Genomic DNA, 56,598 nt, shown 5'->3' on the forward strand with positions numbered 1-56,598 from the left:
CGCCGGGTCCGCCGCGCCCCTTGCTATCAGCCCGGTCACCTCGTCCACCCGGTTGACGAACGCGAAGACCCGTACCCGGCTGAACTGGTCGTGCAGGGCCTGCACGAGCAGCATCGTTAACTGCGCGAAACCGGCCACCGACCCCGACACGTCGCACAGCAGGACCAGCTCGGGGCGGCGGGGGCGGCGCCGTCGCAGGACCGGCCGCACCGGCACGCCCCCGGTCGACAGCGAGCCGCGCAGGGTCCGCCGCAGATCGATCTCCCCGCGCGCCGCCCGGCGTCGCCGCGCCGCGAGCCGGGTGGCCAGCTTCCGGGCCAGCGGCCGTACCGTACGCCGCAACTCGTCCAGCCGCGCCCGCCCGGCCAGCAGGAAGTCCACGCTGTCCGCCGTCCCCGCGACCGCCCGCCGCGCGACCCGGTCACGGCCCTGCCGCTCGGCGACGCGCCGCCGGGCCTCGGTCCGCACGCGCTCCCGGAAGGCCTCGATCCGGCGCCGGATCTCGTCGTCGAGGAGCCGCTCGGTGAACTCGGGGTCCTCGGCCGTGTCCGCGGCCCGCAGCCGTTCGCGCACCCGGGCGAGCAGCGTCTCGGGGCGCAGCCGGGAGAGCGTCTGGTACGAGGACCAGCCGTCCGACTCCGGACCGGAGCCGTAGCCGCCGAACCCGCCCACCGCCTCGGCGGCCAGCCGGTCGAGCGCGGCGCCGTCACCGGCGGTGAGGGCCTCAGCGAGCCGGTCCCGGAGCGCGGCGAGGCCGGCGGCGGTGCTCCCGGGCGCCTCGGGCGACCCCGGAGCGGCGCCGAGCGGGAAGTACAGGTCGAAGACCTGGTCGAACACCGTCCGCTGGCCCTCTCCGTGGAGCAGGGTCGCCGCCAGCGCCTCCCGGACGCGCTCCCGGTCGGCGAAGCCGACGGCTTCGAGGGCCAGCCCCGCGTCCACGGTCTCACCGGTCCCGATCCCGAACCCGTGCGCACGCAGCGCGGCGACGAGCCCGGCGAGCCGTGCGACGGCCCTGGAGGCGCCGTGCCCGTCCGCCGGGCTTCCCGCAGCCCCGGCCGCGCCCGCCCCGTCCGCCTGGCTTCCCGCAGCCCCGGCCGCGCCCGCCGCGCCCGCCCCGTCCGCCCGGCTCACACCGTGTCCAGGTCGAGCTTGGCCGCCGCCTTCACGATGTCCTCCTGGTGCTTGAGGAGGACGCCGAGGGTCTCCCGTACGACCCGCTCGTCCAGCCGGTCCGCGCCGAGCGCGAGCAGCGTGCGGGCCCAGTCGATCGTCTCCGACACGGACGGCACCTTCCGCAGGTCCATCGCCCGCAGCGCCCCCACGACCCGCACGACGGACGCGGCGAGCGCGGTGTCCAGGCCGGGGACCTTGAGGGTCACGATCCGGCGCTCCAGCTCCTCCTCGGGGAAGCCGATGTGCAGGAAGAGACAGCGGCGGCGCAGCGCCTCGGACAGTTCGCGGCTCGCGTTCGAGGTGAGCACGGTGAACGGCCGTCGCGTCGCGGTGATCGTGCCGAGTTCGGGCACGGTCACCTGGAAGTCGCTGAGGACCTCCAGGAGCAGCCCCTCCACCTCGACGTCGGCCTTGTCGGTCTCGTCGATGAGCAGCACCGTCGGCTCCTCGGACCGGATGGCGGTGAGCAGCGGCCGGGGGAGCAGGAACTCCTCGCCGAAGATGTCCGTCCGCGCCTCGTCCCAGGTCTCGCCCCGCCCCGCCGTGATGCGCAGCAGCTGCTTGGCGTGGTTCCACTCGTACAGCGCGCGGGACTCGTCGACGCCCTCGTAGCACTGCAGCCGGACCAGGCGCGCGCCCGTGACCGCGGTGACGGCCTTGGCGAGCTCCGTCTTGCCGACGCCGGCCGGGCCCTCGACCAGCAGCGGCTTGCCCAGCCGGTCGGCGAGGAAGACGGTGGTGGCGACGGCCGGCGACGCCAGGTAGCCGGTCGTGGCGAGCCGTTCGGCGACGTCGTCGACGGAGGTGAAGAATCCGGTCGTCATGGCTGTCCCCCCGGGAAGCGAAATCTCGTACTGGCCAGTAGCCTCAGCGGTACTTGATCAGATCGGGCACCGGCGCACAACCGTCCCGCGCGTGCTCCGTGCCGCGCGCGGGGCGCCGGGCGCTGGTGCAATGGGGGGACCGGGTGTGGCACCCGGATGCCCGCACGGCGGTGGAGGTGTCGTGACGGAACGGGACGAGGCCCTCCTGACCAGGGCACGCGCCCTTGAACAGGCGATCGCCGAGATCGGCACGACGCTCGACGAGACGACCACCTGCCGCGAACTCGCGGCCCTGCTCGCCCGCCACCTGCACGGTTCCGTCACGGTCGACCTCCTCGACGAACCGGGAGGCCCGATCCGCCGGGTGGCGCTGGCGGGAACGCCCGGCACGGTGGGTGGTGGCAGGGCGCCCGCCGCCGCCATCGACGGCGGGGCCACCAGCGCCGACGCCGACGCGGCTCCCGCGGCCTCCAGCGCCGACGCCGACGGCGACAGGGCTCCCACGGCCTCCAGCGCCGACGCCGACGCGGCCCGCACGGCCTCCAGCCTCGGCGCCGACAGGAGCCCCGGCCTCGCCGTACCCCTCGCCGTCCCCGGTGGGCGCCCCATGGGGACCGTGATCGTCAGGCGGCGCGGCCCCGGGTTCTCCGCCGACGAGATCGCGGTGCTCCAGCACGTGACCCGGCTCGCCGCGCGGCACCTCGGCCACGCCCGCCGGCTCGCCGCCACCGAGGACACCGCCCTCCACCTGCAGCGCGCCCTCGTCGCCGAACCGGGCCGGCCGCACCCCAACCTGGAGGTCGCGGGCAGATATCTCCCGGCGGGCCCGCGCGCTCTCGTGGGCGGCGACTGGTTCGAGACCGTACGCCTCCACTACGGCCGCAGCCTGCTCGTCGTCGGCGACGTGATGGGCCACGGCCTCGACGCGGCCGTCGACATGAACGCCTACCGCGCCGCCCTCCGCGAGGCCGCCTCGACCGATCTGCCGCCGCACCGCGTGCTGCGCCACCTCGACTCGGTGGTGGCCGAGGACGACGCCCGCCGCCCCGCCACCTGCCTGCTCGTCCGGGTCGACCCGGCCCGCGGCACCGCGACCTTCGCCGGCGCCGGGCACCTGCCGCCCGCCGTGTTCGGCGCGGACGGCTCCGTGGAGCTCGTCGACCTCCCGGTGGGGCCGCCGCTGGGCACCGGCGTCGGAGGCTACGAACCCACCACGCGCCCGCTCGGCGCCGGCGAGACCCTGCTGATCTTCACCGACGGCCTCGTCGAACGCCGCGGGGAGGACATCGACATGTCGCTCGCCCGTCTCGCGGCCCTCCGGCTCCCCGCGGACTGCGGCCCCGAGCAGGTCGTCGAAGAGGTGCTCCGTCGCCTCGACGCGCGCCACGCGGAGGACGACGTCGCCGTCCTCGCGGCCCGCGTCCGCACCCGCCCGGAACCGTGACAGCGCGTCACAACCGCCCCACGCGCTGCCGTGACGCACGGTCACACCACCCCCTCCGACGACATGTTTCGCGCCGCCGCGGGATTGTTGCGGCAGGACGCTTGTGCGCGGCCCTCGCGCCCGGCACGCTCCTCGTATGAACACGGCCAGGCATGCCAGTGAACGTCTGATGAGCTGGCCCTCGCTGACCCCCGGCCGCGCCCATTGCGGCGCCGAGCTCGGACTGGGCACCGGGACGCAGGAGATCGTCCACTTCCACGGCGAGCACGAGGCGGACGTCCACCTCACCCGCGCCATGATCGCGAAGCTGCGCCCGGCCCTCCTCGGGTCGAGCGCGGTCCGGCTGCGGGCCGGCTCCGGCTGGGTGACGGTCCGTCTGGACATGGGCTCGGACATCGACCTGCTCGCCACCCTGGTGAGCGCCGCCCTCCAGGCCAGCGGCGTCCCCGACGTGGCCCCGGACGGCTGCACCCGGACCCGCCCGGTCTCCGGCAGCCGCTGAACGACGGCTACGAAGGGAGCGGGAAGAGCATGCAGGTGCTCGTCGCGTGACCGAGGAGCCGGTCCTCCGCGTCGTACAGGCCCGCCTCCGCGAGTGCCGTGCGGCGCCCCTGTGAGAGCACCGTGCCCACGGCCCGGATCTTGCCCGTGTCCATCGTGACCGGGCGGAGGAAGCGGGTCGACAGGTCGAGCGAGGTGTACGCCATGCCCCGCGGGAGCGTGCTGTGCACGGCGCAGCCGGCGGCCGAGTCGAGCAGCGTCGCGTAGACCCCGCCGTGCACGCTCCCGATCGGGTTGTAGTGCTCCTCGCCCGGTTCCATCGCGAACACGGCGCGCCCCGGCTCGACCTCTTCCAGGGTGAAGCCGAGCAGGGCGGCGATCGGCGGCCCGGGCAGTCGGCCCGCCACCATCTCCCGCAGGAAGTCGATGCCCTCCATCGACATCGCGGCCCGCGCGGTGGCCCCGGCGTCCTCCCACTCGACCGTGCGTGACCGCCCCATGACCACTCCACTCCGCTCACCAGCTGACTCTGTACTGCGAAGCTAGCTTCCGTGTCGGCTGACTGTCAACGGCAGAGCCAGGTGGCTACAGTGGGCGGATGAACTGGCTGGAGACGGATACGGAGAACTGCCCGGTCCGCCGCGCACTGGACGTCGTGGGTGAGAAGTGGAGCCTGCTCATCCTGCGCGAGGCCTTCAACGGCGTCCGCCGGTACGACGAGTTCCGCCAGCACCTCGGCCTCTCGGAGGCCGTTCTCGCGGACCGGCTCCGCAAGCTCGTCGCCGCGGGCGTCCTGCGCGGCGAGCCCTACCGCGAACCCGGCGCCCGCACCCGCCACGAGTACCGGCTCACCCGCAAGGGCGTCGACCTCTGGCCCGTGCTCCTCGCCCTCAAGCAGTGGGGCGACACCCACGCCGCCGAGCCCGAGGGCCCGGTCCTCGACATCCGGCACACCGACTGCGGCGCCCCCGTCCGCGTCGTCGTCCAGTGCGAGGGCGAGGAGCGGGCCGTCCTCTCACCCCGCGACGTCACCGTCCGCCCGGGCCCGGCCGCCCGCCCACGCCGCGCCGGCTGACGCCCCACCGCCCTCCGCACCGCGCGGGCTGACGCCCCACCGCCCCCGCACGCGGGCTGACGCCCCACCCCCCCACGCCGGCTGACGCCCCACTGCCCCGCCGCCCCCCTCGCCGCGCCGGCTGACGCCCCACCACACCCCCGCCCGCGCACCTCCGTTCGCCGTACCCGCTCGCGGCACCCGCCGGCCTCATCCGTTCGGCCGCATCCCTGCGATGCGCCGGGGCCCGACCGGGTACCTCACCAGTCATGCCCTCCACACCCGGTCCGCCGCGCCACGGTGCCCCCGACGAACACGGCCACTGGTTCGCGCGGCTCCACGCGCGCGTCCTCGCCTCCTCCGTCGGCCTCGCCTGGAGCCGCGGCCGGGCCATGGAACTCATGCACCGCGCCATGGGCTTCGCGGCGCTCAGCCTGCTCACCCTCGTCCCCCTGCTCATCGTCGTCGCCGCGGCCGACCTCGCGAGCGGCCAGGGCTTCGCCCGCTGGCTCGTCCAGGGCCTCGGCGTCACCGAGGTCTCCCAGGAGGAGGTCGAGCGGCTCTTCGGTCAGCCGGGACAGGCCCTGCAACGCACCACCGCCTTCGGTCTCGCCGCCCTCGCCGCCTTCGGCGTCACCTTCGGGTCCGCCGTACAGACGGGGTACGAGCGGGTCTGGGACCTCCCCACCGCCCGCTGGCACACGATGTGGCGGCACGTCGTCTGGCTCGCCGTCCTCGTCGGCTCCCTGCTGCTCTTCGTCGACTTCCCCGCACGCGAGAAGGCGTCCGCGGGCGTCACCGTCGTCATCGCCCTCGGCGACGTCCTCGGCGCCTTCGTCTTCTTCTGGTGGTCGCAGCGCTTCCTGCTCTGCGGCCGCATCCGCTGGCGCGCCCTCGCTCCCGGCGCCGCCCTCACCGCGCTCGGCCTGCTCGGGCTGCGGATCTTCTCGCAGCTGGTCTTCTCCCCGCTGATCGCCTCGAACGCCGTGACGTACGGCCAGTTCGGCACCGTCCTCGTCCTCCAGTCCTGGCTCGTCGGCGTCGGCTTCGTCGTGTACGGAGGCGCCCTCGCCGGGCGCCTCGTCCACGAGCACCTCGTCCGCCGCCGCATGCGGCGCCTGCTGTGACCCCTACTGGTCCCGGCGCCGCACCGCGAGGACCGTCACCACGGCCCCGCCCAGCGCCCACAGCGCGAACACCAGCCACGCGCCGCCCGCCGACCACGGGAACAGCTGGGGGGCGGCCGGTCCCGCGTCCCCGAGCCGCTGCCAGGCGTGCAGCGGTGTCGCGTGCGCGAGGACCGCGCTCAAGTGGCGCCGGTCCGTGAGCACCGCGGGCAGCAGCAGGAGCAGGACGAACGCGCCGACGACCGAGACCGCGCTCTTCCGCAGCAGTGCGCCGACCGCCATCCCGGCCACCGCGCACACGGGAGCGAGGAGGGCCGAGGCCACGACGATGCGCAGCGCCCCCGGGTGGGTGATCGGCAGCCCGATGTCCCGGGCCGACAGCATCGCCTGCGTCGACCAGAACGACCCGAACGCGACCACGGCTCCGAAGAGGACCTGCACCACGGTGACGACGAGGACCTTCGCCGCCATGAGCGAGCCCCGGGCCGGTACCGCCGTGAACGTCGTACGGATCAGGCCGCTGCTGTACTCGCCGACCACCGCGACCGCGCCCATGGCGGCCGAGGCGAGGATCAGGACCAGCGCCGCGTTGTACGTGAAGGCGTCCCACAGCGCCATGTCGTTCGCCATGAAGTCGGCCCGGCTCGCGGCGTCGTACTGGAGCCAGTAGCGGTAGTGGTCCCAGGCCGTACCGAAGTTGAAGGCGACGACGGCGAGCGCGCCGAGCAGCAGCGACCAGCCCGTCGAGCGCAGCGACCACAGCTTCAGCCATTCCGACCCCACCAGGTCACGGAAACGGGCACGGGGCTCCACCACGGAGGCCACGGGAACATCGAGGGTCGTCATCGGGCGTCTCCTGCCAGGTACTCGACGCTGTCGGCGGTCAGTTCCATGAACGCCTCCTCCAGGGAGGCCGTACGGGTGGTGAGCTGGTCGAGCAGCACCCGGTGCGCCAGGGCCAGTTCGCCGATGCGGGCCGCCGAGAGGCCGGTCACCGTCAGCAGACCGCCCTCCTCCTCGACCTCCGCCCCTTCCTCAAGCAGCAGCGCCGTCAGGCCCGCCCGGTCCGGCGTGCCGACCGTCACGCTCAGGCGCCTGCCCCGCGCGGCGAACGCGGACAGGCTCTCCGCCGCGATCAGCGCGCCCCGGCCGATGACGACCAGCTCGTCCGCCGTGTGTTCCATCTCCGTCATCAGATGACTCGACACGAAGACCGTGCGGCCCTCCGCGGCCAGCCGCCGGAACAGGCCCCGCACCCACTTCACGCCCTCCGGGTCGAGGCCGTTCAGCGGCTCGTCGAACAGCAGCACCGGCGGGTCGCCGAGCAACGCGCCGGCGATGCCGAGCCGCTGCCGCATGCCCAGCGAGTACCCGCCGATCCGGCGCCCGGCCGCCCCCGCAAGGCCGACCTCCTCAAGGACCTCGCCGACCCGGGAGACGGGGATGCGGTTGCTGCGCGCCAGGACCGCCAGATGCGCCCGCGCGGTCCGGCCCCCGTGCACGTCCCCGGCGTCGAGGAGCGCGCCGACGTGCCGCAGGCCGCGCGGGCGGTCCGTGAAGGGCCGCCCGTCGACCGTCACCGACCCGCTGGTCGGCGCGTGCAGGCCGAGGATCATCCGCAACGTGGTGCTCTTGCCCGAGCCGTTGGGCCCGAGGAAGCCGGTGACCCGGCCCGGCCGGACGGTGAAGGTGAGCGCGTCGACGGCGGTCGTGGCGCCGTAGCGCTTGGTGAGTTCCCTTACTTCGATCATGGGCACCACCGTGCCGCCCGGGCCCCGCTCCGGGCATCGGACCAGCACGGACAATCGCCCGGGGGCCCTGTCACCCCAGGTCGTACACCCCCGGTCCGATGCCCGCGCCGGGGACAGCCCTCTACGATCACCGCATGTCCGCCACCCCGTCAGCACCGTTCCCCCGAAGGGTCACACCCGGCGGCTGGGTCGCGCTCGCCTGGCTCGCGGGCCTCCTCTTCACCGCCCTCCTGCGCATGCGGCTGCCCGGCCAGGAGAGCGCGGAGGTGTTCCCCGGCGTGGTGTTCCTCCGCTGGGACGGCATCATCATGCTGGCCGTCGCCACCGGTCTCGCGCTGCGCGGCAGCGCTCTCCTGACCCGCCGCCCGACGGCCGCCCTCGTGTACCTCTTCGCCGCCGCGGTCGTCGGCTGCACCCCGCTGGGTGTCATGGCCATCCCCTTCGCCCAGTACCTCTCGATCGACGTCGCCCTGTACGTCATCGCCGCCGGCCGGCCGCCCCGCGAGGCGAACCGGGCGCTCGCGCTGTCCCTCGGCGTCCTCGCCGGCTATCTGGGGGTCCGTCTCCTGGCGGGCTGGAGCGTCGGTACCACGACGGAACTGGCCGTGGCCCTCACCGCCGCCGTCTCCTGGCTCCTCGGCCGCTCCGCAGGGCAGACGCGGGCACACGCCGCACAGACCCGCGCCCGGGCCGCCGAGCAGGCCGTCACCGGCGAACGCCTCAGGATCGCCCGCGAGATGCACGACACGGTCGCCCACAGCATCGGCATCGTCGCCCTCCAGGCCGGCGCCGCCCGGCGTGTCATCGAGACCCAGCCGGAGGCGGCCCGCCAGGCCCTCTCCGAGATCGAGACGGCGAGCCGCGAGACCCTCGCCGGCCTGCGCCGGATGGTCGGCGCCCTGCGCACGGAGGACCCGGAGACGACGGTCGCATCCGAGCCGGATCCGGCCGCCGCCGGCCGCCCCGCTGCCCCCGACGGGCTTCCGGGGCTCCCCGAGATGCCCGGTCTCGCCGCCCTCGACCGGCTCGCGGAGCTCACCGGGAACGCCGGCGTCCGGGTCGCCGTCCGCAGGGCCGGCGCCCCGTGCCCGATCCCTCCGGACATCGACCTCTCGGCCTTCCGGATCGTCCAGGAGTCCGTCACCAACGTCGTACGGCACTCGGGCGCCGACTCCTGCACGGTCACCGTGGACCAACGCGACCCCGAGACCCTCGCCGTCACCGTCGAGGACCGCGGCCCCGTCCCCGGCCACGCGCGCGTGAGCACCGGCCCCGGCTCCGGGTACGGCCTGACCGGGATGCGGGAGCGCGTCGCCGTGCTGCACGGAGAGTTCAGCGCGGGACCCCGCCCCGGCGGCGGCTTCCGCGTCACCGCCCGCCTTCCCCTCCCCACTGGAGTCACCACCCGATGAGCCAGACCACCACCGGGCAGCCGGTCCGCGTCGTCCTCGCCGACGACCAGCCCCTCGTCCGCACCGCGCTCCGGATGGTCATCACCGACACGACGGACCTCGTCGTGGTCGGCGAGGCCGCGAACGGCGCCGAGGCCGTCCGTCTCGTCGAGGAGACCGGCGCGGACGTCGCCGTCATGGACCTGCGGATGCCGGGAACGGACGGCATCGAGGCCACCCGCATCATCACCGAGGGGCCCACCGGGGCCCGCGTCGTCGTCCTCACCACCTTCGACGACGACGACCACGTGTACGCGGCGCTCCACGCGGGCGCGTCCGGATTCCTCGTCAAGGACATGGCCCTGGACGACATCCTGGCCGCCGTCCGCGTCGTCGCCTCCGGCGACGCCCTCATCGCGCCCAGCGTCACCCGGCGCCTCATCAAGGAGTTCACCGACCGCCCCAGGACCGCGCCCGCCGCACCGCGCCGCCGCGCCGAGGGCATCACCGACCGCGAGCGCGAGGTCCTCACCCTCGTCGGACGCGGCCTCTCCAACACCGAGATCGCCGGCACGCTCCACATCAGCATCGCCACCGCGAAGACCTACGTGACCCGGCTGCTCGCCAAGCTGGACGCCCGCGACCGCGTCCAGCTCGTGATCATCGCGTACGAGGCGGGCCTGGTCTCCGCCGTCTGACGGTCCGGCGGCGCTCACACGATCCGGTGATCCACTCGCGAGCCGCCGGCCCGCCCGCCCCGGACCGCTTGGATGGAGGCGACCCATCCGGTCCGTCGAGAGAGAGCCGCCCATGGCGAACACCTGGCTGCCGCCCGCCGAGTACGTCGACACGCTGCCGAGAGCGACGGCGTACGCCTGCCTCTACTTCACCGACACCGCCGGCCGCCCCTTGCAGCTGCGGGCCACCTATCCGACGGAGCCGTGGCAGTGGCCCGGCGGCAATATGGACCCGGGGGAGACCCCCTGGGAGACCGCGGTGCGCGAGTGCCAGGAGGAGACCGGGCTCGTCTTCACCGGCGAGCCGCGGCTCCTCGCGGCCCACTTCGTCACGCACCGGGGCGCGGACTGGCCGGCCAACCACATCGGCTTCATCTTCGACGGGGGCGAGCTGACGGACGAGCAGATCGCCTCCGTCGTCCTCGACCCGGAGGAGCACAGCGAGTACCGCCTGCGGACCCTGGACGAATGGGAGCGGGAGATGAACCCGCGCGAGTTCGCCCGCCTCGCCGAGATCGACCGGGCGCGGAGGAACGGCCACACCGTGTACGTGGAGACCGGCCCCACCGGAACGTGACGGTGGGGCCCGTCCGCCGGGACGGGCCCCACCCGTGCGCGCTCAGGCGCGGCAGCCCGCCATCGGGTGGGCGATGTCGACGACGAAGCGCTCCGGCGAGTGCAGCCGGAAGGTCTTGAAGTCGGGCTTGGTGTCGAAGGCGGCTCCGATGGTGACCACGCCCTCGAAGTCGCCGGTCAGAGCGACCCCCTTGAGCGCGGGCAGATAGATCTTCAGCAGCCGGGGGCCGTGGTAGACGGACCGGCCGGCGTCGTCGTGGGCGGTCGCGGGGGAGAGCTTGATCTCCAGGAAGTGCTTCCCCGCGAGCGGGACCCTGTTTCCCGATCCGTCGTAGTGCAGTGAACGGACCTGATGGACGGTGACCGGGGGCATGGCGCCCCGGACGTCGATCACGAGCCGGTCGAAGGTGGCGTGGCCGCCCCAGCGGACGTTGACGACCTGGGCCGTGGCCGGGGTCGAGGCGCTCAGGGCAGGGGCGTTGGCGGCGCCTGCCGGGATCGTGGCGCCGATCCCGGCGGTCAGCAGGATTCCCGCGGCGACGGCCGCGAGGGTGTGGCGGTGAAGCATGACGTCCCCCAATTTTCTGCTGCTCCGGGGACAGGGGTGTCACTGGCAGAGACAACCACCACCACGATACGGTTCCACCCGTTCTGCGGTATATAGGGTAAAAAGTTCCCATGTGCTGGAGTGCGACCGCCGACCTCTGGGCGGGTCTCGGGATCGGCGCCGTCGGCGTCGCCTCCCTCGCCTCCGTACGCCGCCCCGGGGACGTCCCGCTCGCCGCCCTGCCCCTGCTCCTCGGCGCCCACCAGGTCGTGGAGGCGGCCGTCTGGCACGCAGGCGGCGGCACCGGGCCCGCCACCCTCGCCTGGGCCGCGATCGCCCTTCCCCTGCTGCCCCTCTGGGTGTCGCTGGGCGTCCTAACCGCCGCCCGCCCCGCCGACCGTCCACGCCTGCGCGTACCGCTCGCCGCCGGCCTCGTGACCGCCGCCGTCCTCGCGTACCGCCTCGCCGTCCACCCCGCCGCGGCCGAGGTCCGCGGCCACACCCTCGGCTACGCCGTCGACCTGCCGTACGCCCCGCTCGTCCTCGCCGGATACCTGCTCGCCACCGTCGGAGCGCTGCTCCTCGCCCGCGACCGGCTCCTGCGGAGCCTCGGGCTCGTCGTCGGCCTCGGAGCGGTCGTCTGCGCCCTCGTGTGGCGCACCGCGTTCGTGTCGACCTGGTGCGCCCTCGCGGCGGCTGCCTCGCTGCTGCTGTTCGCCTGGGTACGCGGGCGGCGGCGGCCGGTGGCGGCCGTATACGGATCCGCGGCCGGCCGGCCGTAACCCGACGGCCTCTCAGCAGTTGACCAGGGCATGAAGAAGCGCAGCATGCTCGCCATCGCCTCCCTCGCCGCAGGCGTCGTCACCGCCATCATCACCCCGCCGCCGCAGGCCAACGCCGCCGAGAACCCCCTGGCGGGCACCACGGGCCTCCTCCAGGAGGACCAGACCGCGACCGTCCTCCACGAGACCGTCCAGGGCGCCGAGGGCGCCCTCCAGAACCAGCAGGCCGGCGGGCTGCTCTGACCTCGTGTCCCAGGTGGCGACCGGTGCCCCGCGTTCCCGGGCGGAACGCGGGGCACCGGCACGCCGTGACCCGGGAGGAGGTGGCCCGTGCGCGCGCCGTACGTGAGTAATGACAGGATGTCCCCATGAGCAACGAGAACGTTTACTTCGAGATCAACATCAACGGCGAGTCCGCGGGCCGCATCACCTTCAAGCTGTTCGACGACGTCGTCCCGAAGACGGCCAAGAACTTCCGCGAGCTCTGCACCGGCGAGCACGGCTTCGGCTACGCCGGTTCCCCGTTCCACCGCGTCATCCCGGCGTTCATGCTCCAGGGCGGTGACTTCACCCGCGGCAACGGCACCGGCGGCAAGAGCATCTACGGCGAGAAGTTCGCCGACGAGAACTTCACGCTGAAGCACGACCGCCCGTTCCTCCTGTCGATGGCCAACGCGGGCAAGAACACCAACGGTTCGCAGTTCTTCATCACCACGATCGTCACCGACTGGCTCGACGGCAAGCACGTCGTCTTCGGCGAGGTCGTCGAGGGCCAGGACCTGGTCAAGAAGATCGAGGGCCTCGGCTCCTCCTCCGGCGCCACCAAGGCCAAGATCGAGATTGCCGAGTCCGGCATCGTGAAGGCCTGAACGCCTTCCTGAGCTGAGCGGAGGGCCCGGAGCCCCCTGCTCGCACCCGGACGGGGCGGGGAACGCGGTCCATCGGACGCGCGTCCCCGCCTCCGCCGTGTGACGCCCGGCCTCCGGGGCCTCAGACGAAGGCCGGCGCGTTCGGCCTCCGAGGCCTCAGACGAAGGCCGGCGCGTTCCGTTCCGCCCGGGCCGCTCACTCCTTCTCGCCGAACCGGCGCTCGAACTTGGCGATCCGGCCCTCGGAGTCCACGGTCCGCGCCGTGCCCGTGTAGAACGGGTGGCTCTCGGAGGAGATCTCGACGTCGATCACGGGGTACGTGTTGCCGTCGTCCCACTCGATGGTCCGGTCGCTGGTCGCGGTGGACCGGGTCAGAAACGCGTACCCCGCCGAGCGGTCGCGGAACACCACGGGGCCGTACTCGGGCTGCTTGTCCTGCTGCACGTGTCCTCCTCGGGCTGCCGCCCTGACTCGTCCGGCCTGATCGGCACGGCACTCCCAGCCTCCCCGGACAGCCGTCCCCCGACCAGCGCCACGGGACCGACCGGGTGAAACCCCCCGGCCCGCGGGGAGGGCTCAGTCGCCGTCCGCCCACCGCGCCGCGAGCAGCAGCGCGATGTCGTCCGGCCGGGACGTGGCCGCCCTGGCCTCCCGGATCAGCCGGTCGGCCGTCTCCGCGAGCGCCAGCGAACCCGTCGCGGCGAAGGCGCGGCTCAGCCGCTCGATCCCCTCGTCGATGTCGCGGCCCGGCCGCTCGATCAGACCGTCCGTGAACAAAGCCAGGACGTCACCCGGAGCCAGCCTCAGCCGTGTCACCGGGTACGACGCCTGCGCGTCGACCCCGAGGACCATCCCGCCCGCCAGCTCCACCTGCTCCGTCGTGCCGTCCGGCCGCCGCAGCAGCGGCTGCGGATGCCCCGCCCGCACCGCCCGCGCCTCACCCGTCTCGGGGTCGAGCAGTACGTAGCAGCAGCTCGCGAACTGCCCCGGGTCCAGATCGATCAGGAGCCGGTTGGTGCCGCGCATCACGTCCTGCGGCCGATGGCCCCCCAGCGCGAACGCCCGGACGGCGCTGCGCAGCTGACCCATGGTGGCCGCGGCCGCCACCCCGTGCCCCTGCACGTCGCCGATCACCAGGGCGAGCCGCCCGTGACCGGTCTCGATCACGTCGTACCAGTCGCCGCCCACGTCCATGCCCTGCGTGCCCGGCAGGTAGCGGCCCACCGTCTCCACCCCCTCCCGCACCGGCAGCCGGTGCGGGAGCAGGGCGTCCTGCAGACCGCGCGCGACCGCGGACTCCGTGTCGTACCGCTGCGCCCGCTCCAGGGCCTGCGCGATCAGCCCGGCGAGCGCCGTGAGGACGGTCCGTTCCTCCGGACTGAACCCGCGCGGCGAGTCGAAGCCGAGGATGCAGGAGCCCACCGGCCGGCCCGAGGCGATCAGGGGAAGGAAGGCCCGCGCGCCCGAGTGCGCGTCCATCGGGAGATCCGGATACGCCCGCCCCAGCTGCTCCATGGACTCGAAGAAGAGCGGCCTGCCGGTCGTCAGGGTCTCCACGCCCGGCACCCGGGCGTCCAGGGCGACTCCGTCGAAGGGTTCGAGGAACCCCGGTGGGAAGCCCGTCTCCCAGGCCAGATAGAGCCGCCGGTCGCTCAGCAGATAGATCGCCAGCTGCCGGCCGCCGAACGCCGGCAGCAGCTCCTCCGTCACCACCGCCGACACCTGGCGCGCCGTCACCGCCTCGGAGAGCGCGATCGCCAGGGCCACCGGCCGGTACAGCGCCGCCGCCCGGTCGCCGGGCTCCGTCAGGACGTCGTCCGTCCGCCGGCGGCCGCGCGCGGCTCCACGGGCGACCGGCACCGGTTCCTCCTCCGGGACCAGCACCATCGTCACCCCGTCCCGGCCGGGGTAGAGCGAGACCGACAGCCAGTGGCCGCGCTCCGGGCGGGCGAGGAAGCGCACCGGGTCACCGGAGAGCAGCGCGGCGCGCAGCTGCTCCTCGTGGAAGGGGTGACCGAACCAGGGCAGCGCGTCCCACAGCGGCCGCCCCGCCAGCACCCGGCGCGGCCGGCCCAGCAGGTGCTCCGTCTGCTCGTTGACATAGGTGACGCGGCCCAGCCGGTCGACGGCCAGAATGGCCCGCGGCAGCCGGTCCGTGGCGTCCGAGCCGACCAGACCCGTACCGAGGTCCACGAGCGTGCCCTCCAGTCGCGCGCCGCCCGCGGGCCCCGTCCCCGGTGCGGCCCGCCGCGCCCGCGTGGACACCTCGAGGAGGTGGAGGCCGCCGTCCGGCCCCCTCAGACGGATCCTGCGGACCGACGGCCGCCCGTCCGACCCCGTCGCCTGCCGGGCCGCCGCCCACAGCGCGTACCCGTCCTCGGGGTCCAGGAGGGATGTCAGCGCCTCGATCGAGCAGGGCGAGGAGACCTCCGCCCCGAGGACGGCCACGAGCCCGTCGTCCAGCGTGACCGTGCCGGTCTCCAGGTCCCAGGTGAACGAGCCGAAGCGGACCGGCGGACCCGAACCGGTCGGCAACTGCACGCAGACCGGGTCCCCGGGCCACTCGACCTCCGTCCCCTGCCGTGTCAGACCGGCCAGGGTCTCGCCGAGGCGGAGCGCGCACCGGGTCATCCGGTTCCGGTCCCGTGCGTCCACCGGAACCCCCGGGGTCGGCGCCCGCAGCGCCACGAGCACCCCGAAGCGCTCACGGCCGGCGACCACCGGGGCGTACAGCGAGGCGAAGGGGAACGGCAGGCTCGCCACCAGCTGGGGGAAGCGCCGCATGGCCTCCTCGACGTCGGCGAGATGGACCGACTGCCCGGAGCGGTGCACCTCCGCGACGGGGAACGGCCGGTTCGCGTGCATCCGCCACCACGGACGGAACAGCGGCCCCGGCAGTCCCACCAGGACCGCGAGCCGCAGCAGACCCGGGGTGCCGGAACGCAGGTACACCCCGCCCGCGTAACCGCCGATCTCCTCCACCGCCGCGAGGGCCGCCTCCGCGAGTGCCCATGTCAGGGCGCCGGAGACAGGCCCGATAGCGGCTTCGCTCCCGGGCGGACTCCCGGTGCCGCCCACCGGGCCGGGGCCGGGCGCGCCGTGCGAGGTCACACAGCCAGCATGCCCCCGACGCGAAAGCACCCGCATCCCGGGCCCGTGACGCCCGGGTGCCGGGGCCCGGCGCACTGCCGGTCCGGGAGGCGCGTACCGCCGTCCCGGACCCGGCACGCTCCCACGCGCCCCTCCCGACGGTGTTGACCCCACGCGCCCGCACCGTCACACTCGGTCGTCGACCGTCGCCATCGGCGTGCGGCGGCACCTCGCGAGCAGGGGGCACGATGACGGGCCAGGTTCTTCCGTACGACGTACACGGCGAAGGCCCCGGGAGGGCCCTCGTGCTGCACAACTGGTTCGGCGACCGCACCAGCTTCGCCCCGCTGCGCGCCCATCTGGACGGTGCCGTCGGCACGTACGCCTTCGTCGACTGCCGGGGCTACGGCGACGCCCTCGACCACGCGGGCGCTTACACGATGGAGGAGGTCGCGGCCGACGCCCTCGCGGTCGCCGACGAGCTCGGCTGGGACTCCTTCTCCGTCATCGGCCACTCGATGGGCGGCAAGGCGGCCCAGCTGATGCTCCTCGACGCCCCCGACCGGGTCCGTTCGATCGTCGGCATCTCACCGGTCTCCGCGGCCGGCTTCCCGCTCGACGGGGACACCTGGGAGCTCTTCGCCGGGGCCGCCGACGAACCGGCCAACCGGCGCGCGATCATCGACAACACCACCGGCGGGCGCTACGACGACGCGTGGCTGAGCGCGCTCGTCGACCGCTCCGTCACCCGCTCCTCCGCGACGGCCTTCCGCGCCTACCTGGACTCCTGGTCCCGCACCGACTTCCACGAGCGCGTCCGTGACAACCCCACGCCCGTCCTGCTCGTCGTCGGCGCCCACGACCCCGCGCTGGGCAGCGAGGCGATGGAGGCCACGTGGCTGCGCTGGTACCCCAACGCCCGCCTCGAAGTCCTCAAGGACGCCGGTCACTACGCCCCCGAGGAGACCCCGCAGGCCCTCGCCGAGGCCATCGAGGCCTTCCTCGGCGCCTGATCGCCGACGTCGGCTCCGGCCCTGACGCGTCTACCCTGGAGGGACGGGCAGGGGACGGGGCACTCCGTTCCTCCCCGGGCCCGAGCCGCGCACCAGCGGAAGGGCGGCGGACCATGTTCTTCAGCGATCGTACGGACGCGGGGCGCCAGCTCGCCGCCCGGCTCGACCACCTCAAGGGCCATGACGTCGTGGTCCTCGGGCTCCCGCGGGGCGGCGTGCCGGTCGCGGCGGAGGTCGCGGACGCCCTCGACGCGCCGCTCGACATCTGTCTCGTACGGAAGCTGGGTGTGCCGCACCAGCCGGAGCTCGCGATGGGTGCGCTCGGGGAGGGCGGCGTGCGGGTGCTCAACGAGCGGGTGCTGCGGGAGGCCCGGGTGAGCGAGCGCGACCTCGCCGCGGTGGAGGAGCGGGAGCACACCGAGCTCGACCAGCGCGGCCGCCGCTACCGGGGCAGCCGGCCCTCCGTGCCCCTCGACGGGCGGACGGTCGTCGTGGTCGACGACGGGCTGGCCACGGGGGCGACGGCGCTGGCGGCCTGCCGGGTGGTACGGGCCAGGGGCGCCGCCCGGATCGTGCTCGCCGTGCCGGTGGCGCCGAAGGGTTGGACGGCCCGCGTCGGCGGCGAGGCCGACGAGACCGTCAGCGTGCACGCCCCGGAGCTGTTCTTCGCGATCGGGCAGTTCTACCGGGACTTCTCGCAGACCCCGGACGCCGAGGTCATCGACTGCCTGGACCGGAACAGGGCAGCGCGGGACCCCGTCGTGCAGGACACGGACGTACGGATCCCGGTCGACGGCGTCACCCTCAGCGGGCGGCTCGCGGTGCCCGAGGGCGCGGCCGGCATCGTCCTGTTCGCCCACGGCAGCGGCAGCAGTCGCCACAGCCCGCGGAACCGGGCCGTGGCCGCCGAGCTCAACCGGGCGGGTCTCGGGACGCTGCTCTTCGACCTGCTGACCGAGTCGGAGGCGGTGGACCGGGCGCACGTCTTCGACACCCCGCTCCTGGCCGGGCGGCTCGCCGGGGCCACGGACTGGCTCGCCGGGCGGCCCGAGAGCACGGGGCTGCCGCTCGGGTACTTCGGTGCGAGCACGGGCGCGGCCGCCGCGCTGTGGGCGGCCGCCGATCCCGAGTCCCCGGTGAGTGCCGTCGTCTCGCGCGGCGGCCGGCCGGACCTGGCCGCCGACCACCTGGCCCGGGTGCGTGCCCCGACGCTCCTGGTGGTGGGCGGCGCCGACGCGATGGTCCTGGACCTCAACCGGCGGGCCCTCGCGCTGTTGCAGTGCGAGAACCGGCTCGCCGTGGTGGGCGGCGCCGGCCACCTCTTCGAGGAGCCGGGCGCCCTGGAGGAGGTGGCGGACCTCGCCACCTCCTGGTTCGCCGAGCACTTCCGGCGGGAGGGGATCAGTACGCCGAGTTGACGTTGTCGATGGAGCCGTAGCGGTCGGCCGCGTAGTTGCAGGCGGCGGTGATGTTGGCGACCGGGTCGAACAGGTCCAGCGAGGTGCCGGGCACGTGGTAGGCGAGGAAGGTCGGCTCGATGACCTGGAGCAGGCCCTTCGAGGGGGTGCCGGCGACCGCGTTGGAGTCCCAGAGGTTGATGGCCTGGGGGTTGCCGGACGACTCGCGCATGACGTTGCGGTAGATGCCGTCGTAGGAGCCGGGGATGCCGTGCTGGCCCATGATGGCCAGCGACTCACGGATCCAGCCGTCGAGGTTGTCGGCGTAGTTCGTCGCGGCGGCGGGAGCAGCCTTGACGGCGGCGGGGGCGGCGACGGCCGGAACGGCCGCGGCGGCGGAGGAGCCCGTCCCGGCGGCGACGGCAGGCGTGGCCGGCTTCGTCTTCGCCTTCGCGGGGGCGGCCTTCACGGAATCCCGACGAATCGTCAGTTCGAGACCGGGGCGAATGAGTGACGGATTGTCACCCACGACGCTCTTGTTGGCGTGGTAAAGGCTCTTCCAGCCGCCGTGAATTCCCTTCTTGTGGGCGATCAGGGAAAGCGAGTCACCGCTCACGACGGTGTACGTGTGCGCGGTGGCCGGGGTGGCGGGAGCCTTGGCCGCGACCGGAGCGGCGACGGACTGTACGGCGATCTCCGGGGCGCCGGACACGGGTGCGGCGTCGGCGACGGCCGGGGCGACGAGCGGCAGGGCGAGTGCGGCGCCACCCGTGCCGACCAGGGCGAGACGGCGGGAGATCGGGCCGCGGCGGTGACGGCGGTGCTTACCGTGAGCAGGCATGACGGTTTCCTCTCCGGCGCCTGCGGGGTGAGCTGTCGGGTTCGGACGGGAGATGTCCGGCCGCGCGCACGCGGCTGCACCCCGAGCCGTTCCGGAATCCGGACCGGCGTATTCGTGGGTCCCCCGCTCCTGCCGTCGGGTGAAAAGGGAGTTTTACCGAGCGGCGGCAGGATTGGGCGTTCCGCTCGAATGGAGGTGACCGTAGGCCAGTAATGCGACGGATAACAAGGGGAGTGGTTCTCGGGTCCCGGGAAATGGATCACGGAATTCGGGGAATTCAAGATCGATGCCGCGCGGGAGGCGTCGAACTTCCTTGCCCGGTATGGGGCGGGAGAGGGGGCGGCCGGATTGCCTGGTCGCCTGAGTGAGTCGCGTCACCCGGACCGCAATGTCCTATATGGTGCGTAATTCCGTTCGTGAGTAAATGGGGGGAAATTGCCTTGGGTGGGGCGTTCGTCGAGGGGGGATGGGGTGATGTGGGTGTGAGTGTGGGTGACACTCCGCGCGGGGGTAAAAGTCGCAAAACCGACATTTGTCTTGAACGATGGAGTCAGTCGACCCAGGAGACATCCCCATGCCGCCCTCCACCGCCCTGCTCAGCCCCGACGCCCTCGACCGCGAGGCGGCCGCCCTCTTCGAGACCGCCGCCTGGCAGCGGATCGTCACGGACTGGACCGCCGCCGAGGAGTCGCCGCCCGCGGAGGAGGGCTGGCGGAAGCTGCTGAGCGTGCCGGTCGACCGGCTCGTGGCAGATGCGCTGGCCGCCCTGCCGCCGGAGCTGCCCGCCGAGCGCCGGATCCCGGGACGGCTCGGAGCCGTACTGCCGGACCGGCTGCACACCTGGCGCCGCATCGGCCAGGCCGACCTCCGCCCCTCGGTGCACCTCGGCTACGCACGCCTCGTGCTGACGGAGTGGGGCTGGCAGAACGCCCCGTACAAGCTGCGCGACGCACGGGGCGCCCGGTGCGTCTGCGGTGCCCTCCTCGCCGCCCACCGCCTCGGCTACGGCAGCGCGGAGACCATGAACGAGGCGGCCGCCTGGATCATGACCGAGCTCCGGGCGCGCGGCTGGCGGGAGCTGATCGGGCCGTGGAACCGGGCCCCCGGCCGTACGGCCGCCGACGCGGTGGCCCTCCTCGACGCCACGGTCCGGCGCGCGGCCGAGGCCGGCTGCTGAGGTGGCGCCGGGGCCGGCCGCTGACGTGACGCCGGGGCCGGCCGCTGACGTCGCACCGGGGGCCGGGCGGGGGCGGCGCGGCCGCCGCCCGGCTCCGCGGGATCAGCCGCTGACGCTGGCGGCTCCGGTCTCGATGTGGCCGGTGTACCGGCGCGACCAGGTGCCGTCGATGTCGGCCAGGATCGTGAAGTCGTACCAGCCGTCGTTGTACGCCACCGCGTTGAAGTAGTCCTCGCGGCTGGAGTTCGCCGGCACCGTGTACGTCCACGGGCCGTCCGAGCGGTAGGCGTTCGAGCGGATCGTGAAGGTGACGGGCCCGGCCGAGGTGTTGGTCATCTTGAACCACAGGGCCGTCTTGCCCGTACCCGACTCCGGTGCGTACCGGGCGGCCACCTCGATCGCCTTGCCCGCCTTGGAGGCGTCCCCGATGAAGCGGCGCAGGAAGCGGTTGGGGCCCATCATCGAGATGTCGTACTTCCCCGAGCCCGAGCCGAGGCCGATGTTGAAGTAGTCGGTGGCCGTGTCGCCGGGGTCGACGGTGTACTGCCAGGCGGCGGTGTCCCGGTACTGGTGGGGGTGGATCGAGAAGTGCGCCGACCGCCTGGCCTCGGCCCCCTGGTTCGTCATCGAGAACCAGGCGAGGATCTTGCCCGCGGCGCCGAACTCGAAGCGGTCGAGGTTGCCGTTCACCTGGTACGGCAGGGAGCGCGCCGGGCGGGTGCCGGACTCCTGCGCGGGCAGCGCGTTGTTCTGCGGGGCCGGGTTCGGCAGCGGGCCGCAGGTCGCCTGCCCGATCACCTTCGCCGTGGAGGGAAGGCCGGCAGGCACTCCGTACACCGGGTTGGCGAAGTCGAAGACCCCGGTCAGGTCGCCGGTGACCTTCCGCCGCCAGGCGCTGATGTTGGGGCAGGTCGCCGGGGTGCCGAGCGCCGCCGTCCAGCTCTCCATGAAGCGCAGCACGGAGGTGTGGTCGAAGACCTCGGAGCTCACCCAGCCTCCGCGAGTCCACGGGGACATGACAATCATCGGGACGCGGAAGCCCAGGCCGATCGGCACGCCGTCGATGTACTCGCCCGCGGTGCCCGGAGGGGCGACCGGCGGGGGCACGTGGTCGAAGAAGCCGTCGTTCTCGTCGTAGTTGAGGAAGAGCACCGTGGAGTCGAACACCTCGGCGTCGGCGGCCAGCGCGCGGTAGACGAGGTCGACGAAGTGGGCGCCGTCGCCCGGCGGGGCGTACGGGTGCTCCGAGAAGGCCTCGCTCGCGACCACCCACGACACCTGCGGCAGGGTCCCCGCGACGACGTCGGCGCGGATCGCCGCGGCGATGTCGTCCGGCGTCGAGCCCGTCACCTTCGGGACCGAGCCCATGCCCCGGTCGTACAGCGGGTCCCCGGGCCGCGCGTCCGTGAACTTCTTGAAGTACGCGAGGCCGTTGTCGCCGTAGTTGTCCTGGGCGTTCTGGTAGACCTTCCAGCTCACCCCGGCGCGCTGCAGCGCCTCGGCGTACGACTCCCAGGTGAGGCCCGACTCGTCGCCCCCGTCCTTGCTGGACGCGTCGACCTTCCCGCTCCACAGGAAGGTGCGGTTGGGGCCCGTGGCGCTCAGCGTCGAGCAGAAGTACGCGTCGCAGATCGTGTAGTTGTCGGCGAGCGCGTAGTGGAAGGGAATGTCCCCGCGGTCGAGGTGGCCGAGCGACCGGGTGTTGCCCACGCCCGTGACCCAGTTGTCGAGGCGGCCCTTGTTCCAGGCGGCGTGCTGCGAGGTCCAGCTGTGCGGCAGGTCGCCGTTGCACTGCGCGAGGGTCTCGCCGTCGACGCCGCCGGCGGACGGGGTGTCGCTGAGCTTCCAGGGGTACTGGCGGCCGCCCCAGTTGGGCTGGTTGAACATGCCCCAGCCGCCGGGGATGTTGCCGGCGGCGCGGTCGCCGAAGCCCCGGACGCCCTTCAAGGTGCCGAAGTAGTGGTCGAAGCTGCGGTTCTCCTGCATGAGGATCACCACGTGCTTGACGTCCGCGAGGGTGCCGGTCGCGCTGCTCGCGGCGGCGGACGCCCGGAGCGGCGGCAGTGCGGCTCCCGCCATGAGCCCCGCGCCGATCCCGACGAATCCCCTGCGGCTGATGGGAATCATGCCCCGCCCTTCCTGTCACGGTGTGCCCCAGCGGCACGTCGGAGACATGATGGGGGAGGGCAGCTTAAAGGTATACAGCCGCGCGGTAATTACTGTGTGAATACGCGGAGGACCGTAGGCGCCGGGCCCTGAATTGGTTCATCGTCAGACCAATGCGTCAGACGGTGAGAACCTCCACCCCGGCTTCGGTGAGCTGCAGGGCCGTCTCCGGGGCGAGGCCGGTGTCGGTCACGAGCAGGTCGATCCGGTCCAGACCACAGATCCGCGCGAACGCCCTGCGGCCCATCTTCGAGGAGTCGGTCACCACGACGACCCGGCTCGCCCGCTCCGCGAACAGCCGGCTGATGCTCGCCTCGTCCTCCTGATGCGCCATCACCCCGAGCTCGGCGTCGACCCCGTCGACCCCGAGGACCACCACGTCGAGCACGACCTCCTTGAGCACCCCGACCGTCAGCGGGCCCACCAGCTCGTAGGTCTGCGGGCGGGCGACCCCTCCCGTGGTGACGATCTTGATCTGCGGACGCACCGCCAGCTCGCCCGCGATGTTGAGCGCGTTGGTCACCACGGTCAGCGCGGGCCCGGCGGGCACCGCCGTGCCCGGAGTCTCGGCGCGACCGCTCGCGAACCGCAGTGCGAGTGCCCGGGCGACCTCCGTGGTCGTCGTGCCGCCGTTGAGCCCGACGACCTCGCCGGGCGCGACCAGATCCGCCACCGCCTCGGCGATCCGCCGCTTCTCCGGCGCGTGCCGCGTCGACTTGTACCGCAGTGGCAGCTCGTACGACACGCCGTGCACGACCGCTCCGCCCCGCGTGCGGACGAGGAGCTGCTGCTCGGCCAGCTCGTCGAGGTCCCGGCGGATCGTGGCGGCGGAGACGTCGAGCGCGGTCGCCGCCTCCTCCACCTCCAGCTTCCCCGAAGCCGCGAGCAGCTCCAGGAGCGTGTTCCACCGCTCGTGCTTGGACATGGGTCCCTCCCTCCACCGGGGCCACGCCCGCATGACCACCCCGCTCGTGCGCGCGTCCGATTCTAGCCGCCGACAGGGGCGAGATCTGGAAAGAGGATGCATGTTTCTGCTTGAATGGGCGCGTCTTCAAGCAACTTCCGTCATCATCGCGCACACTTCTTGCAAGGAGATCGGCATGACCACCACCCGCACCGCCATGGAGATCGCCTCCCAGCCGGCGACCTGGCGCCAGGCGGCCCGCACCCTGCCCCAGCACGTCGCGGCCCTGCCCCGACGCGGCGAGCGGGTCGCGGTGATCGGCTGCGGCACCTCCTGGTTCATGGCCCTCGCCTACGCGGAGCTGCGCGAGTCCGGCGGCCACGGCGAGACCGACGCCTTCGCCGCCTCCGAGTTCCCCTACGGCCGCCGCTACGACCGGGTGGTCGCCATCACCCGCTCCGGCACCACCAGCGAGGTCCTCGCCGTCCTGTCCCGGCTGCGCGGCACCGTCCCCACCGGCGCGATCACCGCCGACCCCACCACCCCGGTGATGGACCTCGCCGACGAGGTCGCCGTCCTCGACTTCGCCGACGAGGAGTCCGTCGTCCAGACCCGCTTCGCGACCACCGTCCTCGCCCTGTTCCGCGCGCACCTGGAGGCCGAGGACGCCCTCCCCGAGGGACTCGCCACCGTCGAGGACGCCGCACGCGACGCCGAGCAGGCCCTCAACTCCCCGCTTGACGAGAGCGTGCGCACGGCCGAGCAGTTCACCTTCCTCGGCACCGGCTGGACCTACGGACTCGCCCTGGAGGCGGGCCTCAAAATGCGCGAGGCGGCCGGTGCCTGGACCGAGGCGTACCCGGCCATGGAGTACCGCCACGGCCCGATCAGCATCACCGGCCCCGGCCGCGTGACCTGGGGCTTCGGCACCCTGCCCGCCGGACTCGCGGACGACGTGCGCAAGGTCGGCGGCACCCTCGCCGAGAGCGACCTCGACCCGCTCGCCGACCTCGTCCGCGCCCAGCGGCTCGCCGTCGCCGTCGCCGAGGCCCAGGGGCTCAACCCGGACACCCCCCGGAACCTGACCCGCTCCGTCGTCCTCACCGACGTCCATGCCTGACCGCCGCCCCGCGCCCGCCCACCACCCGGGAGAAGCACCGTGCCGCTGACGCCCACCGACGAGATCGTCCGCCGCGCCCGCGCCGCGGGCACCGGAGTGGGGGCCTTCAACGTCCTCCAGCTCGAACACGCCCAGGCCATCGTGGCCGGCGCGGAGAACGCCGACCGTCCGGTCATCCTCCAGATCAGCGAGAACACCGTCCGCTACCACGGAGCCCTGGAGCCTGTCGCGCTCGCCGCCCTGGCCGTCGCCCGCGCCGCCAAGACCCCCGTCGCCGTCCACCTCGACCACGCCGAGAACCCCGACCTCGTCCGCGAGGCCGTCGCCCTGGGCCTCGGCTCGGTCATGTTCGACGCCTCGAAACTGCCGTACGCGGAGAACGTCGCCGCGACCCGCGAGGTCGTCGAGCACTGCCACAGCCACGGCGTCTGGGTCGAGGCCGAACTCGGCGAGGTCGGCGGCAAGGGCGGCGCCCACACACCGGGCGTGCGCACGGACCCCGAGGAGGCCCGTGCCTTCGTCGACGCCACCGGCGTCGACGCCCTCGCGGTCGCGGTCGGCAGTGCCCACCAGATGGTGACCCGGGACGCCGTCCTCGACCTGGAACTGATCGCCCGGCTGCGCGCGGCGGTCGACACCCCGCTCGTCCTGCACGGCTCCTCGGGCGTCCCGGACCCGCACCTCACCGAGGCGATCGCGGCCGGCATGACCAAGGTGAACGTCTCCACCCACCTGAACAAGGCCTTCACCGAGGCCGTCCGCACCCACCTCGCCGAGCACCCTGCCACGGTCGACCCCCGCCACTACCTGACCCCGGCCCGCGCGGCCGTGGCCCGCGAGGTCGCCCACCTCCTGGGGGTCCTCTCGCCCTGACCGGTCGGCCCGCCCCACCGTCAGCCGTTCCTGTCGCGCAGCCAGTGGTCGAACTCGACGGCGACGATGCGCTCGTCATGCACGCCGGCCGCGTCGTCGGACGCCAGCCAGACGATGGGCGGGCCGATGACCGGCGGCTCCAGGAACCTCCGGTCGCCGGGCGCGGCGTCGAGGGGCAGCATTCCGGTGACCGTCGGGCCCCCGGGGAGCAGCAGGTTGACGGTGACGCCCGTGTCCCGCAGGTCGGCGGCCCTGATCCGGGACAGTGACTCGCTGCCCGCCCGGGACGGCCCGTAGGGGACGAACCCGGCCCGGTGCGTGGTCGACTCGCTCACCGCGATGTTCACGATGCGGCCGCCGCCCGCTGCCAGCATCCGGGGCGTGACCTCGCGCGCCACCAGGAAGTACCCCGTCAGATTGGTCTCGATCACCGCGCGGAAGCCCGCGACCGGCACCTCCCAGAAGCCCTGCGGGTGCGTCATGAAGCGCGGGTTGACCGTACGCATGCCGATCCCGGCGTCGTTCACGAGCATGTCGATGCCGCCGAGCCGGGGCCATGCCTCCTCGACGGCCCCGGCCACGGACGACTCGTCCCGTACGTCCATCTCCACCCCGAGCGCCCCCGGCAGTCCGGCGGCGACCGACCGCGCACGCCGGCCGGACCGGCCGGTCAGCGCGACCGTCGCGCCGGCCGCGGCCAGGGCGGAGGCCATGGCGAGCCCCAGCCCGCTCGTCCCGCCGGTCACAAGGACCTTCATCGGATCACTCCCGTCTCGAACATGACCGGGACGCTAGGACCTGGAGCGCACGCGAAGGCAAGGGTGAGACCGGCGCCGCCTATACGTCCTCGACGACCGGCTCGGCGACGAAGACGGGGATCTCCCGGTCGGTCTTGCGCTGGTAGTCGGCGTAGTCCGGGAACGCGGCGACGGCCCGCTCCCACCACGCCTGGCGTTCCTCGCCGGTGACCAGACGGGTCTTCATGTCCCACACCTGCGTGCCGTCGCGCAGTTCGACCAGGGGCGTGGCCACCAGGTTGTGGTACCAGACGGGGTGGTCGACCGAACCGCCCTTGGACGCGACGAGCGCGTACGCGCCCTCGTTCTCGACCCGCATGAGCGGGGTCTTGCGGAGCTTGCCGCTCCGGGCGCCGAGGTTCGTGACGAGGATGACGGGGAGGCCCCGCAGCGTCGTGCCCTTGGTGCCGCCGGACGATTCGTACAGCTCGACCTGGTTGCGTACCCACGCCGTCGGGCTGGGCTCGTACTCGCCTTCGAGGGGCATCGGGGTGCGTCCTTTCGGATGGCGTCCGGTGTCATTGGCCTGCTTCCTCCCGACGCTAGCCGACACATCCCCAGCGCGGGGGAGGAGCGGGCAAACGCGGCGTATAGGGTGCCGAGTTCGCGTGCGCGCAGCAGCAGTAGCAGCAGAAGCGGCCGCAGCCGCAGTCGCCGCGCCAGGAGCGGGAGCCGGAGGACGGGAGATCCCCGCCGCGGAAGGACCCCGGCGCCCCCGGACCGTGCGGCCTTCTCGCGCTGACCGGACGCTGAGAAGATCGTCCGTACGACCGCCCGGTCCCGGCCCTTCAGGAGCATCTGGTGCCCACCCTCGCGTACGCCGACGTCAAGACCGCCGCCGACCGGATCGGCGGCCACGTCCGCCCCGTCACGGTCACCCCCGCCGAACCCGCGGGCGACACGTACGAGCTCCACCTCGCCCTTGAACTCCTGCAGCACACCGGCTCCTTCAAGGCCCGCGGCGCGCAGAACTTCCTCCTCGCCCACCGGGAGGAGGGCACGCTCCCGGCCGCCGGAGTCACCATCGCCTCCGGCGGCAACGCGGGCCTCGCCTGCGCCTGGGCGGCCCGACGGCAGGGTGTCCGCGCCACCGTCTTCCTGCCGGCCACCGCACCCCAGGTGAAGATCGACAAGCTGCGCGGCTACGACGCCGACGTGCGGCTCGTCGGGACGGAGTACGCCGAGGCGCTCGCCGCCTGCGAGGCGTTCGCGGCCGACAGCGGCGCCCTCGCCTCCCACGCCTACGACCACCCCCTCATCGCCGCCGGGGCCGGCACCCTCCTCGACGAGATCCACCGGCGGATCCCGGACCTCGACACCGTCGTCGTCTCCGTCGGCGGCGGCGGGCTCCTCGCCGGCGTCGCCACCGCCGCCCGGCACCACGGCATCCGTACCGTCGCCGTCGAACCCGAGAACTCCCGCGCCCTCGACGCCGCCCTCCGGGCCGGACACCCCGTCGACGTGACGGTGGACTCCGTCGCCGCCGACGCACTCGGCGCCCGCCGCGCCACCTCCCTCGCCGTGACCGCAGCCCAGGAGGACGACGTCCACGCCGTCCTCGTCACGGACACCGACATCGTCCGCGCCCGCCGCGCCCTCTGGGACGACCGCCGCCTCGCCGTCGAACACGCCGCCGCCACCGCCCTGGCGGCCCTCACCACCCCGTCCGACGCCCCCACCGGCTACCGCCCGGCACCGGGCGAGAAGATCTGCGTCGTCCTCTGCGGCGCCAACACCGACCCGGCGGACCTGACCGGCGCGGACGGCCCGTCCTGAGGTGCGACCCCCGGATGCGTCAGGATGGGGTCATGACCGAGATCCTCACGCCCCGACTCCTGCTCCGCCGCTGGACCGACGACGACCTCGTCCCCCTGGCGGAGATCAACGCCGACCCCGAGGTCATGCGCATGATCGGCGACGGCTCGGTCCTGGACCTGGAGCAGACCGCGGAGGTCATCGAGCGGTACGAGGAGGAGTGGGACGAGGAGGGCTTCGGGCTCTTCGCCGTCGAACTCCTCGGCTCCGGCGAACTGATCGGCTTCGCCGGCCTCTCCGTACCGGAGTTCCTCCCCGAGGGGCTCCCCGACGTGGAGATCGGCTGGCGACTCGGCCGGCAGTTCTGGGGCCAGGGGTACGCCTCCGAGGCCGCCCACGCCGTCCTGGAATTCGCCCTCCAGGACCGCGGCCTCGACCGGGTCGTCGCCATCGTCCACGCCGCCGACCAGGCCTCCGACAACGTCGCACGCAAGCTCGGCATGGTGCCGGAGCGGGAGACGAGCCACCCGGTCTTCGGCGTACCCCTGCGGGTGTACTCCATCGACCTCACCGAGTACCAGGCGTGAACACCGCGACCTCGCCGGAGTGACGTCGGCGCGCGGCGTTCCGGCACGGTAGGGTCCCGGCCGTCGCGATGATCTTCGCGGCGGACCGAGGACGCACCCGGTTACGGAGGGGGAGCACGTGAAGCGCGCCGTTGTTCTGGGAGGGAGCTTCGCCGGGCTGCTGGCCGCCCGGGTCCTGAGCGACTTCGCCGAGGAGGTCGTGGTCGTCGAACCCGACCTCCTCGACGGCGGAGACGGTACGGGTCCCGGCGCCCCGCACCGGAGGCAGCTGCACGCCCTGCTCGCCATGGGCCACACCCAGATCGAGCGCTTCTTCCCGGGCATCACCCAGGAGATGGTGAACGGCGGCGCCCGCCTCGGCCAGGGCGACGAGGTCCGGTTCTACGTCGACGGCGTACTCAAGGCACCGGTCGCCGACGCCCGGATGCTCGGCGCGACCCGTCCGTTCGTCGAGACGCACGTACGGCGCCGCGTCACGGCCCTCGACAACGTCCGCGTCGAGCCCGCCACCGCCAAGGGACTGTTCCTCCAGGGCGGCCGGGTCGTCGGGGCCCGGCTCGCGGCGGCGGGCGTGCCGCGGGCCGAGGACGCGGCAGAGGCCGGGTCGACCGAGGACACCGAGTACGACGTACGGGCGGATCTCGTCGTCGACGCCATGGGCCGCTCCAGCCGGCTCGGCAGCTGGCTCGCGGCCGAGGGCTGGGGCCAGGCCCCGGTGGACCGCATGCGCGTCGACCTCGGCTACGCCACGGCCCGCTTCGCCCGCGGGAGCGAACTCCCGGACACGGTGATCGCCCACTCCACACCGGGCCCGGCCAGCGACTACCAGCCGGCCGTGTGTGAACCCGGGGCGCTGGCCGCCGTCGAGGACGACGCCTGGTCCGTCGTCCTCGCCGGATACGCCGGCCACCGCCCGGGGCGGGACCGGGCGGAGTTCCTCGCCCGGATGAGGCGCTGCGTCGCTCCCCTCCGCGAGATAGCCGAGCGGTGCGAGATGACCGGCGCGGTGGAGCCCTTCCACTTCCGGGAGAGCCGCCGGCGCCGGTTCACCGACCTGACGAAGTTCCCGGGCGGGCTCGTCGTCCTGGGGGACGCCATGGCGACCGTGAACCCCGTCTACGGCCAGGGACTGACCCTCGCCACGCTCCAGGCCTCCTCGCTCCACGTCCACCTGCGGACCGGCGCCTCGCCGCACGACCCGGCCTGGGACTACTTCCGGCGGGCCGCCGTGGTCGTCGACGCCGCCTGGCAGCTCACGACGACCGCCGACCTCGCGCAGCCGCACGTCACGGGCCCGTACCCCCGCGGCTACCGGTTCCTGCGCTGGGCGGGCGACCACATCACGACCGCGTCGGTCAGGGACGCGCGGGTGAACCAGACGTACATGGACGTCGTCCACATGCGCAGGCACCCGAAGGCCCTCACCGGCCCCCGCGTCCTCGCCCGCACGGCCCGCGTCCTCTGGCGCGGCTGACGGCACTCCCGAGGGGCGGCCCGGGACCTCCGCGACCGCCGCTGACCAGCGAGGACGCGCGGCCGCGTACCCTCGTGGACGTGTCTGCATCCCGTCTCCACCGCGTCGCCGTCCTCGTTCTCGAAGGCGCGAAACCCCTCGACGTCGGAATCCCCGCACAGGTGTTCACGACCCGGGCGAGCATGCCGTACGAGGTGCGGGTCTGCGGCGCGGAGCCAGGCGTCGTGGCCGGCGGCGACGGTCTGGCGTACCAGGTCGCCCACGGCCTGGAAGCACTCGCCTGGGCCGACATCGTCTTCGTCCCCGGCTACCGGCATCCGGACCGCGAGGACCCGCCGCAGGCCGTCGTCGACGCGCTGATCACCGCCCACCGGCGCGGGGCGCGGCTGGCCGCCATCTCGACGGGCGCCTTCGCCCTCGCCGCCACGGGCCTCCTCGACGGCAAACGGGCCACGACGCACTGGCACTACGCGCGGGCGCTCGCGGCCAAGCGGCCCCTGATCCAGGTCGACGAGAACGTCCTCTTCGTCGACGAGGGCAGCATCCTCACGTCCGCCGGCGCCGCCTCCGGCATCGACCTCTGCCTCCACATCCTGCGCCGGGACCTCGGCATGGGCGCCTCGAACCACGCCGCCCGGCGGCTCGTCGCCGCCCCGTACCGCAGCGGAGGCCAGGCGCAGTACGTGCCGCGCAGCGTGCCGGAGCCGCTCGGCGAGCGGTTCGCCGCCACCCGCGAATGGGCGCTGCACCGGCTGGGCGAGCCCCTCACCCTGGAGATACTCGCGCGGAACGCCGCGGTGTCGCCGCGCACCTTCTCCCGCCGGTTCGCCGAGGACACCGGCTACACGCCGATGCAGTGGGTCATGCGCGCCCGCGTCGACATGGCCCGCGAACTGCTCGAACGGTCCGAGCGGGGCGTCGAGCAGATCGCCGCGGACGTCGGCCTGGGCACCGGAGCCAATCTGCGGCTGCACTTCCAGCGCATCCTCGGCACGACCCCGAGCGACTACCGGCGCACCTTCGCGCAGGGGGAATAACCCCACGCCAGACCCTCAGCAGACCCCCTTTCGGCGCGTTGGCGGGATCTTGGCGCGATACTTGCGGACCGTGGCGATCACGCCGCTGGTTGAGACCAGTGATCCGCGCGAACCTGGTGGCGAATCGGAAGGTCGGAAGGGACACCACTCATGACTCGCATCGCCATCAATGGTTTCGGCCGCATCGGGCGCAACGTGCTCCGCGCGCTGCTCGAGCGCGACACCGACCTCGAGGTCGTCGCCGTCAACGACCTGACGGAGCCCACCGCCCTCGCGCGGCTCCTCGCCTTCGACTCGACCGCGGGCCGCCTCGGCCGCCCGGTCACCGTCGACGGAGACACCCTCGTCGTCGACGGCCGCCGCATCAAGGTCCTCGCCGAGCGCGAGCCGGCGGACCTGCCGTGGGCCGAACTCGGCGTCGACATCGTCCTGGAGTCCACCGGCCGCTTCACCTCGGCCAAGGCCGCCCGCGCGCACCTCGACGCCGGTGCGAAGAAGGTCCTCGTCAGCGCGCCCGCCGACGGCGCCGACGTCACCCTCGCGTACGGCGTGAACACCGACGCGTACGACGCCGAGCTGCACACGATCGTCTCGAACGCCTCCTGCACGACCAACGCGCTGGCGCCGCTCGCGAAGGTCCTCGACGACCTCGCCGGCATCGAGCACGGCTTCATGACGACGGTTCACGCCTACACGCAGGAGCAGAACCTGCAGGACGGCCCGCACCGCGACCCGCGCCGCGCCCGCGCCGCCGGCGTCAACATCGTCCCGACCTCCACGGGCGCCGCGAAGGCCATCGGCCTGGTGCTGCCGAACCTGGACGGCAAGCTGTCCGGCGACTCGATCCGCGTGCCCGTCCCGGTGGGTTCGATCGTCGAGCTCAACACGACCGTCGCCCGCGACGTCACCGTCGAGGACGTCCTGGCGGCCTACCGCACCGCCGCCGAGGGCCCGCTGGCCGGCGTCCTCGAGTACTCGGAGGACCCGCTGGTCTCCGCCGACATCGTGGGCAACCCGCACTCGTCGATCTTCGACTCGGCCCTCACCCGCGTCGAGGGACGCCACGTCAAGGTCGTCGCCTGGTACGACAACGAGTGGGGCTTCTCGAACCGCGTGATCGACACCCTGACGCTCCTCGCCACGCGCTGACGGCGCGACACCCGGCCGGCTCCCTCCCCGCACGGGGGAGCCGGCCCCCCGCCGCACGCCGGCTCCGACCCCACGGAGCCGGCGTGCGGTGCGTTCTGCGGCCGGAATCCGCTCCGAAGGCATTGTCAGTGCCCTGCGACAGGATGGTGGGCATGACGACAACGCCCGCCGTTGAGGCGCACTTCAGCCTGTCCAGCCGTGCCGCGTACGAGGCCGCCATCGAGCGGCTGCGTGAGGCTTCCCGTACGTACTTCGGTGCGGGGTACAGCGTCATGGACGACGCCACGTACGACCGGCTGCGGCTCGGTGTGAAGGCGTGGGAGGCGGAGCATCCCGAGGACGTCGCCGCGGACTCGCCCGCCGATCAGGTCGCCGACGGGGCCGCCCCCGCGGGCGACGTCGCGCACACCACGCGGCTGCTCAGTCTCGACAACGTCTTCGCGCCCGAGGGGCTCGTCGCCTGGGGTGCCTCGCTGCAGCGGCGCCTGGGGCAGGAGCCGGTGGGCGGGTTCACCGTCGAGCCGAAGATGGACGGTGCCGCCGTCGCCGCCCGCTACCGTGACGGACGGCTGGTGCAGATCATCACGCGCGGCGACGGTACGCAGGGCGAGGACGTCAGCCACGTCATCGGGACGATCGACGGACTTCCCGAGCAGCTGCCGGTCCCCGCCACCTTCGAGGCGCGCGGCGAAGTCCTCTTCACCCAGGAGTTCTTTCCGCTGTTCAAATCTGTCTCAAGAGATGTGTGGTTCAGTCTCGACTCGTTGTGGTCGTATGAGACAGGTGCGCTGACGGGAGTTCCCCTCAGGCCCCTGGGGAGGGGCGAGAGTGGACCTTGCCTTTGTGCAGTCCGGGCTGCTGGAGAAGCACCTGGACAGTGAAGTGATCTCCGCGGTGGAGGTGGCCGCGCTGTTGAAGCGGCGGGGCGTCCTCGACGGGACACCGGTGTACCTGGACGAGGAGACACAGATGCCGGTCCCTCCTCTGTGCGAGTTCGGCGGATACCTCTCGACGGCCTTGCTGGATACGACCACGCTGAAGGACTACGGGCGGGTGCTCGGCCGACTGGACGACCACTTGTGCGGTCTGGATAGCGATGTGTTGTCAGCGACCGAGTCCGATCTCGTCTCATACCGCGGCCATCGGACCCAACGGCAGAAGAAGCCGGTCGGCGGGTCGGTCTGGCGCCGCGAGTCGTTCGTCCTTGACGACTTCTACGGCTTCCTCGTCGACCGAAAGATCTTGACGCACCGCCCGGCCAGGCTGGCCGCACGGGGACGCAACGCGTTGGCGCCGCGAGTCCGCTCGGGCATGGACATCCGACACCTGACGTTCGAGCAGTACCGGTACCTCCGAGACGTGGGACTGGGCGGGCAACTGCCCAACGCTCAGATCAGTCCGACCTTCCGAGGGTGGTCCCCGCTGCGCGATCGAGCGGGTGCCGACATCGCCCTGGGGTCGGGGACACGGTGGCGGGAGTGGGCCACGGTCCTCCTCCCCGAGATGGGTCTGTGGCCCGGAATGCCTGGCGGGGCAGCGGAGTTCACCGTCCAAGCCTGCGCGAAGTATGCCAAAGCGCGCCCCATCTACGTCCCCGAGGACGCCGTCGGGTCTGCTGATCTTTTCTGCATGCTCGAGCGCCCGGACATTGTCCGCAAAGCCGCCCGAGGACTGGAGCGCAAGGCCCGCGACCTGTTCGTGGTCGGCGACGTCGACGTCGCTGGCGGGCGGGTGCGGGGCACCCTGGACGGTGTCGTCCGCGAGTTCGAGATGTCGGCCATGGACGCCAAGCTGCGGCGGATCACCGTCTTCGAGGGCGAGTTCGGTCTGGAGGCCCTGACCTTGTTCGTCTGCCGCGGCGGTCTGATGCCGGGGGCGGATGCCTGGAAGGGCTACCGGCACCGAGCCTGGACGCGCATGAACGCGCTCGCTGACGAGACCACGCCACTGCTGCCAGCTCGACGCTGGCGCTGGCACGACCTGCGGCACACCTATGCTCTCCGGCTTTTGACCTATCTGGAGAACATGATGGACGGCGAAGCGCCGGACCTGCAGGCCCGCCGCCGGCGGCACCGTTCGTACTTGACCGGGCACATCCGGCACAACCCGTTGCTGATCGTCAGCCGAAGGCTCGGTCACTCGAGTCCAGAAACCACCTATGAGTACCTCCAGTACACGGACGACCTGATCAACGAGTTCGAGGCCGCGTTCTCCGGCTGGATCGGGGACGACGAAGCGTCCTACGCCGACATCGTTTCCCACGCGATCAGCGCCGCAAAGGGCGGCCGTTGATGCCGAAGGCACGCCGGAAAGGCCGGACGAACGAAGAACGCGCCCGTCTGCGGGCAGCTTTGGCAAACCCCGTCCCGCCCGGCGGTATCGGCCCCCGGGTGGTCGAGATTCCCGCAGCGCTCATGGCGGTGGACCCGTCGGACTTCTGCTGTTCACGCTTGGCCATGCAACTGGCCGATGAGTGGGTGGAGTACGTGGCCGCCACCGCCATCACGATGCACGCGCGGGTCTACCACCAGGCGATCCTCCGGCTCTGCAAGTACGTGGACAAGGAGCTCGGACCGGCGGCGGAGACGGCGAGCCTGACCGATCGGAACCTGCGTGACCTGCTGCTGAAGTGGGAGCTGGCACTGCCCGAGACCTACACTCCGAGCTCCACCCACCCCGGAACGCTGGCCGGAGCACTGCGGGTACTGATCATCCGGAGGGACGACCACCGCGACCGCCCGGTCGACCCGGACCTCGCCCGACTGGCCCGCGGCCCCGCGCTGCTGGGCAGCGGCGAGAGGATGGAACGGGACGAGTTCAAACGGCAGGAGAAGCGAGCCCTCGTCCGCTCCGCCTGGCAGAGCGTCCACGCCACCCGCACACGGCTGGAAAGGGGCTGGGCCCTGGCCGATCAGGGCCGCCACCCGGAGCAAGGCAGCTGGACCAGCATCCCGGATCTGCTCTGGGGCTTTGCCCACGAGCAGATCGCCGTCGCCGACATTCACCGGCTCGTGCCTCCGCCGCGTGAATGGCCTTCGGAACTGAAGGAGTTCGCCGCGGGTCCAGGCCGGGTATTCGTTGCGCAGGTGGCGCGGGTGCAGCTGGCTCGCATGCTGGTCGCGAGGTTGTATCCGAACACTTTTGATCTCCACGCCTTCCGCATCCTGCTGATGGACGCCACCGGCCACACCTCAGAAGAGGTCACCGGCTTCGGCGAGACGGAGGTGGAATTTCTTCCTAAGGGCGTCCGGCTGACGCTCCTCAAAAACCGGGCCGAACGCCGTCGGCACCGGGCTTTTCACGACCGTCCCGCCCCCGAGGAACCGGCTGCGGAGGAAGATCCGGACGGGCAGCTCACGGTGGACTGGCCACGGCGTGAAGCCAGCGAGGTGGTTCGCCAGCTCATGGACATGACCGCCCGTGTTCGAGTCAAGGCCCCAGACGTCACCCACACGCTCTTCGTCTCCGCCACCGTCCAGAGCAACTTCACCGTCGTCTTCGGCGAGTGGAAGCCCGTGGCCCAGAGCTCGTTCCGAAGCTGGCTTGCTACCGTGGGCGTCGAGATCGAGGGCGACCAGCACGTCGGCCGCCTGCGTAAATCGGTCAAGGTCGAGAAGGCCATTATGACCGAAGGGCGTATCAGCGTCGCCGCGGACGACCACACCGAGGAAACCTTCGCCCGCCACTACGCGCAGGGCACCACACTGCGCATCCTGTCCGGGCGGACGATCGCCACGGCTCAACAGCACTGGCTCGACAAGGCTCTTGACCGCGCCGATGGCCCCACCGTCATCTCCGACGCCGCGGAGGACGTCGACCAGGACCTACTGGAGGACTCGGGCCTGTCCGCCCAGGAGGCCGAGGACATCATGGCCGGCCAGCTCGACATGGGCGTCTCCCACTGCAAGAACCCCTACCAGAGCCCCTACAGTCAACCCGGCGAGCTTTGCGCCGTCGCACCATTGCGCTGCCTGGAATGCCGCAACGCCTGGATCCTACCCACCAACTTGCCTCAACTTCTGTTGTTCAAAGCGCACCTGGAACGACTTCGTACAGTTCTGACGCCACCGGCATTCGAGCGACTCTGGGGGCAGAGTTGGGTAAACCTCCGGGCCGTTCTGGAGGACCGCACGCCCGAGGAACTGGACCAGGCCCGCAAGCACATCGAAGCTGGCCAGGCAGTCCTAGACCTGCCGCTCGCCGCGAACACGGAGTTCGACGCATGATCCTGCCTCTGCCCGAGCAGCGACGTCCCTCTCTGTTTCGGGACGACGAGCCCGTAGTCCAGGGGCGCTCACTGTTGCCCGAGGCCCGTGAGCCCGGCGCCTACGTCCCTCGGTTCGGCGACAAGAACGTTTGGAACTTCAACGGCGTTCTCAAACGGCCGGCCAACTGCTGGGCTTCTTCGTGGATGGTCCATTTCAGCCTTGAGTTGGAGGATCCGTACTGGAATCTGCTGGTTCGCGAGTTCTTGATGACGAGCTTCAACCCGCGGCACCCTGAGGTCCTCAAGAGCGGTGTCGCCCTCGACGGCTACGGCTCCCCGAGCACCTTGATTCAGGTCGCCTCCCGCCTGCGGACAGCAGCGAAGTGGGGCCGCAAGAAGGGACTTCCGGCCCACCCAGACGCATGGACCGTGCAAGACCTGCGGCAACGCATCATCGACCTGAGCGCAACCGGGATCACTCCGGCCACGGTCAGGGGCCACGTGACCGCCTTCAAGACTCTGGCAGCAGCCGGGCCCGCCCTAAGTCTGGGCTGGCCTGTCGGTGACCCGTGGCCTGGTCAGAGCTCCCGCCAGGTTGTTCAGCTGAGTGCCAGCAAAGATCTTGCTACCGCCGCGGTTCCTCCGGAGACGTGGTTCCCGCTGATCCGCGCGGCCTGGGCCTACATCCACGACTTCGCTCCTGATGTTCTGCGCGCCGATCGCCGTTACAACGAACTCCTCGCTGCTGCGAGTCCGTCGGCACTCGGCGTCGATGAGCGGCTCGAGGCATGGCTCGCTGCCCCCCAGAACAAGGTCCCTCTTTACGCTTCTCCGTCGGAAGACCAGGATCCGCAGGTGAATTGGAGCCTGCTGATGCTTCTCCTGGGCTACGAAAGAGACAGGTATGTCGTTTTCTCCGAGGCGTACGGTCCGCTCCATCGGCAGCGACGTGCACGGGTCCTTGCGGAAGTGGCCAAGGGGCGGACCACGACTCAGGCACTGGCCGGAGAAATCGTGCAGACGGCTCGGCCGGACGGCAGCACAGGTCCTTGGCATCCCGGCATCGGACCGCGGGCGCTGAAGCACCTGAGGACGGTACTGCGTGATGCGGCATTCACCCTGGTAGTGGGCCTGTCCATGATGCGCGACTCGGAGATCCACGAGATCTTGCGGGATTCCGTCGTCGAGCACTACAGCACCCCGGCCGTCGCCTCCACAAAGATCAAGGGCACCCGCAACCGCCCCGGCAAGCACTGGTGGATCGCCGAACCCCTCGTTGAAGCTCTCGCCGTCGCTGAGTCCGTCTCCCTGCACCCCGAACGCGTCTTCTCCCCCGTCCACGCCCCCAGGCAGGACGGCACCATCGATGGCGTCAACATGCTCGAGTCGTTCGTGCGCTTCGTGAACACGAACCGGGCCTGGACCGGCCTCGACGAGATCCCCGCCGCCTACATCCGCCCGCACATGTTCCGCAGAACAATGGCGATGCTCACCGACCAGTTCCCCGGCTCCGAGATCGCCACCGGAATCCAGCTCAAGCACCTCGCCGCGCGGGCCCTGGCCAACGCCACGACCCGCAGCTATGCCGCATCTGACGACAACTGGGCTAAGTACCTCGAAGACGCTCTCGACAACGTCAAGTTCCGCAAGGTCAAAGACCTCTACGAGAGCCACACCGCGGGAGAAGAGATCGGGTTCGGCCCTGGCGCCGACCGCGTCAAAGACGCCTTTGACCAGATCAACGACACCGTCAAGGCCCGCAACGGAGACGCCCGCACCGCCGATACCCTCCTGCGAACGACCAGGATCCACATCCGGTTCGGCATGCTCAACAACTGCACCGCCGACCACACCAACCCCGTCGGCGCCGTCTGCCTCGAGAACGCGATCATCCCCGAAGGACACGTCGGCCCCCTCGATGAACGCTGCCGGCCTGACCGATGTGCGAACAGCATGATCGGCCCCGAGCACCTGCCGATCTACGACTCGCACCAGCGCATTCAGCTCCAGCTCATCAACAACCCCTCTACGCCGGCCTGCCGCCGCGACCTCGCCGAGCGCGAACTCGACATCACTCGCAACGTCTTCAAGATGGCAGGTGAGTCCCTGTGACCGGACCCACCGACGGTGCCCGCGAAGACCGGGTCAGCCCCAAGGTCGCCGCCGCTCTGCGGTCGGCGATGACCCGGCTCTTCGAGGGCCGTCCGCAACGGACCGATGGCCGCCTCACGAAAGAGAACCTCTACAAAGAAGCCCAGGTCAGCCGCGCGACCATGAACCGTGCTCACGCGATCCTGGCCGAGTGGGATGCCCACATCTCCGCCCACGGCAAGGCTACCCCTGGCGAGGCTCAGCGTGACGCGACCATCGCCGACCTCAAGAAGCGCCTGACCAAGAAGACCCAGGAGTGCACCCTCCTGGAGAAGAAGCTCAAGGCCGCCCACACCGCGATCGCGGCTCTTTTCCACGACAACGAAGCCCTGCGGCAGCAACTCGACAAGGGCGTCTCAGCCGTTATCGCACCCTTGCGCCCACGAGGTTCTCGGCGACAACGCTGAGGAGCCCGCAGCACGGTCGCACACAATGGGAGGCTATGACTGTGATGAACCAGTTGGAATACCGACCTGTCGGGGCCCGGTTGCGTGCTCCCCGTTTCGTTCTGGCGTACCGGCCCATGGCGGACTGGGTATACATGGCGCGCTGTGCCGTGACGCAGGTGTCGAGGGTGTGGGGCGGATCGGGAGCGGTGATCCTTCCCGTACCCGGCGAGACGGAGCAGGCCACCACTCACAGCGACCTGCTGCCCTCGCTCAGAAACTATGACCCCGATCATGTCGCCGCGCTGGTGCCGACGCTGGCGGATGCGGCACACATGGATCCCACGGTGCGTGACCGGATGGTCGCCCAGTACGCATCCCCTGGTGAGAGCAGTGACGCCACCTGGAACCGCCTGAGCTCTCTGTCGCTTCAGATGCCGCGCTGGGAGGGACTGGCTGGTCAACTGGACGGCTGGTGTTCCCCGTTCAAGGGGGTTCGCCAAAACAAGCAGCGCTTCGAGGCGCACGACGTCCGCAATCTGGGCCAGGAGCACGACTCCCGAGGCAGCTTGGCGACCGTGCCTGTGCCCCCAAACGATCGGATGTTCACACTCGATCTATCCGGCGTGGATCCGATGATCGCACTGATGGTGGAAACTCGGCTCGGTTCGGCCGACGCGGCAGCACGGCCGGACGAGAGCATCATGCGGTTGCCGGTTGAGGACGAGGACCTGCCCGCACTGATTCATTTGGCCATCACCGGCAAGCCGCGAGCAACCGGATGGGATCTTGGGAGACGCTTCCGCACGGTGACCGAAGGGGACTCGCCGCAGGAGCTGACCGTCGACGAGTTCATGGCGGCCACGCCCTTCGCGCACGCCGGCCGTTGGACAACACAGCTGTCCTCCTATCCTCCAGGCCCAGTGGTGTGTGTGGTTGGAGAGACCGCCGAGGATCACGCTCTGGCGATGCTCTGTGATCGCCTGTACGGGCATGGCGCCTGGATTCCGACCCGCATGCTGGCAGATGACAGCCCCTACCGGAGGGTGATCAAGAATACTCTCCATACTCTCCAGACGTTCCACGGTGATGGCGATCTGCCGGTGCTGGTGACAAGCGTCAGTGAGCCTCAGGAAGTACTGGAGGCACTAGCCGCCGACCTCAACCGACCCTTTGCAGGGATGACCATGCAGGTTGATGATGGATCACCTGTGCCCTTGGAGATCCGCAAGGCCCAAGCGGTCAGCCCTTCCGCCGTTGCCAAACACGATGCGATGTCGCTGCTGGCGGACCCCACCTCCTATCAGCTTCGCCAGAGCGCGCCTGCAGGCCAGGAGGCCAGCGGTGTTTCGATCCTGGCCCCACTTCAGCTGCCCGAAGCCGAAGCGGCCACGCATATTGGCCCAGAGCTGCACTGGTACGTCGACGTTTGGCTGCCGCGCCACACGCTCCCCGCCCGTACCGCCCTTAGCAGCGCGTGTCTGACTCAGGAAACAGGGGGCTTGCCTGACGCAGTCGTGCGCGCAGCCCGGCACTCGGTCACGTTCATCTCCGCGAACATGGGCTTCGCCACTCCCAACGCCCGACATGCCCGTCCTCTGCTGCACTTTCCGTCGGCGGACGAGGTGTTCGAGGAACTGGCCCGCGCACGTGGTGTCACGGTGGGACGCTCAGACGCGGGACGCCGCGCTGCTATCGCAGCGGAGATGTGGGGATCTCCCGAGGCACTCGCAGCCGACCTGACCGGTCCGGTCCGCAAGGTTCTCAATTCCTTCCTGGCCCCCAAACGCGACGGTGACTATGGTGCCGGCTATGCCGTCAGAGGTGACGGCTACGTCGCCCTCGAGGACATCAAGAAAACACTGGACATCGACATCTTCGAGGCCCGTGACCTTACAGACCGGCTCTTGGACGTGAATGTGCTGAGCCGCGGTCTCCTGCTCAACTGCGCCCGCTGCCACTTCGAGGCCTTTTACCGCATCGAAGTGGTTGGATCCACCTTCGACTGCGAAGCCTGCGGACACACCAGTGGCGTCACAAGAGGACGGTGGTACTCGAAGGATCCTGAGCCGCATTGGTACTACGCCATCGACCAGGTTGTCCGTAATCTGCTGCGGAGTAACGGCGACGTTCCGATGCTCGCCGCACACCAGCTGAGACGGAATGCCTCTTCTGTGCTGTGGTCACCTGAGTTGGAAGTCACCGACTCGGACGGTTCAATCGAGATTGACCTTTGTATGGTCATCGACGGGCGCATCTTCGTCGGCGAGACAAAGTCCAACAACACCCTCAAAGGGAAAAAGTACGGTACGCAGGAGTCGGCGGCCAGACTCGTGCGAGCCGCGCAGCATCTCAGCGCAGACGAAATCATCCTTGCCACCAGTGCGAACGCATGGGCTAGAGACACCCGGGCGGCAGTCGTCAGAGCTGTTGAAGACGGCTGGAGAAGCGGCCCACGGCCAGCAGTCACCGAAATGCTCAGCGTCGGTGAGTAGATGTAGGGAGGCAGGGCAGCATAGCGGCAGGCCCCGCAGTCCGGAATGGACGACCGCGGCTGTGGCCGTCAACCAGAGCTAAGGGGCGTCTCGGTATCCCCGTGACCGGCATATCCGAGATCCCCCAGGAGGAGCCCGTCACCGCCACGCAGGATGGCGGGCTCCACCCGGTTGTGGTGGATGATGGCCCATCAGCGCTTGCCGATAGGGGGACAACAGCGATGAGACGAGACGACTTCCCGGTCATGATGGAGTTCCTCCGGGCCCGTCTGCGTGAGGACGAAACTGCTGCTCGGGCAGTGAAGCCCGGCAAGGACGAGGGTACGGCGAGGTTGCGGGCCCGGGTCCTCGCTGACGTGGCCGCGAAGCGTCGGCTCATGCACTGGGTGGAGGAGTATCCGCGGAGGGCAGAGGCCAGGGGCGCCGCTTTCCTGGAGACGGCGGTCGCCAGACTTTCGCTGGGCCTTCGTAGCCCGGTGATCTACGAACTCGTTGAGGCGTATGCCGACCATCCTGACTTCCACCGCGAGTGGTTGCCGATCGAGGACGAGCGGGAGCATCTGGACGAGGAGGGCGAGTCCGGAGTGCGCGTGTAGGCCAGCGGTGATGCTGCCGCAGCCGGTCAGGCGGAGGGCGATGATGGAAGCTGAGGTCCGCTGAGTCACGCTCCTGGCCGCGTGGCTGGAAGCCGATAGAAGTCCGAGCGCTGCCTGGTCAGATGCCACCGAACAAGACCCCTCACCGCCCTTTGGTCGGCGTTCCAGGCACCGAGCCGGTGACTGCTGTGCCCGGCTGTGTCCACGACCTCATTGAGGGCTGCTTGCACTGGATGGTCAGGACCTGTGAACACCAGGGCGCCCCCGTCCTCGCCACTTGCAACCAACATGGGAGCCCGCCTGCGGACGACGGCACTTCAGATGCCTGCTGGGCCGCGATGTCATACCAACCCAGTGGACTGTCGACCGTGCATTGCCCGGAGACGCCACGATCGTCCAGTGCCTGCTGCACGATGATTGCGGGAGCGCCGGCAGGTTGAGTATCGCTGAATGCCAGTGTCTCGGCACCGTTTCTCCTACTGAGGTTGAACTCGTGGTGTCGTGCCGTTGCTCAGGTGGGCCTGATGGTCAGGCCGGTCTCTGCGAGGCAGCCGTCTATGAGGTCGCTGCGGTACTGGATGTGCCGTAGGCCTCGTCGGATGCGCTGGACGAGGTGTTCGGGGGTGAAGAAGGCGACGTTGGAGAGCCAGCCGCGCCGCAGCAGTGACCAGATTCCTTCGACGGGGTTGAGGTCGGGTGCGTAGGGCGGCAGGTAGTAGATGATCAGCCAGTCCCGGGCCTCGGCGAACCTCCGCAGGTCGGCGGCTTTGTGGACGTTGAGGTTGTCCCAGACGAGCACGATCAGGCCGCCGAGCTGCTGGTGGGCGGCGATCAGCAGGTCCCGGTAGTCACGCCAGGAAAAGCTCTTGCGTCCGTCGCGCCGGCCGTCGTCCCGGCGAGGACGGTAGATCAGCCGGGACCTGTGGCCGGGTTTGTAGCAGGTCAGCGCGGCGATGGACACCCGTCTGCGGGAACGACCCCGCACCCGGACCACCGGGGTCCGGCCGCGCCGGGACCAGGTCTTGGCCTGCGGCGGCGTCATGGAGAATCCGGCTTCGTCCTCGAAGACGAGCCAGGCTCCACAGGCCGCCGCGAGTCTTCCGCGCAGGGCCACACCTCCTTGACCCACCCGGCCACCGCGTCGTCATCCCGCCCGATCGCCCGTCGGGCCGGGACCTGGCAGGACCAGCCGTTGCGTACCAGCAGTCTCCGCACGCCTGGATGGTGTAGGTCAGATGGAAGCGCCGGCCGATAACCGTCTTGATCCGCGCGAGCGTCCGGCGTTGATCCTCCCAGCCGTGCGCGGCCGGCCCCTTGGCCAGCTCCGCCTCCAGCTGGGCGAACTGCCTCTCGCTCAGCCTCGGCAGCGACGCCGACCCCTGTGACCGCAGAGCCCGCGGGCCGCCCTCGTCCCACATCTGCCGCCATCGCTGCACGGAGCGGACGCTGACCCGCAGGCCCTTGGCGATCACCGAGCTCGCCTCGCCCTGGGCGAACCTCTCGGCCGCCTTCAGCCGTAACTCCTCGCGGAACTGCTGCCGTTCGACGGTCAGCCCGCCCCCTTGTGGATACCGCATGCCACAGGTGATGCCGCAGCGAGGGAGGAGACGTCAGCCCCTACGACACCACGAGTTCAACCTCAGTACCTGCGAAGCTAGTGCTGTGACCGCATAGGTTCACCGGGTTGCTCGTTGTGCTGGTTGGAAGCGATGTCGCGTCCAACCAGCAGGGGAGGCGGCGGGATGGCACCACCGGTCAGGGTCCGGAAGCTGACGGAGCAGGAGGGGCAGAAGCTTCAGCAGATCGTTCGTCGGGGTAGTACGAGCAGGTCCGCGCCCTCCGACGACTCCCAGCTGTCGACGGTGTTGCGGTTCGGCCGCCGCCGGGAGCGGAACCCGTCAGAACTCGCATTTGCTGGACGGACTGCCCGCCATCACGGCATCATTTCCAAGTCAGCCACAGAGGGGAAAGAGCATTATGGGCGCGGAAATCTTGGGTATTCATGGCATCGGCCAGCAAAGGCAGAGCCCGAAGACCTTGCAAGAGAGCTGGAAAGTCGCAGCCCGACAAGGCATCATCGCGTCAAACGGAAGCGCTCAGCTCCGGAGCATGGAAGTCGCCTATTATGCGATGCTATTCCGAAAGGGTAATGGTCGGCTAGGGCATCAAGAAGGCGCGATGGATGCCGACACACCACTCTCGGTCGGCGAGCAAAGATTCCTCGATGAAATCCTTGAGGATAATCTAATTTCCGACACGGACGTTCGGGACGTTCAAGCTCAGACGCTGGGTCTAATTGCGGTTCCGAGTGGAGTTGCACGCTTCCTGGTGGCGACTGATCGAAAGTTTGGACGCGGCGCAGGGAAGCGTCTCCTATATTTCCTTCGGCAGGTCTACCGTTACCTTACGGATGAAGATCTTTCGAGTGCCATTCGACAGAAAGTCGCGGAGTCCGCCTCTACTGTCACGAACGTAATCTTGGGCCACTCCTTGGGGAGCGTAGTGCTATACGACATGCTCCTTCGAGGAGACTTTGCCGTGAAAGGGGGCGACTCGAAAGGGCTAACTATCGTCACTTTTGGATCTCCACTGGCCTGGCCAACTGTTAGGCGAATGCTTGGACACGGTTCACATATCCAGGACGTCGGTTGCGAATGGAGAAATGTTTTCGACCCCAAGGATGCCATCACTGGGGGGATGGCATTGAATGGACCTCGCACGGTGAACATTAGCGTCGCGAATGGGTTGCGCGACCCTCATGCTGCCGTGAACTATTTGCGACAATCGGCTATCGGGGACCTACTTCTCTGATCTGGCATAGGAGAAATGGTGTGAGCTCGAATCGTCGGAGACTCGTGACGATTGCGGTGACTGAGTACGACTACGAGAGCGAGGAGTTTGGAGAGTCCATCCGGAAACAGGTCTCTTCTGTGCAGAACTGGTTCGCCCATGATGCAATATCACACGAGGAAAGGTTTATTCCTACTGCACCAGACGTACTCGAGACCGTTCGTGACGTCACAGACTTCGCACATAAAGAGAAGCTATTCGAGTGCGAACAAGAGGATATCCTGGTTGTGTATATAACCGGACACGGTGTGCGATCAAACGCGAACCGTCACTTCCTCCTGCTACCTCAGTCCGACGACTCCAAGCTCATGTCAACGGCATTCCCCACCGCTGATCTAGTGGGGGCCATTCTGGACTCTGAAGCACAGCACGTACTCGTTCTTGTCGATTCATGCTATGCAGGCTCATTGGACGCTGAACTGGCGAGTCGACTCCAAGATCTTTCGTCTGATCGTTTCGGAATGGACACCTTGGTTGTTGTCACCAGTGGGGACTTCACTGAGCAACCACGGGTTGGTGAGTTCACTGAGGTACTCGACCTTGCTGTCCAGAAAATTTGTGATGAAACCAAAGGTTTCGCGGGATCCACTATCTCGTACCAAGATTGGGAGGCCGTGCTACGCGAGGTTGCCATGGAGAGGCGCGACCTAATTCCGGTACGGTGGGTGTGGCCTCGCAGCCGCAATGATGATCCCAGCCCATGTCTGCCTAACCCAAGGTACTGGATCGAGGACAAATCACTATTTGATGCGCCTGAGGCCGAATCGATTACCTCTACTAGCCCTCCCACTCCGTCCAACTACTGGATAACGCGAGCTTCAGGAACGTCATCAGAGAGTGATCTGGCCTGGCATTTCACAGGTCGACACAAGATTGTTGGGGAAATCGAGGAGTTTCTCAGTTCGGGAGAAGGTGTATGCCTTGTAACCGGAGAAGCTGGGTCGGGCAAGTCGGCAATTATCGGACACCTGGTAGTGCACGGAAATGCTCGAGTCCGGAAGGACTTGCCCCAAGAGGTTCTGAATATCCTGGAAGTAGACTCTTCTCCCTGTGTAGATATTGCAGTGCTAGCGAGAAACAAGCCCACTGCTTCCATCGAGGAAGAGATTCGAACCGAACTACTGAGTATCAGCGGAGGGACGGCGAATAACACCTCGTTGGGTGAGGAAATTGAGTCCGCCAGATCCACCCTTGGCCGGCCTGTGGCTATCGCTATCGATGGTGTTGATGAGGCCACTGATCCTGAGTCTCTAATCGGTGACCTATTGCACCCGATTGTTCGTGATGGGAGTCGACCCAGGACTGAAGTTAGAGTGCTTCTCGGTGTGCGCAGCCCAAGGAACGCGACGCCCGCTAGGGGGGTGACGAGAAGAGATCTCTTGATCGACGAGATAGTGAGGGTAATGAATACCCAACTCCAAGATACGGAAACGAACGGACCGACCGACGATTCTGCCCCGTCATCTGAGATAGAAATCACCCCCATCATCGTCCTGCGGACCGACGAAGATGGGAGCCGCGCGGAAATTGCAGACTACGCCCATTCTTTGCTGATCGACAGAAGCCATCCAGAATCCCCGTATCAGATGGCACCTGATGCAGCACTTAAGGTCGCCGAGGCAATTTCTCGCCGAACGGCGCCATCATTTCTCAATGCTCGCCTTTCCGCAGACAGGGCGCGCAGCCGATCGACCGTGCAAGATGTAGAAGATCCTGAGTGGATTAAATCACTGCAGGATGGTACTGTCGCGCTTCTCCATTCGGATGTTGAAGAGGTGGCAGAGAATTCCGGAATCGAGTCAGGTGATTTGCTTGCGGCCCTGCAGGCCACGGCGTATTCATGCGGACCTGGGTTGCCCTGGTCGGATGTGTGGCCTGCAGTTTTCAACTCCATCCGTGAAAACGTGACGCTAGAAGCAGACGAAGCGATCAAAGAAATTCGATCCAGTCGCCTAAATGGCTATCTCGCCACAGACATTTCAGACAATAGGGTTGTCTACCGCCCTAGCCATGAACGCATCGCGGAGAATCTTAGAAGCCTCGCGGTCGGCGAGAGTCGAGTGGTCAGAGAATCCGATCTGCAAGTCCACGAGACGTCTATTCATGCGAAGATCACTGCCGCACTGTCAAATATCGCGAGATCCACTCTCCCATATCCCCCTCACCCGTACATCAGGCGCTATCTGGTGCAGCATGCCGCTTCGGGTGGGGTTCTGGACGATCGTCACGTACCTCTCGCGTTTCTCGAATGGGAGACAAGTCGAAGGGTCGGGAGTCTACTGCATTTCCCTATTGAGGGAAATGTGAACTTGCGTGCATGGGCTCGGATTGAACGTCATTTGACTGGTGTGGAACTAGCCTCGCAGCGAGCCAGTCACGCATTCCACTTGACCGCATTGGGGGGGACCCCACCCCCTCTGGCGGGATGGCTTCACCCGCAATGGTCCCAGTGGGAAGTCGAGAGCGTAAGCGCCGGGACTGCCAGTACTCGAGGGCGATATGCATCTTCATATGACAGCTTCGCATTTGTGGCAGCAGGAAATGTAGTTGAGGTACGGTCCTTGAGTACTGGCACGATTGCAGGTTCCGTGCCCGCTGGGCGTGTCACAGAGATGTGCGTAACCGGTCGATCTGGGCGCCCTGTAATCGCTACCTCTTCCGCCGGCTACCTGGGCAGTCCGCATAGAAGTATCCGATTTTGGGATCCTTTCAGTAAGCAGGAGTTGGGGCGGATCGGGGTGGGTCGAGTCCGTCAAATGGCAGGCTTGGTGGGTGAGTCTCCCGCGGTGGTAGGCATTAGCCGAGACTGTGGCGAAGAGGTTGTGGCCTGGGACGTTGAGACCCGAGAAGTGCTATTTCAGATTAATGGCGTCAGGGCTGGCTCATATTGCATCATGGATGGCTCGAAAAGTCCCTCGGATGTTCAAATTCTCGTTGCGGACACACCGCATAAGAATTCGATGATTCATGCCTGGAGCGCGCGGACTGGTGAGGTTGAAGGCTCATTCCGTGTCGGCCCCGTGGGAACGATGATGCCTGTGAAGAATAGTGACGGGCGGTCTCTGGTTGCGACGGAAGCGAGTCCATACGGAAAAAGCGGCATTAATATCTGGGATGCTGAATCTGGCGTCCAGATTCGCTCGATTGACGTTGGGCCTATGCGTTCAATGTGTACAGTCCCTTCAGGGCACGGTCGCGAGTTTCTTGTGACTGTCGGCTGGGATCACGTTGTGCGCCTAATCGACCTATGGTCTGGTCAGGAACTTGAAGAGGTAGTTGCGAGTTCTCCAGTAGCGGCAGTTGTGCCAGTGCAGGCTGGGGAGAACGCTTCTCCAGCGGTCTTCCTCTCAGGCCCTGCCGGCTCTGCTCTTATTTCTATGGGGCGCGCCGGCGTCAGTGCGGGAAAGGGAATGGGCTAGTAGGGCTTGGTCAGGTTCAGTCGTTGGTGGCGTGTCAGGATGATCGGTTGTTCCGTTGATCGGGTGTGATGCCTGAGGAGTTGGCTGCGGTCCGGTGTGATCTGGAGGATTTCGCGGCGGAGATGTTCGAGCCGTTCGCGAGGGCGGATCAGCGCAGGTGGGGGTCGGTCTACCTGCGCGGGCTGCTGACGGACGGCGGACGCAAGTCCGTTGAGCCGATGGCCGCCCGGCTCGGGGAGGACGGGAACCGGCAGGCCCTGGCGCACACTTCATCACCTCCAGCCCGTGGGACCCGGCCCACGTGCGGGCCCGCCTCGCGTGGAAGATGCAGGCGGCGATCAAGCCGACCGCGCTGATCATCGACGACACCGGGTTCCTCAAAGACGGCGATGCCTCGGCGTGTGTGACCCGGCAGTACACCGGCACCGCGGGCAAGGTCACCAACTGCCAGGCAGGGGTCTCGCTCCACCTGGCCGGCGATCACGCCTCGGCGGCGGTCAACTGGCGGCTGTTCCTCCCGGGGACCTGGGACCCTGCCTCACCGAAGGCCGATCCCGTGAAGACGGCCCGCCGCGCGAAGTGCGGCATTCCCGAGGGCCTGGGCCATGTCGAGAAGTGGCAGCTGGCCTTGGACATGATCGACGAGACGCGGTCGTGGGGCCTGGACGTCCCCCTCGCGATCGCCGACGGCGGATACGGGGACACCGCTGCCTTCCGCCTCGGCCTGGAGGAACGCGGGCTGCACTACGTGATGGGCGTCTCCACCACCGTGACCGCCCAGCCCGGGGACGCGGCGCTCTGTATTCCGCATTACAGCGGCACCGGACGCAGACCGGTGGCCAGGTATCCCGAACCGGCCCGGAGCGTGAAGAACCTGGTCATCGAGGCCGGGAATCGGGCGGCCAGGCCGGTGCAGTGGCGCGAGGGTTCCCGCCCCGGAACGGGCCACAGCGGCTTCAAGCGGATGTACTCACGATTCGCTGCCCTGCGGATCCGGCCCGCCGGCCGCGAGGTCCGCAAAGCCGTCGACGGGCCGGAACTGCCCGCGTGCTGGCTGCTGGCCGAATGGCCTGCCGACCAGGCCGAGCCGGTCCAGTTCTTGTTCTCCAACCTGCCCGCGGACACCCCGCTGACCACACTCGTGCGGCTGGCGAAGCTCCGCTGGCGCATCGAACACGACTACCGCGAGATGAAGCAGGCCCTGGGACTTGCCCACTTCGAGGGCCGCACCTGGGCCGGCTGGCACCACCACGTCACCCTCGTCTCCGCCGCCCACGCCTTCTGCACCCTCCAGCGACTGGCCAGAGCCCCAAAAGAAACGGCGCCGGCCTGAGCCTCTACCGCATCGTCCGCGAGATACAGACCCTCCTCGCCACCTGGGCCGGCGCCTGCCCCACCTGTCACCGCGACATACCCACCCTCGCACCGACCTGACCAAGCCCTACTAGGTGAGTGGGGCAGCGGTGCGAGCTGGAAAGTCTTGTACTCGTCCATGTCTCGTGACACATACTGAACGTGAAGAACACAAGCAGTTCGAGGCCGCCAACGAGATACGGATCGCGCACGGCGGCGACGTCTTCGCCAATCCGCGCAACGGCGCCGCCGGTACGCTGCGGGCGAAGGACCGGCCCTACCGACTGGCCATGACCTTCTGGGCGTACGGGGCCGTCGACCTCGACGGGCAGTCCTTCCTGCCCGCCGGGGCCGGGCACGCCGAGACCCTCGCCGCGGTGGCGGAGGCGGGCGTGCGGACCACCGCGGAGACCCCGGCCGGACTCCATGTGGCCGCCACCCTCGCCGAGGCCCAGGAGAGGGTCGACGCGATCGCCGCGATGCGCGCGAGCCTGCCGTTCGGCATCGACGGCGTCGTCATCAAGGCGGACAGCGCCGCCGAACAGGCGACGGCGGGCTTCGGCAGCCGCTTCCCGTACTGGGCGATCGCCTACAAGCTTCCGGCCGTCGAGCGCCAGACCGTCCTCGAGGACGTGTTCTGGGACGTGGGCCGTACGGGTGTGCTCGCCCCGACCGCCGTGCTCACGGCCGTGGAACTGGACGGGTCCACCGTCACCCGCGCCACCCTCCACAACCCGGCCGACATCCTGCGGCGCGACCTCCACATCGGCGACACCGTGACGGTCTACAAGGCCGGCGACATCATCCCGCGCGTCCAGGCCGCCGTCGTCGAACTCCGCCCGGAGGGTGCCCTTCCGGTGCCGCTGCCCGAGGAGTGCCCCCACTGCGGAGGGGAGATCGACAAGAGCCAGGAGCGGTGGCGCTGCGCGAAGGGCACCGCCTGTGCGCTCGCGCCGCTGATCGAGTACGTCGCCGGGCGCGACATCCTCGACATCGACGGTCTCGGCAGGAAGTACGTCGACGCGCTGATCGCCGTCGGTGCCGTCGGCGACGTCGCCGATCTGTTCACCCTCACCGAGGAGCAGCTCACCGCCGCCTCCGGGAGCGCCAAGCGCGGCGCGAAGCTGGCCGAGCAGATCCGGCTGGCCAGGTCCCGCCCCCTCAGCCGCGTCTTCTGCGCGCTCGGCGTGCCGGGCACCGGACGCAGCATGTCCCGGCGGATCGCCGCCCACTTCGGCACGATGGACGCCATCAGGGCGGCCGACGCCGCCGCCCTGCAGGAGGTCGACGGCATCGGCCCGGAGAAGGCGCCGGTCATCGTGGAGCAGGTCGCCGCGCTCGCCCCGGTGATCGACAAGCTGATCGCGGCGGGCGTGGCCATGACCGAGCCGCGCCAGGAGAAGGCCGAGGCCGCGGTGGACGGGCCGCTCGGCGGGAAGACCGTCGTCGTGACGGGGAAGATGACCGGCCCGCTGGACGGCTGGGGGCGCTCCGAGATGGGCGCGCTCATCGAGAAGGCCGGCGGGCGCGCGGGCAGCGGTGTCAACTCCCGGACCACGTACCTGGTCGCGGCGCCTTCCGCGAACGGCAAGCCCAGCTCGAAGGCCGTCAAGGCCCAGGAGCTGGGTGTCGAGGTCCTCACCCCGGAGGCCTTCGCCGCACTGGTCGCCGCCTACCTGGACTGAGCCGGAGGCTCGCCGGCCGGGGCGGTGCCGGCCGCCTCGGCCGCGATGCGGTCGAACTGCGCCCCCATCGCCTCGGCCAGCGCGTGTGCGGCGGACAGCGGCCGGACCATGACCATGAAGTCGTCGATGAGGCCCTGCTCGTTCAGGTGGAGGAAGTCGCAGCCGGTGATGGCGCGGTCGCCGACCCGGGCCTCGAAGACGAGGGCGTGGTCGCGGCCGTCCTCGCCGGTGATCTCCCTGACGTACCGGAAGTCGGTGAAGACGCGGGAGACTCCGCGCAGGATGGCCGCGGTGATCGCCTTGCCCGGGTAGGGCTTGAAGGCCACGGGGCTGGTGAAGACGACGTCCTCGGCGAGGAGCGCCTCGATCGCCGCGTGGTCGTTCGCCTCGACGGCCTGACGGAAGGACTTCATAATCATCTCCGCAGCTAGTCAATTAGTTGATTAGGTGAGGAGGAGGCTAGTGAGGCGACCCGGGCCCTGTCCAGGCCCTCGGCGGGCCTCAGGCCAGCTTCTTCAGCAGCTCCGCGGCGAGCGGGGCGGAAGCGGCCGGGTTCTGGCCGGTGACCAGGTTGCCGTCGACGACCACGTGCGGCGCCCAGGGCTCGCCCACCTGGACGTCCACGCCCGCCTCGACGAGCCGGGTCTCCAGGAGCCACTTCGCCTTGCCGCCGAGACCCGCCTGCATCTCCTCGGCGTTGGTGAAGGCGGCGACCTTGCGGCCGGCGAAGGCGTTCGAGCCGTCGGCGTCGGTGGCGGCGAGAAGCGCGGCCGAGCCGTGGCAGACGACGGCCAGGGGCTTGCCCGAGCGCAGGGTGTCGGCCAGCAGCCTGCCGGAGACGGCGTTCACGGCGAGGTCCTCCATGGGGCCGTGGCCGCCGGGGTAGTAGACGGCGTCGTATTCGGCCGGACGGGCGTCCTCCAGCTTGATCGGGTTCTTGATCTCGCTGATCGAAGCGAGCGCCGCGGCGGCCTTGTCGGCGCCGTCCTGGCCGCCGTTGAACTCCGGGGAGAGGCTGCCCGCGTCGACGGTCGGGACGACGCCACCCGGCGTGGCGACGACGATCTCGTGCCCGGCGGCCTTGAGCGCCTCGTACGGCGCGATGAACTCCTCGGCCCAGAAACCGGTCGGGTGCTTGGTGCCGTCGGCCAGCGTCCAGTAGTCGGCACCGGTCAGCACGAAAAGAATCTTCGACATGGGGAAACTCCAGGGGTGGCGGGCCCGACCGGGCCCGGAGAAGGTGACGTCCTCGACAGTAGGACGACGACCTATAGGTATCCAATGAAGATCCCAATGCCACCTATAGACATCCCAATGGCCCGACGGGGAATACGAGCGCGCGGCGGCAGCACTCGGCGGCAGAATCGACGCATGCGTGAAGTGGGGCTGTCCGACGGGGTCATCCGGCTGTCGCCGCTGTGCCTGGACGATGTGGAGGCGCATCTCGCGGGGGAGGACGAAGCGCTGGTGCGCTGGCTCAACGGCGGCCCCGGTACGCGCGAGGGCGTGGAGGCGTACGTCCGGCACTGCCGGGAACAGTGTGACGCCGCCGGGCCGTTGCGCGCCTTCGGCATCCGGGTGGGCGCGGTCGAGGCGCTCGCGGGGACTGTCGACCTGCGGTGGGCGGGGGAGGGCTTGGAGCCCGGTCAGGTGAACGTGGCCTACGGCCTCTATCCGTCCTGGAGGGGCCGCGGCCTGGCCACCCGGGCGGTCCTTCTGGCGTGCGGGTACGCCGCAGGGGAGGGCGCAGGGCAGGCGGTGATCCAGGTCGATCCGGAGAACCCCGCGTCCGCCGCCGTCGCACGTCGAGCCGGGTTCGTCCCCGGCGAGCCGCAGCACAGCAGCCCTGACGCGACGTTCGACCGGTACGTCCGGGACTTGCACGATGCTGCTGTGCACTGAGGCCCCCTGAGAGGCCGCTCGGAGCGAGCGGCCTCTCAGGAGGTCGTTCGTCAGGCGCGCGATTCCTCGGTGGCCTCATGGAGGGTGATCGCCTGTACGGGGCAGGCTCTGGCCGCCTCGCGGACCAGCGTCCCGGTGCCGTCCTCCCGGCCCGGGACGACCGTCCCGAACCCGTCGTCGTCCTGCGTGAAGACGTCCGGGGACGTCAGGGCGCACTGCCCCGCGCCGATGCAGACGGACGAGTCGATCGATACGCGCATCGGCACCGCTTCCTTCGCCATGTTCCGCACCGCTCCTCTCACCAGGTGACGGGGAGTTCGAGCATCCCCTGGATCGTGTCGCCCGGTTTGAACGGGATCTCCTCGGCCGGGACGGCCAGCCGAAGCCCCGGCAGGCGGCGCAGGAGCGTCCCGAGCGCGATCTCCAGCTCCGCGCGGGCCAGGTTCTGCCCGAGGCACTGGTGGATGCCGAATCCGAACGCCACGTGGTGGCGGGCGGACCGCGCCCAGTCGAGTGCGTCCGGGTCGCTGTAGGCGGCGGCGTCCCTGTTGATGACCGAGGTCGAGAAGACCACCCCTTCGCCCGCCCGGATCACCGTCCCGTCGACATCGATGTCCTCCCGGGCGACCCGGAGCAGTCCGTCGGCGATCGACAGGAACCGCAGCAACTCCTCGACGGCGGCGGGTACGAGCGTCGGATCCGCCCGCAGCTCCGCAAGGCGCTCCGGGTGCCGCAGCAGGGTGTACGTCCCCAGGGAGATCATGTTCGCCGTGGTCTCGTGCCCGGCCACCAGCAGGATCGTGGCGAGCTGGACGAGTTCCTGGCGATCGGGACCGCCGTCCGAGGACCCGCGTGCCACCAGGTCGTCCAGGACGCCGTCGCCGGGCTCCAGCCGCTTGCGGTCGATCAGGTCGCCGAGGTAGTCCTCGAGGCGGGCCAGCGCCTCCTCGGTGTCCGCGCCCGTCGGGCCGCGCAGCAGCCGCCGCGACTCCTCCTCGAAGAAGTCGTGGTCCTCGTACGGCACACCGAGCAGGTCGCAGATGACGATCGACGGCACCGGCAGCGCGAACGCGCTCACCAGCTCGGCCGGCGGCCCCTGCGCCACCATCGCGTCGAGGAGCCGGTCCACGGTCTCCTGGATGCGGGGCCGCAGGGTCTCGGCGCGTTTGAGGGTGAAGCTGGGGATCAGCAGCCGCCGCTGGGCGTTGTGCTCCGGGTCGTCCCAGCCGAGCAGCGCCGCGCGCCGGCGCCTTCGTACGGCCGTGGCGCGTTCCGTAGGCATCGGGAAGTCGTCACGGGTGGAGTCGGTGGACAGCCGCTGATCCGCGAGGAGCGCGCGGGCGGCCGCGTGTCCGGTGACGAGCCACACCGGCCTTCCGTCCCACAGGGTGACCCGCGACAGCGGGCGCTCCTCCTCGGTGCGGGGATAGGCGGCGGGCGGGTGGTAGGGGCAGGTCCGGCTCTGGGGGAACGCCACGGTTTTCGTCACGGGGGCCTCGCTGGGGGCGTGTCGGTGCCAGGGACTGTGGTGCCGTCTCCACTACATGCCTCAGGCACCTATCTGGTCTACGCACAGTTCGGCCATTCCACCGGAACGGGCGCGGACCATATGGGGAACGAGCGGCGCCCGCCGTCAGGGCCGGGGCGACAGGGGGATGACGGCGGTCAGCACCGTCCCCTCGCCCGGCGACGATTCGATCGTGAGCGCGCCCCCGAGCTGCCGGACACGCGCGCGCATCGCGGGCAGCCCGTGGCCGCGCTCGGCCTGTTCGCGCGAGAGCGCCGGGTCGAAGCCGCGGCCGTCGTCGGCGATGTCCAGGACGACCTGGTCGTCCAGATGGCTGAGGGTCACGGCCGCCGTGCCCGCGTCGGCGTGCTCGCGGACGTTGGCCAGCGCGCCCTGGGCGATGCGCAGCAGCGCCGCCTGTACGCGGTCGGGCAGGGCGGCGGCGGGCGTGCCGTCCTCGTGGAAGCGGACCCGGAGGGTGGCGGAGGACTCCCGCTCGGCGAGGGTGCGCAGCGCGTCGGCGAGACCGCCGCCCCCGGCGAGGTCGGCGGGGGCGAGGTCGTGCACGAAGCGCCGTGCCTCGGCCAGATTGTGCTCGGCGATGGATTCGGCCGTACGGATGTGGCGGCGGGCCGCGACCGGGTCGGTGTCCCAGAGCCGGTCGGCGGCCTGGAGCAGCATCTGCTGGCTGGACAGGCCCTGCGCGAGGGTGTCGTGGATCTCCATGGAGAGCCGCTGGCGCTCGGCCAGGGTGCCCTCCCGGCGCTCGATCGCGGCCAGTTCCCGACGGGTGCGGACGAGGTCCAGGATGACCGCCCGCAGCCGGTCGGCCTGCCGCTGGGAGTAGAGGAAGACGGCGGTGGCGACGGCCGCGCCGGCGAACGGCGCGAACATCAGGTTCGGGTCGAAGCCGAAACGCAGCCGCAGCTTCAGCTGGGCGGCCACCACGCCCAGGGTGATCAGGCCGACGAGGACGATCGCGGACCGGGTGCGTACGGAGCGCAGGCTGGTGTACAGGAGCGGCACCACGCACCAGCCGAAGCTGGGCGCGAGGACCACGAGGGTGAACCACACCCCGATGACGGCCGCCAGCCAGAGCCTTGAGGCGGTACTGGGCGGCGCCCCGCGTCCGTCGGCCTGCGGCGGGCCGAGGACCGGACCGAGCACGTACAGCAGGGCGAGCACGAGGGCGAGGATGATCACCCAGGGGGTCGTACGGGCGCCGGGATGGACGATCAGGTAGCGGGTCAGCGACGAGCAGAGCAGGACGAAGAACGCCACGTGCATCACGGTCGCGAGCCAGCCGGAGTCCGGGTCGGCGGCCTCCGCGTCGACCGCATCCGTGTCGATGGGCGACCGCATGTCCGTCCGCACCGTCCGCTCCTCGCCGCCTGCCGTTCCCACGAGCCCAGGCTATCCGGATGGGCTCATTCCGCATCGACCGATCGGTTGACCCCCGTGTCGTCCGCCGGGTGCGCCGACCGGAGCCCGTAGGCCGACCGGACGGGGCCGTGACCGGCACCAGGATGGATGTCAGAGCGGGAACGCCGAGCTTCCCGAGCCCCTGAGGGGGTCGATGTCCAAGGAGCTGATGATCGTGAAGAAGATGACCCTGCGCACCCGTGTCCTGACCGGTACCGTCGCCGCCGGCGCGCTCGCCGCGGGCCTGTTCGGCACCGTCTCCGCGAACGCCGCCGCCCCGGCCGCCGCTCCCGCCGCCGTCATGGCCGACGCGGTGAACAAGAACACGACGGAGTCGACGCATCTGACGATCGAGGCCGCGACGAAGGCCGCGCAGGCGACCCTCGACGCCGCCGAGCAGGAGAACCAGCGCGTGTCGGTCGCGGTCGTCGACCGCAACGGCAACACGATCGTCACCCTGCGCGGTGAC

The 56,598-nt window shown here is 70.2% G+C and carries 48 protein-coding genes, 2 pseudogenes and 1 riboswitch (2 of these 51 only partly in view); of the genes and pseudogenes, 31 read left to right on the plus strand and 19 right to left on the minus strand.

What is annotated here, in order from left to right; all coding sequences use genetic code 11:
• Positions 1-978: the 5' portion of a VWA domain-containing protein gene (locus ACZ7HT_RS06150; protein WP_471161102.1), read on the minus strand. 351 nt of this gene lie to the left of the window's left edge; only the first 978 of its 1,329 coding nucleotides appear in the window; it begins with the start codon at positions 976-978; its stop codon lies off the left edge, out of view.
• A gap of 149 nt (positions 979-1,127) precedes the next feature.
• Entirely contained in the window at positions 1,128-1,997 is an 870-nt protein-coding gene (locus ACZ7HT_RS06155; RefSeq protein ID WP_471160428.1) for an AAA family ATPase, read from the minus strand.
• A gap of 181 nt (positions 1,998-2,178) precedes the next feature.
• Here ACZ7HT_RS06155 and ACZ7HT_RS06160 point away from each other — a divergent pair, with 181 nt between their 5' ends.
• Entirely contained in the window at positions 2,179-3,441 is a 1,263-nt protein-coding gene (locus ACZ7HT_RS06160) for a PP2C family protein-serine/threonine phosphatase (protein WP_471160431.1), read from the plus strand.
• 136 nt (positions 3,442-3,577) lie between these two features.
• A complete protein-coding gene (locus ACZ7HT_RS06165) occupies positions 3,578-3,943 on the plus strand; it encodes a luciferase domain-containing protein (RefSeq protein WP_471160434.1) in 366 nt (121 codons plus the stop codon).
• A gap of 7 nt (positions 3,944-3,950) precedes the next feature.
• Here the strand turns inward: ACZ7HT_RS06165 and ACZ7HT_RS06170 are convergent, their stop codons facing one another.
• On the minus strand, positions 3,951-4,442 hold the full coding sequence (locus tag ACZ7HT_RS06170; protein ID WP_471160437.1) for a PaaI family thioesterase: 492 nt from the start codon (positions 4,440-4,442) through the stop codon (positions 3,951-3,953).
• 98 nt (positions 4,443-4,540) lie between these two features.
• Here ACZ7HT_RS06170 and ACZ7HT_RS06175 point away from each other — a divergent pair, with 98 nt between their 5' ends.
• The gene (locus ACZ7HT_RS06175; RefSeq protein ID WP_471160440.1) at positions 4,541-5,017 is read left to right on the plus strand and encodes a winged helix-turn-helix transcriptional regulator; all 477 of its coding nucleotides are present in this window, start codon (positions 4,541-4,543) and stop codon (positions 5,015-5,017) included.
• 248 nt (positions 5,018-5,265) lie between these two features.
• A complete protein-coding gene (locus ACZ7HT_RS06180; protein WP_471160443.1) occupies positions 5,266-6,123 on the plus strand; it encodes a YhjD/YihY/BrkB family envelope integrity protein in 858 nt (285 codons plus the stop codon).
• Positions 6,124-6,126: 3 nt separating this feature from the next.
• Here the strand turns inward: ACZ7HT_RS06180 and ACZ7HT_RS06185 are convergent, their stop codons facing one another.
• Complete coding sequence (locus ACZ7HT_RS06185) at positions 6,127-6,969, minus strand: ABC transporter permease (protein WP_471160446.1); 843 nt, start codon at positions 6,967-6,969, stop codon at positions 6,127-6,129.
• On the minus strand, positions 6,966-7,874 hold the full coding sequence (locus tag ACZ7HT_RS06190) for an ABC transporter ATP-binding protein (protein WP_471160449.1): 909 nt from the start codon (positions 7,872-7,874) through the stop codon (positions 6,966-6,968). Before ACZ7HT_RS06190 ends, ACZ7HT_RS06185 begins: the two co-directional genes overlap by 4 nt.
• Before the next feature lie 134 nt (positions 7,875-8,008).
• Between ACZ7HT_RS06190 and ACZ7HT_RS06195 the strand changes: the two genes are divergently transcribed.
• The 3 genes from ACZ7HT_RS06195 to ACZ7HT_RS06205 all read left to right on the plus strand — a co-directional run bounded on the left by ACZ7HT_RS06195 (position 8,009) and on the right by ACZ7HT_RS06205 (position 10,579).
• Positions 8,009-9,286: a sensor histidine kinase gene (locus tag ACZ7HT_RS06195; protein ID WP_471160451.1), complete on the plus strand. Its 1,278-nt coding sequence runs from the start codon at positions 8,009-8,011 to the stop codon at positions 9,284-9,286.
• Positions 9,283-9,963: a response regulator gene (locus ACZ7HT_RS06200; RefSeq protein ID WP_471160454.1), complete on the plus strand. Its 681-nt coding sequence runs from the start codon at positions 9,283-9,285 to the stop codon at positions 9,961-9,963. Before ACZ7HT_RS06195 ends, ACZ7HT_RS06200 begins: the two co-directional genes overlap by 4 nt.
• Positions 9,964-10,075: 112 nt before the next feature.
• Positions 10,076-10,579 (plus strand): NUDIX domain-containing protein, encoded by a 504-nt coding sequence (locus tag ACZ7HT_RS06205; RefSeq protein WP_471160457.1) that lies wholly within the window; start codon positions 10,076-10,078, stop codon positions 10,577-10,579.
• A gap of 42 nt (positions 10,580-10,621) precedes the next feature.
• On the opposite strand, the gene ACZ7HT_RS06210 is transcribed toward ACZ7HT_RS06205, so the two are convergent.
• Entirely contained in the window at positions 10,622-11,146 is a 525-nt protein-coding gene (locus ACZ7HT_RS06210) for an AMIN-like domain-containing (lipo)protein (protein WP_471160460.1), read from the minus strand.
• Positions 11,147-11,256: 110 nt separating this feature from the next.
• On the opposite strand from ACZ7HT_RS06210, the gene ACZ7HT_RS06215 reads away from it, so the two are divergent.
• The 3 genes from ACZ7HT_RS06215 (at position 11,257) to ACZ7HT_RS06225 (ending at position 12,776) form a co-directional block, all read left to right on the plus strand.
• Complete coding sequence (locus ACZ7HT_RS06215; RefSeq protein WP_471160462.1) at positions 11,257-11,907, plus strand: DUF6629 family protein; 651 nt, start codon at positions 11,257-11,259, stop codon at positions 11,905-11,907.
• A gap of 30 nt (positions 11,908-11,937) precedes the next feature.
• On the plus strand, positions 11,938-12,150 hold the full coding sequence (locus tag ACZ7HT_RS06220; protein ID WP_471160465.1) for a hypothetical protein: 213 nt from the start codon (positions 11,938-11,940) through the stop codon (positions 12,148-12,150).
• A gap of 125 nt (positions 12,151-12,275) precedes the next feature.
• Positions 12,276-12,776, plus strand: coding sequence for a peptidylprolyl isomerase (locus ACZ7HT_RS06225; RefSeq protein WP_471160468.1), 501 nt, complete (start codon positions 12,276-12,278; stop codon positions 12,774-12,776).
• A gap of 195 nt (positions 12,777-12,971) precedes the next feature.
• On the opposite strand, the gene ACZ7HT_RS06230 is transcribed toward ACZ7HT_RS06225, so the two are convergent.
• Together ACZ7HT_RS06230 and ACZ7HT_RS06235 are read right to left on the minus strand one after the other, a co-directional pair.
• The gene (locus tag ACZ7HT_RS06230; protein ID WP_116164369.1) at positions 12,972-13,220 is read right to left on the minus strand and encodes a type B 50S ribosomal protein L31; all 249 of its coding nucleotides are present in this window, start codon (positions 13,218-13,220) and stop codon (positions 12,972-12,974) included.
• A 132-nt stretch (positions 13,221-13,352) separates the two neighbouring features.
• A complete protein-coding gene (locus tag ACZ7HT_RS06235; RefSeq protein WP_471160471.1) occupies positions 13,353-15,887 on the minus strand; it encodes a SpoIIE family protein phosphatase in 2,535 nt (844 codons plus the stop codon).
• A 227-nt stretch (positions 15,888-16,114) separates the two neighbouring features.
• On the opposite strand from ACZ7HT_RS06235, the gene ACZ7HT_RS06240 reads away from it, so the two are divergent.
• On the plus strand, positions 16,115-16,879 hold the full coding sequence (locus ACZ7HT_RS06240; RefSeq protein WP_471160474.1) for an alpha/beta fold hydrolase: 765 nt from the start codon (positions 16,115-16,117) through the stop codon (positions 16,877-16,879).
• Between the two features lie 113 nt (positions 16,880-16,992).
• Positions 16,993-18,297 (plus strand): phosphoribosyltransferase family protein, encoded by a 1,305-nt coding sequence (locus ACZ7HT_RS06245; protein ID WP_471160476.1) that lies wholly within the window; start codon positions 16,993-16,995, stop codon positions 18,295-18,297.
• On the opposite strand, the gene ACZ7HT_RS06250 is transcribed toward ACZ7HT_RS06245, so the two are convergent.
• Positions 18,281-19,117: a LysM peptidoglycan-binding domain-containing protein gene (locus ACZ7HT_RS06250; RefSeq protein ID WP_471160479.1), complete on the minus strand. Its 837-nt coding sequence runs from the start codon at positions 19,115-19,117 to the stop codon at positions 18,281-18,283. The two genes, ACZ7HT_RS06245 and ACZ7HT_RS06250, sit on opposite strands and share 17 nt — an antisense overlap.
• Before the next feature lie 2 nt (positions 19,118-19,119).
• Positions 19,120-19,278, minus strand: a riboswitch (cyclic di-AMP (ydaO/yuaA leader).
• Between the two features lie 413 nt (positions 19,279-19,691).
• Here ACZ7HT_RS06250 and ACZ7HT_RS06255 point away from each other — a divergent pair.
• Positions 19,692-20,294: a DUF6197 family protein gene (locus tag ACZ7HT_RS06255; protein ID WP_471160482.1), complete on the plus strand. Its 603-nt coding sequence runs from the start codon at positions 19,692-19,694 to the stop codon at positions 20,292-20,294.
• A 102-nt stretch (positions 20,295-20,396) separates the two neighbouring features.
• Here the strand turns inward: ACZ7HT_RS06255 and ACZ7HT_RS06260 are convergent, their stop codons facing one another.
• Complete coding sequence (locus ACZ7HT_RS06260; RefSeq protein ID WP_471160485.1) at positions 20,397-22,421, minus strand: phosphocholine-specific phospholipase C; 2,025 nt, start codon at positions 22,419-22,421, stop codon at positions 20,397-20,399.
• A gap of 157 nt (positions 22,422-22,578) precedes the next feature.
• Positions 22,579-23,385 (minus strand): DeoR/GlpR family DNA-binding transcription regulator, encoded by an 807-nt coding sequence (locus ACZ7HT_RS06265; protein WP_471160488.1) that lies wholly within the window; start codon positions 23,383-23,385, stop codon positions 22,579-22,581.
• A gap of 175 nt (positions 23,386-23,560) precedes the next feature.
• On the opposite strand from ACZ7HT_RS06265, the gene ACZ7HT_RS06270 reads away from it, so the two are divergent.
• Together ACZ7HT_RS06270 and ACZ7HT_RS06275 are read left to right on the plus strand one after the other, a co-directional pair.
• Positions 23,561-24,484: an SIS domain-containing protein gene (locus ACZ7HT_RS06270; protein WP_471160491.1), complete on the plus strand. Its 924-nt coding sequence runs from the start codon at positions 23,561-23,563 to the stop codon at positions 24,482-24,484.
• Between the two features lie 39 nt (positions 24,485-24,523).
• The gene (locus ACZ7HT_RS06275) at positions 24,524-25,357 is read left to right on the plus strand and encodes a class II fructose-bisphosphate aldolase (protein ID WP_471160494.1); all 834 of its coding nucleotides are present in this window, start codon (positions 24,524-24,526) and stop codon (positions 25,355-25,357) included.
• Between the two features lie 20 nt (positions 25,358-25,377).
• On the opposite strand, the gene ACZ7HT_RS06280 is transcribed toward ACZ7HT_RS06275, so the two are convergent.
• Both ACZ7HT_RS06280 and ACZ7HT_RS06285 read right to left on the minus strand, forming a co-directional pair.
• Positions 25,378-26,115 (minus strand): SDR family NAD(P)-dependent oxidoreductase, encoded by a 738-nt coding sequence (locus ACZ7HT_RS06280; protein WP_471160497.1) that lies wholly within the window; start codon positions 26,113-26,115, stop codon positions 25,378-25,380.
• A gap of 79 nt (positions 26,116-26,194) precedes the next feature.
• Entirely contained in the window at positions 26,195-26,641 is a 447-nt protein-coding gene (locus ACZ7HT_RS06285) for a nitroreductase family deazaflavin-dependent oxidoreductase (protein ID WP_471160499.1), read from the minus strand.
• Between the two features lie 314 nt (positions 26,642-26,955).
• On the opposite strand from ACZ7HT_RS06285, the gene ACZ7HT_RS06290 reads away from it, so the two are divergent.
• The 12 genes from ACZ7HT_RS06290 to ACZ7HT_RS06345 all read left to right on the plus strand — a co-directional run bounded on the left by ACZ7HT_RS06290 (position 26,956) and on the right by ACZ7HT_RS06345 (position 41,991).
• Positions 26,956-27,930 carry a serine/threonine dehydratase gene (locus tag ACZ7HT_RS06290; protein WP_471160502.1) on the plus strand — a complete coding sequence of 325 codons (975 nt, stop codon included), beginning with the start codon at positions 26,956-26,958 and terminating at the stop codon, positions 27,928-27,930.
• A gap of 32 nt (positions 27,931-27,962) precedes the next feature.
• A complete protein-coding gene (locus tag ACZ7HT_RS06295) occupies positions 27,963-28,496 on the plus strand; it encodes a GNAT family N-acetyltransferase (RefSeq protein WP_471160505.1) in 534 nt (177 codons plus the stop codon).
• Positions 28,497-28,614: 118 nt separating this feature from the next.
• Entirely contained in the window at positions 28,615-29,970 is a 1,356-nt protein-coding gene (locus ACZ7HT_RS06300; protein ID WP_471160507.1) for an FAD-dependent monooxygenase family protein, read from the plus strand.
• Between the two features lie 80 nt (positions 29,971-30,050).
• Positions 30,051-31,007: a GlxA family transcriptional regulator gene (locus tag ACZ7HT_RS06305; protein WP_471160510.1), complete on the plus strand. Its 957-nt coding sequence runs from the start codon at positions 30,051-30,053 to the stop codon at positions 31,005-31,007.
• Positions 31,008-31,157: 150 nt separating this feature from the next.
• Positions 31,158-32,156 (plus strand): type I glyceraldehyde-3-phosphate dehydrogenase, encoded by a 999-nt coding sequence (gene gap / locus ACZ7HT_RS06310; protein WP_471160513.1) that lies wholly within the window; start codon positions 31,158-31,160, stop codon positions 32,154-32,156.
• A gap of 152 nt (positions 32,157-32,308) precedes the next feature.
• Positions 32,309-33,037, plus strand: coding sequence for a hypothetical protein (locus tag ACZ7HT_RS06315; RefSeq protein ID WP_471160516.1), 729 nt, complete (start codon positions 32,309-32,311; stop codon positions 33,035-33,037).
• Positions 32,985-34,448: a hypothetical protein gene (locus ACZ7HT_RS06320; protein ID WP_471160518.1), complete on the plus strand. Its 1,464-nt coding sequence runs from the start codon at positions 32,985-32,987 to the stop codon at positions 34,446-34,448. The genes ACZ7HT_RS06315 and ACZ7HT_RS06320 overlap by 53 nt, the downstream gene beginning before the upstream one ends.
• Positions 34,448-36,382 carry a hypothetical protein gene (locus tag ACZ7HT_RS06325; protein WP_471160521.1) on the plus strand — a complete coding sequence of 645 codons (1,935 nt, stop codon included), beginning with the start codon at positions 34,448-34,450 and terminating at the stop codon, positions 36,380-36,382. The genes ACZ7HT_RS06320 and ACZ7HT_RS06325 overlap by 1 nt, the downstream gene beginning before the upstream one ends.
• Positions 36,379-38,475, plus strand: coding sequence for an integrase (locus ACZ7HT_RS06330; RefSeq protein ID WP_471160524.1), 2,097 nt, complete (start codon positions 36,379-36,381; stop codon positions 38,473-38,475). Before ACZ7HT_RS06325 ends, ACZ7HT_RS06330 begins: the two co-directional genes overlap by 4 nt.
• The gene (locus ACZ7HT_RS06335) at positions 38,472-38,921 is read left to right on the plus strand and encodes a hypothetical protein (protein WP_362458405.1); all 450 of its coding nucleotides are present in this window, start codon (positions 38,472-38,474) and stop codon (positions 38,919-38,921) included. The genes ACZ7HT_RS06330 and ACZ7HT_RS06335 overlap by 4 nt, the downstream gene beginning before the upstream one ends.
• 35 nt (positions 38,922-38,956) lie before the next feature.
• On the plus strand, positions 38,957-41,395 hold the full coding sequence (locus ACZ7HT_RS06340; RefSeq protein WP_471160527.1) for a hypothetical protein: 2,439 nt from the start codon (positions 38,957-38,959) through the stop codon (positions 41,393-41,395).
• A 101-nt stretch (positions 41,396-41,496) separates the two neighbouring features.
• On the plus strand, positions 41,497-41,991 hold the full coding sequence (locus tag ACZ7HT_RS06345; protein ID WP_471160530.1) for a DUF6221 family protein: 495 nt from the start codon (positions 41,497-41,499) through the stop codon (positions 41,989-41,991).
• A 511-nt stretch (positions 41,992-42,502) separates the two neighbouring features.
• On the opposite strand, the pseudogene ACZ7HT_RS06350 reads toward ACZ7HT_RS06345, so the two are convergent.
• Positions 42,503-43,568 (minus strand): annotated as a pseudogene (locus tag ACZ7HT_RS06350) (IS630 family transposase).
• 4,757 nt (positions 43,569-48,325) lie between these two features.
• Between ACZ7HT_RS06350 and ACZ7HT_RS06355 the strand changes: the two are divergent.
• Positions 48,326-49,593 (plus strand): annotated as a pseudogene (locus tag ACZ7HT_RS06355) (IS701 family transposase).
• Between the two features lie 166 nt (positions 49,594-49,759).
• Entirely contained in the window at positions 49,760-51,298 is a 1,539-nt protein-coding gene (ligA, locus tag ACZ7HT_RS06360; protein WP_471160532.1) for an NAD-dependent DNA ligase LigA, read from the plus strand.
• Here ligA and ACZ7HT_RS06365 read toward each other — a convergent pair.
• Positions 51,286-51,711 (minus strand): nuclear transport factor 2 family protein, encoded by a 426-nt coding sequence (locus tag ACZ7HT_RS06365; RefSeq protein ID WP_471160534.1) that lies wholly within the window; start codon positions 51,709-51,711, stop codon positions 51,286-51,288. The two genes, ligA and ACZ7HT_RS06365, sit on opposite strands and share 13 nt — an antisense overlap.
• Before the next feature lie 88 nt (positions 51,712-51,799).
• The gene (locus ACZ7HT_RS06370; RefSeq protein WP_471160537.1) at positions 51,800-52,495 is read right to left on the minus strand and encodes a type 1 glutamine amidotransferase domain-containing protein; all 696 of its coding nucleotides are present in this window, start codon (positions 52,493-52,495) and stop codon (positions 51,800-51,802) included.
• Positions 52,496-52,669: 174 nt separating this feature from the next.
• Between ACZ7HT_RS06370 and ACZ7HT_RS06375 the strand changes: the two genes are divergently transcribed.
• Positions 52,670-53,200, plus strand: a complete 531-nt coding sequence (locus tag ACZ7HT_RS06375; protein WP_471160539.1) for a GNAT family N-acetyltransferase — start codon at positions 52,670-52,672, stop codon at positions 53,198-53,200.
• Positions 53,201-53,250: 50 nt separating this feature from the next.
• Here ACZ7HT_RS06375 and ACZ7HT_RS06380 read toward each other — a convergent pair whose 3' ends face one another.
• The 3 genes from ACZ7HT_RS06380 to ACZ7HT_RS06390 form a co-directional block, all read right to left on the minus strand.
• Complete coding sequence (locus ACZ7HT_RS06380; protein WP_471161105.1) at positions 53,251-53,460, minus strand: ferredoxin; 210 nt, start codon at positions 53,458-53,460, stop codon at positions 53,251-53,253.
• A gap of 38 nt (positions 53,461-53,498) precedes the next feature.
• The gene (locus ACZ7HT_RS06385) at positions 53,499-54,689 is read right to left on the minus strand and encodes a cytochrome P450 (RefSeq protein WP_471160542.1); all 1,191 of its coding nucleotides are present in this window, start codon (positions 54,687-54,689) and stop codon (positions 53,499-53,501) included.
• A gap of 144 nt (positions 54,690-54,833) precedes the next feature.
• Positions 54,834-56,069: a sensor histidine kinase gene (locus ACZ7HT_RS06390; RefSeq protein WP_471161108.1), complete on the minus strand. Its 1,236-nt coding sequence runs from the start codon at positions 56,067-56,069 to the stop codon at positions 54,834-54,836.
• Between the two features lie 235 nt (positions 56,070-56,304).
• Between ACZ7HT_RS06390 and ACZ7HT_RS06395 the strand changes: the two genes are divergently transcribed.
• Positions 56,305-56,598: the 5' portion of a GlcG/HbpS family heme-binding protein gene (locus tag ACZ7HT_RS06395; RefSeq protein WP_471161111.1), read on the plus strand. Its footprint extends 261 nt past the window's final position; only the first 294 of its 555 coding nucleotides appear in the window; the start codon lies at positions 56,305-56,307; its stop codon lies beyond the right edge, outside the window.

Source organism: Streptomyces sp. NPDC037410, assembly GCF_055602235.1.

Coding starts and splice junctions, on each gene's coding strand:
- ACZ7HT_RS06155 (WP_471160428.1), bottom strand. CDS start 1,997: ATGACGACCGGATTCTTCACCTCCGTCGACGACGTCGCCGAACGGCTC.
- ACZ7HT_RS06165 (WP_471160434.1), top strand. CDS start 3,578: ATGAACACGGCCAGGCATGCCAGTGAACGTCTGATGAGCTGGCCCTCG.
- ACZ7HT_RS06170 (WP_471160437.1), bottom strand. CDS start 4,442: ATGGGGCGGTCACGCACGGTCGAGTGGGAGGACGCCGGGGCCACCGCG.
- ACZ7HT_RS06175 (WP_471160440.1), top strand. CDS start 4,541: ATGAACTGGCTGGAGACGGATACGGAGAACTGCCCGGTCCGCCGCGCA.
- ACZ7HT_RS06180 (WP_471160443.1), top strand. CDS start 5,266: ATGCCCTCCACACCCGGTCCGCCGCGCCACGGTGCCCCCGACGAACAC.
- ACZ7HT_RS06185 (WP_471160446.1), bottom strand. CDS start 6,969: ATGACGACCCTCGATGTTCCCGTGGCCTCCGTGGTGGAGCCCCGTGCC.
- ACZ7HT_RS06190 (WP_471160449.1), bottom strand. CDS start 7,874: ATGATCGAAGTAAGGGAACTCACCAAGCGCTACGGCGCCACGACCGCC.
- ACZ7HT_RS06195 (WP_471160451.1), top strand. CDS start 8,009: ATGTCCGCCACCCCGTCAGCACCGTTCCCCCGAAGGGTCACACCCGGC.
- ACZ7HT_RS06200 (WP_471160454.1), top strand. CDS start 9,283: ATGAGCCAGACCACCACCGGGCAGCCGGTCCGCGTCGTCCTCGCCGAC.
- ACZ7HT_RS06205 (WP_471160457.1), top strand. CDS start 10,076: ATGGCGAACACCTGGCTGCCGCCCGCCGAGTACGTCGACACGCTGCCG.
- ACZ7HT_RS06210 (WP_471160460.1), bottom strand. CDS start 11,146: ATGCTTCACCGCCACACCCTCGCGGCCGTCGCCGCGGGAATCCTGCTG.
- ACZ7HT_RS06215 (WP_471160462.1), top strand. CDS start 11,257: ATGTGCTGGAGTGCGACCGCCGACCTCTGGGCGGGTCTCGGGATCGGC.
- ACZ7HT_RS06220 (WP_471160465.1), top strand. CDS start 11,938: ATGAAGAAGCGCAGCATGCTCGCCATCGCCTCCCTCGCCGCAGGCGTC.
- ACZ7HT_RS06225 (WP_471160468.1), top strand. CDS start 12,276: ATGAGCAACGAGAACGTTTACTTCGAGATCAACATCAACGGCGAGTCC.
- ACZ7HT_RS06240 (WP_471160474.1), top strand. CDS start 16,115: ATGACGGGCCAGGTTCTTCCGTACGACGTACACGGCGAAGGCCCCGGG.
- ACZ7HT_RS06245 (WP_471160476.1), top strand. CDS start 16,993: ATGTTCTTCAGCGATCGTACGGACGCGGGGCGCCAGCTCGCCGCCCGG.
- ACZ7HT_RS06250 (WP_471160479.1), bottom strand. CDS start 19,117: ATGCCTGCTCACGGTAAGCACCGCCGTCACCGCCGCGGCCCGATCTCC.
- ACZ7HT_RS06255 (WP_471160482.1), top strand. CDS start 19,692: ATGCCGCCCTCCACCGCCCTGCTCAGCCCCGACGCCCTCGACCGCGAG.
- ACZ7HT_RS06260 (WP_471160485.1), bottom strand. CDS start 22,421: ATGATTCCCATCAGCCGCAGGGGATTCGTCGGGATCGGCGCGGGGCTC.
- ACZ7HT_RS06265 (WP_471160488.1), bottom strand. CDS start 23,385: ATGTCCAAGCACGAGCGGTGGAACACGCTCCTGGAGCTGCTCGCGGCT.
- ACZ7HT_RS06270 (WP_471160491.1), top strand. CDS start 23,561: ATGACCACCACCCGCACCGCCATGGAGATCGCCTCCCAGCCGGCGACC.
- ACZ7HT_RS06280 (WP_471160497.1), bottom strand. CDS start 26,115: ATGAAGGTCCTTGTGACCGGCGGGACGAGCGGGCTGGGGCTCGCCATG.
- ACZ7HT_RS06285 (WP_471160499.1), bottom strand. CDS start 26,641: ATGCCCCTCGAAGGCGAGTACGAGCCCAGCCCGACGGCGTGGGTACGC.
- ACZ7HT_RS06295 (WP_471160505.1), top strand. CDS start 27,963: ATGACCGAGATCCTCACGCCCCGACTCCTGCTCCGCCGCTGGACCGAC.
- gap (WP_471160513.1), top strand. CDS start 31,158: ATGACTCGCATCGCCATCAATGGTTTCGGCCGCATCGGGCGCAACGTG.
- ACZ7HT_RS06315 (WP_471160516.1), top strand. CDS start 32,309: ATGACGACAACGCCCGCCGTTGAGGCGCACTTCAGCCTGTCCAGCCGT.
- ACZ7HT_RS06325 (WP_471160521.1), top strand. CDS start 34,448: ATGCCGAAGGCACGCCGGAAAGGCCGGACGAACGAAGAACGCGCCCGT.
- ACZ7HT_RS06330 (WP_471160524.1), top strand. CDS start 36,379: ATGATCCTGCCTCTGCCCGAGCAGCGACGTCCCTCTCTGTTTCGGGAC.
- ACZ7HT_RS06340 (WP_471160527.1), top strand. CDS start 38,957: ATGACTGTGATGAACCAGTTGGAATACCGACCTGTCGGGGCCCGGTTG.
- ACZ7HT_RS06365 (WP_471160534.1), bottom strand. CDS start 51,711: ATGAAGTCCTTCCGTCAGGCCGTCGAGGCGAACGACCACGCGGCGATC.
- ACZ7HT_RS06370 (WP_471160537.1), bottom strand. CDS start 52,495: ATGTCGAAGATTCTTTTCGTGCTGACCGGTGCCGACTACTGGACGCTG.
- ACZ7HT_RS06375 (WP_471160539.1), top strand. CDS start 52,670: ATGCGTGAAGTGGGGCTGTCCGACGGGGTCATCCGGCTGTCGCCGCTG.
- ACZ7HT_RS06380 (WP_471161105.1), bottom strand. CDS start 53,460: ATGCGCGTATCGATCGACTCGTCCGTCTGCATCGGCGCGGGGCAGTGC.
- ACZ7HT_RS06390 (WP_471161108.1), bottom strand. CDS start 56,069: ATGCGGTCGCCCATCGACACGGATGCGGTCGACGCGGAGGCCGCCGAC.